Annotated in this window: 45 protein-coding genes and 2 tRNA genes (2 of these 47 cut by a window edge); 23 read left to right on the top strand and 24 right to left on the bottom strand. The window is 59.5% G+C overall.

Annotation, left to right across the window (positions count from 1 at the left end; genetic code table 11):
* Together Q1A00_RS04540 and Q1A00_RS04535 are read left to right on the top strand one after the other, a co-directional pair.
* Positions 1-902 carry the 3' portion of a hypothetical protein gene (locus tag Q1A00_RS04540; RefSeq protein ID WP_298405201.1) on the top strand. Its footprint begins 901 nt before the window's first position, so the window shows 902 of its 1,803 coding nt (coding positions 902-1,803); its start codon lies off the left edge, out of view; its stop codon occupies positions 900-902.
* 96 nt (positions 903-998) lie between these two features.
* Entirely contained in the window at positions 999-2,339 is a 1,341-nt protein-coding gene (locus Q1A00_RS04535) for a hypothetical protein (RefSeq protein ID WP_299755461.1), read from the top strand.
* Positions 2,340-2,410: 71 nt separating this feature from the next.
* Here the strand turns inward: Q1A00_RS04535 and Q1A00_RS04530 are convergent, their stop codons facing one another.
* The 3 genes from Q1A00_RS04530 to Q1A00_RS04520 all read right to left on the bottom strand — a co-directional run bounded on the left by Q1A00_RS04530 (position 2,411) and on the right by Q1A00_RS04520 (position 4,513).
* Positions 2,411-3,097: a hypothetical protein gene (locus tag Q1A00_RS04530; protein ID WP_298405197.1), complete on the bottom strand. Its 687-nt coding sequence runs from the start codon at positions 3,095-3,097 to the stop codon at positions 2,411-2,413.
* Between the two features lie 121 nt (positions 3,098-3,218).
* Positions 3,219-3,716, bottom strand: coding sequence for a crossover junction endodeoxyribonuclease RuvC (ruvC, locus tag Q1A00_RS04525; protein WP_298405194.1), 498 nt, complete (start codon positions 3,714-3,716; stop codon positions 3,219-3,221).
* A 38-nt stretch (positions 3,717-3,754) separates the two neighbouring features.
* Complete coding sequence (locus Q1A00_RS04520) at positions 3,755-4,513, bottom strand: YebC/PmpR family DNA-binding transcriptional regulator (RefSeq protein ID WP_298405191.1); 759 nt, start codon at positions 4,511-4,513, stop codon at positions 3,755-3,757.
* Between the two features lie 145 nt (positions 4,514-4,658).
* Here Q1A00_RS04520 and Q1A00_RS04515 point away from each other — a divergent pair, with 145 nt between their 5' ends.
* The 3 genes from Q1A00_RS04515 (at position 4,659) to Q1A00_RS04505 (ending at position 7,084) form a co-directional block, all read left to right on the top strand.
* A complete protein-coding gene (locus Q1A00_RS04515; protein WP_299755457.1) occupies positions 4,659-6,794 on the top strand; it encodes a cyclic nucleotide-binding domain-containing protein in 2,136 nt (711 codons plus the stop codon).
* Positions 6,795-6,920: 126 nt separating this feature from the next.
* Positions 6,921-7,007, top strand: a tRNA-Leu gene (locus Q1A00_RS04510).
* A gap of 3 nt (positions 7,008-7,010) precedes the next feature.
* Positions 7,011-7,084 (top strand) — tRNA-Gln (locus Q1A00_RS04505).
* A 92-nt stretch (positions 7,085-7,176) separates the two neighbouring features.
* Here the strand turns inward: Q1A00_RS04505 and Q1A00_RS04500 are convergent.
* On the bottom strand, positions 7,177-7,629 hold the full coding sequence (locus Q1A00_RS04500) for a zinc ribbon domain-containing protein (RefSeq protein ID WP_298405185.1): 453 nt from the start codon (positions 7,627-7,629) through the stop codon (positions 7,177-7,179).
* Between the two features lie 223 nt (positions 7,630-7,852).
* Between Q1A00_RS04500 and Q1A00_RS04495 the strand changes: the two genes are divergently transcribed.
* Positions 7,853-8,431, top strand: coding sequence for a hypothetical protein (locus Q1A00_RS04495; RefSeq protein WP_298405182.1), 579 nt, complete (start codon positions 7,853-7,855; stop codon positions 8,429-8,431).
* Positions 8,432-8,433: 2 nt separating this feature from the next.
* Here the strand turns inward: Q1A00_RS04495 and Q1A00_RS04490 are convergent, their stop codons facing one another.
* The 5 genes from Q1A00_RS04490 to hisC all read right to left on the bottom strand — a co-directional run bounded on the left by Q1A00_RS04490 (position 8,434) and on the right by hisC (position 12,370).
* A complete protein-coding gene (locus tag Q1A00_RS04490; protein WP_298405179.1) occupies positions 8,434-9,420 on the bottom strand; it encodes a PrsW family intramembrane metalloprotease in 987 nt (328 codons plus the stop codon).
* A 150-nt stretch (positions 9,421-9,570) separates the two neighbouring features.
* Positions 9,571-10,188 (bottom strand): imidazoleglycerol-phosphate dehydratase HisB, encoded by a 618-nt coding sequence (gene hisB, locus Q1A00_RS04485; RefSeq protein ID WP_298405174.1) that lies wholly within the window; start codon positions 10,186-10,188, stop codon positions 9,571-9,573.
* Complete coding sequence (locus Q1A00_RS04480; RefSeq protein ID WP_298405171.1) at positions 10,160-10,486, bottom strand: nucleoside triphosphate pyrophosphohydrolase family protein; 327 nt, start codon at positions 10,484-10,486, stop codon at positions 10,160-10,162. Before Q1A00_RS04480 ends, hisB begins: the two co-directional genes overlap by 29 nt.
* A 1-nt stretch (position 10,487) precedes the next feature.
* Positions 10,488-11,267, bottom strand: coding sequence for an inositol monophosphatase family protein (locus tag Q1A00_RS04475; protein ID WP_299643295.1), 780 nt, complete (start codon positions 11,265-11,267; stop codon positions 10,488-10,490).
* The gene (gene hisC, locus Q1A00_RS04470; RefSeq protein ID WP_298405165.1) at positions 11,264-12,370 is read right to left on the bottom strand and encodes a histidinol-phosphate transaminase; all 1,107 of its coding nucleotides are present in this window, start codon (positions 12,368-12,370) and stop codon (positions 11,264-11,266) included. Before hisC ends, Q1A00_RS04475 begins: the two co-directional genes overlap by 4 nt.
* Positions 12,371-12,485: 115 nt before the next feature.
* Here hisC and fabF point away from each other — a divergent pair, with 115 nt between their 5' ends.
* Both fabF and holB read left to right on the top strand, forming a co-directional pair.
* Positions 12,486-13,901 (top strand): beta-ketoacyl-ACP synthase II, encoded by a 1,416-nt coding sequence (fabF, locus tag Q1A00_RS04465; RefSeq protein WP_298405162.1) that lies wholly within the window; start codon positions 12,486-12,488, stop codon positions 13,899-13,901.
* Between the two features lie 90 nt (positions 13,902-13,991).
* Positions 13,992-15,014, top strand: coding sequence for a DNA polymerase III subunit delta' (holB, locus tag Q1A00_RS04460; protein ID WP_298405158.1), 1,023 nt, complete (start codon positions 13,992-13,994; stop codon positions 15,012-15,014).
* Positions 15,015-15,031: 17 nt separating this feature from the next.
* On the opposite strand, the gene Q1A00_RS04455 is transcribed toward holB, so the two are convergent.
* Positions 15,032-15,712 carry a PIN domain-containing protein gene (locus Q1A00_RS04455; protein WP_299755451.1) on the bottom strand — a complete coding sequence of 227 codons (681 nt, stop codon included), beginning with the start codon at positions 15,710-15,712 and terminating at the stop codon, positions 15,032-15,034.
* A gap of 93 nt (positions 15,713-15,805) precedes the next feature.
* On the opposite strand from Q1A00_RS04455, the gene Q1A00_RS04450 reads away from it, so the two are divergent.
* Positions 15,806-17,395 carry an ATP-binding cassette domain-containing protein gene (locus tag Q1A00_RS04450; protein WP_298490204.1) on the top strand — a complete coding sequence of 530 codons (1,590 nt, stop codon included), beginning with the start codon at positions 15,806-15,808 and terminating at the stop codon, positions 17,393-17,395.
* A gap of 152 nt (positions 17,396-17,547) precedes the next feature.
* On the opposite strand, the gene Q1A00_RS04445 is transcribed toward Q1A00_RS04450, so the two are convergent.
* The 4 genes from Q1A00_RS04445 to Q1A00_RS04430 all read right to left on the bottom strand — a co-directional run bounded on the left by Q1A00_RS04445 (position 17,548) and on the right by Q1A00_RS04430 (position 22,812).
* Positions 17,548-18,612 (bottom strand): response regulator transcription factor, encoded by a 1,065-nt coding sequence (locus tag Q1A00_RS04445; RefSeq protein ID WP_298407651.1) that lies wholly within the window; start codon positions 18,610-18,612, stop codon positions 17,548-17,550.
* 184 nt (positions 18,613-18,796) lie between these two features.
* Positions 18,797-19,996 (bottom strand): sugar ABC transporter permease, encoded by a 1,200-nt coding sequence (locus Q1A00_RS04440; protein ID WP_298490206.1) that lies wholly within the window; start codon positions 19,994-19,996, stop codon positions 18,797-18,799.
* A 23-nt stretch (positions 19,997-20,019) separates the two neighbouring features.
* On the bottom strand, positions 20,020-21,543 hold the full coding sequence (locus tag Q1A00_RS04435; protein WP_298407672.1) for an ATP-binding cassette domain-containing protein: 1,524 nt from the start codon (positions 21,541-21,543) through the stop codon (positions 20,020-20,022).
* 126 nt (positions 21,544-21,669) lie between these two features.
* Positions 21,670-22,812, bottom strand: a complete 1,143-nt coding sequence (locus Q1A00_RS04430) for a sugar ABC transporter substrate-binding protein (protein WP_298407683.1) — start codon at positions 22,810-22,812, stop codon at positions 21,670-21,672.
* Positions 22,813-23,105: 293 nt separating this feature from the next.
* On the opposite strand from Q1A00_RS04430, the gene Q1A00_RS04425 reads away from it, so the two are divergent.
* Positions 23,106-25,862, top strand: a complete 2,757-nt coding sequence (locus Q1A00_RS04425) for a LuxR C-terminal-related transcriptional regulator (protein ID WP_298407695.1) — start codon at positions 23,106-23,108, stop codon at positions 25,860-25,862.
* A gap of 108 nt (positions 25,863-25,970) precedes the next feature.
* Here the strand turns inward: Q1A00_RS04425 and Q1A00_RS04420 are convergent, their stop codons facing one another.
* Positions 25,971-27,023 carry a homoserine dehydrogenase gene (locus tag Q1A00_RS04420; protein WP_298407706.1) on the bottom strand — a complete coding sequence of 351 codons (1,053 nt, stop codon included), beginning with the start codon at positions 27,021-27,023 and terminating at the stop codon, positions 25,971-25,973.
* Positions 27,024-27,231: 208 nt separating this feature from the next.
* On the opposite strand from Q1A00_RS04420, the gene Q1A00_RS04415 reads away from it, so the two are divergent.
* From Q1A00_RS04415 to Q1A00_RS04400, 4 genes are all read left to right on the top strand, one after another.
* A complete protein-coding gene (locus tag Q1A00_RS04415; RefSeq protein ID WP_298407717.1) occupies positions 27,232-27,930 on the top strand; it encodes a hypothetical protein in 699 nt (232 codons plus the stop codon).
* 302 nt (positions 27,931-28,232) lie between these two features.
* On the top strand, positions 28,233-30,248 hold the full coding sequence (locus Q1A00_RS04410; protein WP_298490212.1) for a DUF6541 family protein: 2,016 nt from the start codon (positions 28,233-28,235) through the stop codon (positions 30,246-30,248).
* Positions 30,233-31,408, top strand: a complete 1,176-nt coding sequence (locus Q1A00_RS04405; RefSeq protein ID WP_298407746.1) for a glycosyltransferase — start codon at positions 30,233-30,235, stop codon at positions 31,406-31,408. Before Q1A00_RS04410 ends, Q1A00_RS04405 begins: the two co-directional genes overlap by 16 nt.
* Positions 31,408-32,601: a glycosyltransferase gene (locus tag Q1A00_RS04400; RefSeq protein WP_298407756.1), complete on the top strand. Its 1,194-nt coding sequence runs from the start codon at positions 31,408-31,410 to the stop codon at positions 32,599-32,601. Before Q1A00_RS04405 ends, Q1A00_RS04400 begins: the two co-directional genes overlap by 1 nt.
* 115 nt (positions 32,602-32,716) lie before the next feature.
* Here the strand turns inward: Q1A00_RS04400 and Q1A00_RS04395 are convergent, their stop codons facing one another.
* Entirely contained in the window at positions 32,717-34,192 is a 1,476-nt protein-coding gene (locus Q1A00_RS04395; RefSeq protein ID WP_298482618.1) for a LuxR C-terminal-related transcriptional regulator, read from the bottom strand.
* Between the two features lie 176 nt (positions 34,193-34,368).
* Here Q1A00_RS04395 and Q1A00_RS04390 point away from each other — a divergent pair, with 176 nt between their 5' ends.
* A complete protein-coding gene (locus Q1A00_RS04390; RefSeq protein ID WP_298407765.1) occupies positions 34,369-36,654 on the top strand; it encodes a hypothetical protein in 2,286 nt (761 codons plus the stop codon).
* Positions 36,651-37,550, top strand: a complete 900-nt coding sequence (locus Q1A00_RS04385) for a hypothetical protein (RefSeq protein WP_298407767.1) — start codon at positions 36,651-36,653, stop codon at positions 37,548-37,550. Before Q1A00_RS04390 ends, Q1A00_RS04385 begins: the two co-directional genes overlap by 4 nt.
* Positions 37,551-37,596: 46 nt before the next feature.
* Here the strand turns inward: Q1A00_RS04385 and Q1A00_RS04380 are convergent, their stop codons facing one another.
* From Q1A00_RS04380 to Q1A00_RS04370, 3 genes are read right to left on the bottom strand one after another with little or no spacing between them, the layout of a single operon-like run.
* A complete protein-coding gene (locus tag Q1A00_RS04380; protein WP_298407769.1) occupies positions 37,597-39,672 on the bottom strand; it encodes a hypothetical protein in 2,076 nt (691 codons plus the stop codon).
* Entirely contained in the window at positions 39,669-39,986 is a 318-nt protein-coding gene (locus Q1A00_RS04375; RefSeq protein WP_298407772.1) for a hypothetical protein, read from the bottom strand. Before Q1A00_RS04375 ends, Q1A00_RS04380 begins: the two co-directional genes overlap by 4 nt.
* 56 nt (positions 39,987-40,042) lie before the next feature.
* Entirely contained in the window at positions 40,043-41,203 is a 1,161-nt protein-coding gene (locus tag Q1A00_RS04370) for an aminotransferase class I/II-fold pyridoxal phosphate-dependent enzyme (protein WP_298407775.1), read from the bottom strand.
* Positions 41,204-41,263: 60 nt separating this feature from the next.
* Between Q1A00_RS04370 and Q1A00_RS04365 the strand changes: the two genes are divergently transcribed.
* Entirely contained in the window at positions 41,264-43,684 is a 2,421-nt protein-coding gene (locus Q1A00_RS04365) for a hypothetical protein (protein WP_299755439.1), read from the top strand.
* 98 nt (positions 43,685-43,782) lie between these two features.
* Here the strand turns inward: Q1A00_RS04365 and Q1A00_RS04360 are convergent, their stop codons facing one another.
* Entirely contained in the window at positions 43,783-46,932 is a 3,150-nt protein-coding gene (locus Q1A00_RS04360) for a S8 family serine peptidase (protein ID WP_299755436.1), read from the bottom strand.
* 647 nt (positions 46,933-47,579) lie between these two features.
* Here Q1A00_RS04360 and Q1A00_RS04355 point away from each other — a divergent pair.
* From Q1A00_RS04355 to Q1A00_RS04345, 3 genes are all read left to right on the top strand, one after another.
* The gene (locus tag Q1A00_RS04355) at positions 47,580-48,296 is read left to right on the top strand and encodes a hypothetical protein (protein ID WP_298482624.1); all 717 of its coding nucleotides are present in this window, start codon (positions 47,580-47,582) and stop codon (positions 48,294-48,296) included.
* Between the two features lie 89 nt (positions 48,297-48,385).
* Positions 48,386-48,799: a hypothetical protein gene (locus Q1A00_RS04350; protein ID WP_298402235.1), complete on the top strand. Its 414-nt coding sequence runs from the start codon at positions 48,386-48,388 to the stop codon at positions 48,797-48,799.
* 334 nt (positions 48,800-49,133) lie between these two features.
* Positions 49,134-49,796, top strand: coding sequence for an SOS response-associated peptidase (locus Q1A00_RS04345; RefSeq protein ID WP_366144845.1), 663 nt, complete (start codon positions 49,134-49,136; stop codon positions 49,794-49,796).
* 224 nt (positions 49,797-50,020) lie between these two features.
* On the opposite strand, the gene murA is transcribed toward Q1A00_RS04345, so the two are convergent.
* Positions 50,021-51,313, bottom strand: coding sequence for a UDP-N-acetylglucosamine 1-carboxyvinyltransferase (gene murA, locus Q1A00_RS04340; protein WP_298402232.1), 1,293 nt, complete (start codon positions 51,311-51,313; stop codon positions 50,021-50,023).
* Between the two features lie 118 nt (positions 51,314-51,431).
* Positions 51,432-52,493 (bottom strand): hypothetical protein, encoded by a 1,062-nt coding sequence (locus Q1A00_RS04335; RefSeq protein ID WP_298402230.1) that lies wholly within the window; start codon positions 52,491-52,493, stop codon positions 51,432-51,434.
* A 136-nt stretch (positions 52,494-52,629) separates the two neighbouring features.
* On the opposite strand from Q1A00_RS04335, the gene Q1A00_RS04330 reads away from it, so the two are divergent.
* Genes Q1A00_RS04330 through Q1A00_RS04320 form a run of 3 tightly spaced genes read left to right on the top strand, consistent with a single transcriptional unit; the run spans position 52,630 to position 56,767 of the window.
* On the top strand, positions 52,630-52,980 hold the full coding sequence (locus Q1A00_RS04330) for an STAS domain-containing protein (RefSeq protein ID WP_298402228.1): 351 nt from the start codon (positions 52,630-52,632) through the stop codon (positions 52,978-52,980).
* A 46-nt stretch (positions 52,981-53,026) separates the two neighbouring features.
* Positions 53,027-53,776: an anti-sigma factor antagonist gene (locus Q1A00_RS04325; RefSeq protein WP_299755427.1), complete on the top strand. Its 750-nt coding sequence runs from the start codon at positions 53,027-53,029 to the stop codon at positions 53,774-53,776.
* Positions 53,777-56,767, top strand: a complete 2,991-nt coding sequence (locus Q1A00_RS04320; protein ID WP_299755424.1) for a SpoIIE family protein phosphatase — start codon at positions 53,777-53,779, stop codon at positions 56,765-56,767.
* Here Q1A00_RS04320 and Q1A00_RS04315 read toward each other — a convergent pair.
* Together Q1A00_RS04315 and Q1A00_RS04310 are read right to left on the bottom strand one after the other, a co-directional pair.
* The gene (locus tag Q1A00_RS04315; RefSeq protein WP_298402223.1) at positions 56,751-57,578 is read right to left on the bottom strand and encodes an alpha/beta fold hydrolase; all 828 of its coding nucleotides are present in this window, start codon (positions 57,576-57,578) and stop codon (positions 56,751-56,753) included. The two genes, Q1A00_RS04320 and Q1A00_RS04315, sit on opposite strands and share 17 nt — an antisense overlap.
* On the bottom strand, positions 57,571-57,671 hold the 3' end of the coding sequence (locus Q1A00_RS04310; RefSeq protein ID WP_298402222.1) for a helix-hairpin-helix domain-containing protein. 682 nt of this gene lie beyond the right edge of the window; 101 of the gene's 783 nt are visible here — the last part of the coding sequence; its start codon lies off the right edge, out of view; its stop codon occupies positions 57,571-57,573. The genes Q1A00_RS04315 and Q1A00_RS04310 overlap by 8 nt, the downstream gene beginning before the upstream one ends.

The raw sequence follows: 57,671 nt of genomic DNA, 5'->3' as shown, positions 1-57,671 counted from the left end.
TTGACGATATTGTAGCTGATGCGAACCGGCAAGGGGTAAATTTGTTGCTCAGCGTGGTTGCTGCACCGAGTTGGGCCACTGCTAATGGCAGTAACGGCATGCCGCGGCGCGAGAACTTTAAGGATTTCGCCTACTTTATGGGCGAAATGGCGAAACGCTACAAGGGGCGGGTGCAGGCCTACCAAATCTGGAACGAGCAGAACCGCGCCTGTGAGAATGGTGGCGATTGTTCGCGCGATGGTGGCGTTGGCGGTCGAGTAGCCGATGCGAGCTATTACGTTGATCTGCTCGAAGTGGCGTACAAGGCGATTAAGGCTAACGATCCGATGGCGATTGTGGTCAGCGGTGCGCCGACCAGCACCGAGACCAACAATCCGAAAATCGCACTGAGCGACACGTCGTATATGGCGTCGATGGCCGCGAATCCTAAGTTCCGCGCTAACGTTGATGTGATCGGAGTTCACCCCGGTGGTCAATACAATCCGCCCGACACACTCTGGCCCGACCGCCCCGGCCCCGGCCCGCAGTGGCGCACCAGCCGCGAGTTCTACTTCCGGCGGGTGGAAGATATTCGCAATGTGCTGGTGCAAAACGGCTTAGGCGATAAGCAGATTTGGATCACCGAGTTTGGCTGGGCAACGCGCAACAATACCCCCGGTTACGAGTATGGTAACTCGATCTCGTTTGAACAGCAGGCCGAGTGGATTGTACGTGCATTCCAGATCGGTCGCCGCGAATATGCACCGTGGGTGGGGGCAATGTTCCTCTGGAACCTCAACTTTGCGGTGCCGTGGCGGGCGCAAGGGAATGAGTTGCACGAGCAGGCGTCGTTTGGTGTGATCAACGGCGACTGGAGTCCGCGTCCGGCTTGGTTTGCCATTCAGGCAATGCCGAAAGATTAAGTGATGACGGAGATGTGCAGCACGCTGCGCATCTCCGTTCCGTCCTAGCCAGAGGAAGTGTCCTCTTGGTCACTATGTGATCGATTGAGGTTTGTTATGAATACATTGTATGCACGGCGTTGGCAGATACTCATGCTTGTTTTCATGGTGGTGGCGGCGATCTTGGCTGCGTGTGGCAGTGAACCGGCTAGCCCGCCGGTGAGTAATGTGCCAACTGCAGCCATCGTTGCCACAACTGACACAGCAACGCTGCCGACCCCGGTACCAACGGCGGCGCCAACCAGCGTGCCGACCGCTGTAGCGGCTGAACCCACAGCGGCGCCGGTAGAACCGACGCCGGTGCCAATTAACCCCGATTATCTAGAATTCGGGATCGTCGGTCATCTTTACTACACTGACCGCGATCGTGTGTTGCAATTGGCGAAAAATGCTGGGTTTGACTGGTTCCGTCAGCAGGTGGTTTGGATGGATATCGAGGACCCTGTTAAGGGTATCTTCGGTTGGGATGAGCTAGATCGGATCGTTGACGCTGCCCACCGGTTTGGGATCAAGTTGTTGGTGAATGTCGTGCGTTCACCTACGGCCTACAATGCAACGAACGGCTTGCCCGATGATCCTGCAACCCTAGCCAATTTCCTCGAGCAGATGGTGCGCCGCTATGGCGACAAGATTCAAGCTTACGAAATCTGGAATGAGCCGAACCTTGCTGTGGAGAATGGCGGTGAGATTGTGCCAGAGGATGTGGGGCACTATGTTGAGATTCTGAAGGCGGCGTACACCCGGATTAAGTCGCTGAAGCCGGATGCGATCGTGCTCGCAGCCGCATCGTCGTCGAGTGGGGTGACGAATCCGGCTATTGCGCTTTCAGATCAAGAGTTCTACCGCCTGATGTACACCTACAACAATGGTGAAGTGCGCAACTACTTCGACGTGCAGGCGGTACATCCGGGTGGCGCAGCCAATCCGCCTGATACCCTCTGGCCTGATAATCCAAGCTTTATCCCCGGCTGCACACCGGCCCCCGATCGCTGCTGGAATGACCACGAGACGCACTATTTCCGCCACGTCGAGAATGTGCGCAAGTGGATGGAACAGTACGGGATGAGCGATAAGGAGATTTGGATTACCGAGTACGGTTGGGCGACACCGAATAACACGCCGGGCTATGAATTTGGTAACTACGTGACGCCTGAGCAGCAGGCGGAATACATCCGCGCGGCGATGTTGCGAGTCTACGAGAACTATCCGTTTGTCGGCAATATGTTCCTCTGGAATATTAACTTTGCCGTGCTCTGGGGCGAACAGGGGAATCCGAACCACGAGCAAGCCGCTTTCGCGATCCTCAACCCGGATTGGAGTCCGCGGTTGTCGTATTTGCGCGCGCAAGACACGATTGCGCAGATCAAGACGTGGCAGGGCCGGTTTGTCGCGCCGTAATGCGGCTAGGGGCGGTTCATAGGTTCATAGCCCTGCTCTGTCCCTATGTCACTCACTGTTTCAGGGGTGGTTCATTGAACCGCCCCTACCTTCACGCCTAATTTGGCTACTACCATTTCACCCCACTCACGCTCCAACTTACCGGCCAGCAGCCAGCCGGCGGGGTGGGGTTGCGCGATCATGTCGAGCACTTTGCGGTACGCCTCTGGTAGCGGGAGGTCAGGCAGTATCCAGCCTTCAGCGGTTGGAGCAAGGCGCAGTGTTGGCGGATCAGGCAATTGGCCATAAGCAGCCAAGATGGCTTCGTCGGCGGGCAGCGCCTGCCAGCCGGTGGCCGTGATGCGCAGATATTCAGCCGGCCCACGCCCGTGACGCCGGCGCACGATCTGGCCTTCTGGCAGTTCGAGCGCACCATCGGGAGTAGCTGGGAGGTTGCGCCAGCCGTTGGGGGCGGCTAGATCGAGCACGCTGAGTAGTTGCTTGGCGCTGATAGCGAGGCGGCGCAGCGGGCCAAGTTGGGTCGATGGCGGCGCGGGCAGGGCAGCGATCCGGTCGGGAATGGTCAGGGTGACGAAGCCACGGCTAGCGAGCCGGCCAAGCAGACCGGCGCGCCGCCAACTGGTGAGGTGAAAATGAAACCCCGCGCGCTCGCCTTCACCGCGCAAGACAGGGCCAAGCGCCGGGTTGTGGATGAGGAAAAGGTTAGGACGGATCTCTTCAAAATCGGCGGGAGCGCCGGGACGGCGACGAGAAGCCATAGCGGTGATTGGGAATAGCCACAAAGAGACGCAAAAAGTTAGTCTTAAACAAGTAATGTTCTCGTGCGTGTGATCGCGTGCATCGGCGAGAGACAAGCGCTGTGTTCCGGTGGCGGCCATCTCACGACGATAACCCGAACCGTTGCAGATTAGGCGCGGTATAAGCGTGACAAATCGCGATCGCGAGCGCATCGGCGGCATCATCCGGGCGGGGCACGGTGGTCAGGCCAAGGGTCAGGCGTACCATCTCTTGCATTTGACGTTTGTCAGCGCCGCCGTAGCCGGCCACCGCCTGCTTCACCGCCAGCGGCTTATATTCATACACCGGAATACCAGCTTGGGCGAGCGCCAGCAACGCCACCCCGCGTGCTTGACCAACGGTCAGCGCCGTATTGACATTCTTACCGAAGAAGAGTTCCTCTACGGCGGCGGTATCGGGGCGGAGGCGTTCGATAATAGCGCGTAGCCCGTTATAGAGCTGCAACAACCGTTCGGGCTGGGGCATACCGGCGGGGGTCGTGAGGGCGCCAGTCTCGATCAGGCGCAGATGACCGCCCGTAATCTCGACCATGCCCCACCCCATCGTTGCGGTACCCGGATCAATCCCAAGCGCGCGCACAATTCTCCTAGTTTGTGATCACTGCTGCTGACCGCGGGTTATGAGTCAAAGCGAGCCACCAGCTCGGCGGTAATATCGAGGTTAGAATAGACCTTCTGCACATCGTCGAGGTCTTCGAGTTTCTCGATCAAGCGCAGAGCGGCCAGCGCATCCTTCTCATCGGGTTGGATGAGTGTCTTCGCGCGCATGATCTTCTCGGCATTGCTAATCGGCACCCCTTGATCGAGCAACGCTTGCCGGATGGCGTTGAGTTGCGTCCATTCGCAATAAATTTCGAGCGTCTCGTCATCAACCACGACATCATCGGCACCGGCGTCGATCGCAATCAATTGCAGCTCATCGGGATCGCGCTTGGTGGCGCTGAGGTCAACAGTAATCAAACCCTTCTGCTCAAACATCCACGACACCGAACCGGGTTCGCCGGGGTTACCGCCATTCTTGTTGAAGGTCGCACGCACCTCAGAATTGGTGCGGTTGCGGTTATCGGTCGCGGCTTCGATCAAAATGGCAACGCCGCCGGGACCATACCCTTCATAGAAAATCTCTTCGAGGGCGGCTTCGTTTGATTTGCCCAAGCCGCGGTCGATCGCGCGCTGAATATTCTCATTCGGCATATTATTGGCGCGCGCCTTTTCCACTGCCAGCCGCAAGCGGAAGTTCATATCGGGGTCACCGCTGCCGCCTTCGCGGGTAGCAATTGTAATATCGCGGGCCAATTTGGTAAAGAGCTGGCCGCGACGTTGATCATTCACGCCTTTGGTACGGCGAATGGTATGCCATTTCGAATGGCCGGACATAGGACCTAGCCTCCTCAGTCATAGAAGGTTATACTATACCCAATTATAGCATGGTCATTGAGTGACGCTGTGTGGGTGGATCAATTTGGCTGGCGGTGGTGTTTAAGTAGACAGAATGGCGCACGGTTGCCGGCAGGAGAACGGTATGAAACCTTTGATGACGGATCGGGTGCATTGTCTCCCCAACGACATCTACATTGTGACAACAGCAGCCGGCAATGTATTGGTCAACAGTCCGCCGGAGAGCCTGAAATTTCTGTTAGCGCAGGGTTTGCCGCTCCCGGCGTATGTTATCTTGCCGCCAGATGCGCCGGCAGGGAGCGAACCCAGTTCGCGCGGATTTGTGCGGCGCGGGATCAACTACGCCAGTGTGGAATTTTTGATCTATGCCAACTTTTTTGGGCAGCAGCGCCGGATGACCTTGATTACGGTGACGGCGGCGCAGGCGCGGCGTTTGCGCACGTTGCTGAGCGAAACGATCAACGGCCCGGCAGCACTCGCCGAGTGGCCGGGGGCATGGTTGCAGCAAGAATGTGAGACGGTAGCGTTCTACCCGCCGCTCGGACGCGCGCCAACCGTTGATGATATGGTGTCGATTGTAGCATTGGAGACAGGTGGTGGTGATCTAGGGCCGGTGCAAATCGAGTATGACGGGAGCGATTTTTGCTTCCTTGAGCACGGCGTTGAGATTGCGCGCGTTCCCGCCGTGATCAATAGTGTGGCCCACCCCTTGGCGGTAGCGCCGCCGCGACCGTTGGTGCGGCAGACGATCACGTTACAGTTTATTGGCGGGAGCGACGGGTTTGACCCGACCGGAATCACTACCTGTTTTCTAGCCTATCTAGGAGCTGGCCAACCGTTATTATTCGATGCGGCGGCCTATCTCAACGTGCGATTGGCGCATTTGGGCCTGTCGCCGCGCCAACTTGATTTGGTCATCATCTCGCACCTGCACGAAGATCATATTGCCGGTCTGCCAGAACTTATTCTTACCGGCGGCAAGCGGGTGCAGTTAGTGACGGCGCAGCCGATCTATCGCTCGTTGTTGCGCGTGCTAGGGGCTATGCTCGATCTGCGGCCGGCGGACGTGGCCGAATTATTCGACTTCTACCCGCTTGATCCCGGCCAACCGTTGGACGTGCATGGCTACCGGTTTGAAGCGACCTATGCGGTGCATTCGATCCCGACCATTGCAGTGCGGGTAGGGGGGATCGGCTACTCGGGCGATATGCGCTACGACGAGGCGTGGTTAGAGCATCTGCATCAGAGCGGCCAGCTCAGCGCCGAGCGGCTGGCCGCTTTGCGCCAGTTTGCCGAAGGGGTAGAGGTGCTGGTGCATGATATGGGGGGCGGTGCCATTCACACGACGCCGACAGCGCAACTCTTGCGTGAGCTGAGTGCCAAGAGCCGGCGGTTAGTGTTGGCCCATACCAGTCGCCAAGATTGGGAAGTGGCTGATGAATTGGCTGGCCGGGTGGAAGTGGCGGTGAGCGGGCATGTGGTGGGGTTAGGAGAAGTTGTGGCCGATGACGAACAGCGCCAGCGGTTTGAGACCCTCACCATTTGCCCGATCTTTGCCCGCTTGCCGGCGGCTGAACGGGCGGAGCTGGCGGCGCAATGTGCAGTGCTCACCTATCCAGCAGGATGCACCATCGCCCACGAAGGCGATGGCTCAGACGGCAGTGCGTATGTGATCCATCACGGGATCGTCGAAATCTTGGTTGGTGGCGAACCGGTGCGGTTGTTGGGGCGCGGCAACAGCTTGGGTGAGCGGGGGGCCTTGATCGGCGAACCGCGCACGAGCACGATGCGCGCGCACAGCGAAGCGCAATTGCTGCATATTGCACCTGATCTGTTTACCGGCGTGGCGCGCCGGTTGGGGTTGCATGATGCGTTTGCCCGCGCCGAATGGTTGTGGCAACAACCGGCGTTGGCGCAGTTACCGTGGGCGACGTTACTCGATCTGGCGCTCGATGTTATGCCGCGTGCCATTCCGGCGGGGACAACCCTGTGCCGGCAGGGTGAGCTTGGCGCAACCGGCTATTTGCTGGTGTCAGGGCGATTAGCGTTTACCGGCACGACGACCGGCACCAGCGAGCGAAGCGGCGATTGCTTTGGGATGCGCGCGGCATTGCGGGGTGAACCGTACCGGATGACGGTGATGGCGCTGACCGACAGCATAGTGTGGATGATTGACGCGCCAGCATTGCAACGACACTATCTCATTTACCCCGACCTGTTGCTACACCTGCAAACGATCGATCGGTCGCGGGAGCGGTGAGGCGCGCCGTAGCAGCGCGCCAGAAGCGCATTACGCTGCGGTTAGCGCACTGCGGTGTTTGCGCCAATCATTTGACAAAGTAGGGGGAGCGTAGTATCATATGGTCGCGTCGGGAAACCGTGCCATGCCGAAGTGGCGGAACTGGCAGACGCGCTACGTTCAGGGCGTAGTGAGGGTGACCTCGTGTGGGTTCAAATCCCACCTTCGGCACCATAATGGGGGATAGTTTAAGGGTAGAACGCCTGGTTCTGGCCCAGGTAGTTGGGGTTCGAATCCCTGTCCCCCAGCCAATAATCTATACTATTGCCCCTTCTTCACAATGGTGTGAAGAAGGGGTTTTTCATGGAGTAGTGAGATAGGGGCTGGTTGTAACCTGCCCCTACTAGCCTACGCGGGTGCCGCAGCTTGGGCAAAAGATCGCGGTGGCCGGCATCTGAAACCCGCATTGCGGGCATATCTTGGGGCCGGCAGCGGTCGGTGAAGCTTCACTGATCGGTACCGATTGCACGGTAGGCGCTGGCGGCGGCGTTACTGGGGCAGGCTCGATGTACACCTCATTCTGCGCCTGTTTCAGCTCTTCCTCACGGGCTACTAACGTTGCTCGCAGTTGATCAAGCTTTGCCGCTAATTCAGCCAAGGTGGGGGCATGAATCTGGCCGGCCCGTTGCAGATCGTAGGCCCGCTGGCCTAATTCCAACAGCTTCTGATCGATCTGGCGCCGCAACTCGTTAATCTCTCCTTGCAAGCGGGTGGTCTTCTGAAACTTCTCGGCCTCGAATTTGGCCCGATCACCGACTTGCGAAATGGTTTTACTCAGTTGATCGAGCAATCCCATCACTATCTCCTTTCTATCGTTTGTCGCTAGCTTTAGTGTAGCATGCGGCGCAAAGCTCTTACCAGTTTGACGATCACGACGGCAATCTGGATGCGACGTAGCGCAACGACGACATGTAGTAGTCCTAGAGCAAAATCAACCCGTTGTACTATAGACGACGCGCGCAGCATGGCTCTACGATAACAGTGAAGTAGCCATCGTGCTGAACGCCGTGAGGTCTGCCGTGACAGCGATTATGCTCCAAACCCCACCTATTGATCCCCTCAACCAAATCATCACGTTGCTCGATCAATTACGCCACCGGTTGCCATTTGCCGAAGAAGAGCTCGTACATCATACCCAGCTACAGGCAATCTTGGCTGAACAGCAAGAGCAAAGCGCGGCGGCACTTGCGGCGTGGCGGGCAGCATTAGCGGTGCGTTGGGAGTGTGAGGTGCGCGCGCAACGCTTGTATGCCCATGTGCGCCGGCAAGTGATCGAGGTGGTCGGCACTGATGCGTCGTACTTGCAACTCTTTGAACCTGACTCGGCGGCGGGGGCGTTGACAGCGACCGATCTGCTCAATAGTTTACGCCGGCTGGCTGCGGTACTAAGCTTGATGCATCCCCAACCGCTATTCGCTGAGCAGGCATTGGCAGATCTCACAGCGATGGCGGCTGAGTTGCAGGCAACGATTATGCATACTGAACAGTGTGAAGCGGAGCGACGGCGGGTACAAGCCGAACAACGACTGTTGCTGGAATTGTGCCACCGCTCATACCGGCGCACGCGCCACCGGATCGCTGAACACTTGCGCGAGTAGGTCTACACTGCCGGCACCTCAGGGGCGAGTTGCGCAATCTCACGGCGCAGTTGATTGATGCGGGCGATAGTGTTGCGATGATTGCCGACGCCGGTAGCGAGGTGGTGTTTCTTGTGGGCCAGTTCAGCGCATGCTTCATAGAAGCGGCGAGCAGTGGCGCTGCGCGTCCGGTTGCGAAGTTGGCCGCTGAATGATTTGGCTGCGAAATACTGCGATGGCGAGATAATTCCGGCAGAGACCTCTTCGGCCAAGTACGTTGCAATGTGATGCTGTTCGCGCCGGATTTCCCAGATCACTAACCCCAAAACGACCACCCACGTTGACCAGTCAACCAGCAGGGTGAGGCCGAGGCCGGTTAAGCCAAATTCACCGGCCAAAAAGACCGCCATGGTATTGTGCAGGGCGTGAAGGCAGACGGCGAGCAGCCAGCCGGCAAAGGGCGAGATGAGGCGCACGATGCGGTTGGGGTGCAGGCGAGACATCGCTAACCCTAAGCCGATCCATGCGGTATAGACGGCGTGACCCCAGCCGCCCAAAATCACTCTCAGGACAAAGAGCGTGATAAGACCGCCAAACCCATCCTCGGTATAGCCGAAAAAGTAGAGGTAGAGCAGATTTTCGGTGGCCGCAAAGCCGAGCGCTGTGATCGCCGCATAGAGCATGCCGTCGAGGCGTGAGTCGAACTCTTCGGGGAAGGCGAACATAATGATGACGACGGCAATGCCCTTCAAGCTCTCTTCGACAAGTGGCGCGAGCAAAGTTGTGCCGGCCACTTCGGCCGAGGCTTCGCCGATAAAGATGGCTAACGACGCTTGGACTATTCCCGTCCAGACAATTGCGCCTAAGGTGGCGACAAACGCTCCCCAGAGAAACGCACCGAATAGCAGGCGGCGCGGCTCTTTTTCAAACCGGTCGAGCCAATAGGCGATGCTGGCGTAGATGAAGGCCGGCACGAAGCTTAGTACAGCCGCAGTGACGAACCCAATCATAGCACCTCCTCAAGGGCAGGGTATCCAGTTGCATGGGTTAAGTGGGGGCAGCGACTCTCACCCCCAACCCCGCGCTTGGGCAGGGGAGCGGGTAGTGGTTGGGGAATGAGCGCTCGTGGGGGGTTGCGCCCACTATCGATGAACGGAATCTTACAAGACCCCCTTCGTGCTCGGTACCGCGCCGCCGAGACGCGGATCGATGCGGGTGGCGGCATCAAGCGCGCGCCCGCAGGCTTTAAACAGCGCCTCGATCTTGTGGTGGTCGTTGCGCCCGTACAAGATCTGCGCGTGCAGGTTGAAACGGCCATGAAAGGCGATGCTCTCGAAGAGGTGCGCGATCAGGTCGGTGCCGAGCTGGCCCACGCGCGGCGTAACAAAATCGGCTTGCACCACGCAGTAGGGCCGCCCGCCCAGATCGATCGCTACCAACGCTAGCGCTTCATCCATCGGCACGAAGCTATGGGCGGTGCGGACAATGCCAGCGCGCGCGCCAAGGGCTTGATCGATGGCGCGACCCAAACAGATACACACATCTTCGGCGGTATGGTGCTCGTCAACATGCAGATCACCGTGGGCGCGGACGGTGAGGTCAAACAGACCGTGGCGTGCCCACAAGGTAAGCATATGGTCGAGGAACCCGATCCCGGTTTGCACATCAGCCTGCCCGCTGCCGTCGATCGTTAGGGTCAGCGAGATACTCGTCTCGCCGGTGATGCGATCGATGGTGGTGCGACGGATCTCACTCACTGCGCTGTTGGCTTCGCTCACTGCTGAATCCTTCCGGGTAGCGGCGGCGCAACTTCTCGATATTGGCCGCCATCACTGTGCCGAGCGATATGTCAAGGGTATCGCAGGCCAGCGCCACATACCACAACACATCGCCCAATTCTTTAGTCAGGGCGTCGCGGTCGAGCGGGTGGCCGTGGAAGAGGTATTTTTTCACCGTGTCGGCAAACTCGCCGGCTTCGCCATTGAGGCCAAGCGCAGCGTTCACCAGCCGCTCTTGGGGTGACAGGCCGGCGGCCAAGGTGCGCATGGCCAAGCGCTGATAGTCGTCGGCGTTCATACTACTCCTCACCAGTAATCAACGCTAAGAGTTCGGGCAAGACGTGGCGGTTGCTGCCAATGCCTTCGTGATGGTAGATCGTTGGCACGCCTTGCCAATCGGTATATGCACCGCCAGCCTCGGTCAGAATCGGCAAGAGCGCGGCGGCGTCCCACACATTCATTTGCGGATCGAGCGCGACTTCGGCGCGACCGGTGGCCACCAGCACATAGCCATAGCAATCGCCCCACGTGCGGAACAGACCGGCGCGGCGCACGATGCGCTGGAAGGCTTCGGCGCGGCCATACTGCTCGTAGCCGTGGGCAATTGTGCCGACGACCAGACTCTCGCGCAGCGACGAGACGTTGGAAACGCGGCATGGCCGGCCATTCCACGTACATCCCAAACCCTGCGCCGCCGTGACCATTTCGCCGAGGACGGGAATATGGATCACGCCGAGCACCGGCTCGCCATCGCGGAGCAGGCCGATCAGGACGCCGTACAACGGCACACCGCGGACAAAACTCTTGGTGCCGTCGATCGGGTCGAGCACCCAGCGAAAAGTGGCATGTTCGCTGCCGCTCAGACCATCTTCTTCGCCGAGCACCGCGTGATCGGGGTAGGCAGTGGTAATGGCTGCACGCAGGTAACGTTCGGCCTCGCGGTCGGCAATCGTCACCGGTGATTCGTCGGCTTTGCGTTCAATCGTGACACCCTGCTGGAAATAGCGCAGGGTAATCTGACCGGCTTCGTGGGCGATCTGACGGGCAAACACCAGCATAGATTCGAGCGATGCAGTCATTGCGACACCTCGGCGAGGGTAGCGAGCAGAGCATCAGTTTGGGCGGGGGTGCCAACGCTGATGCGGATATACCCATTGAGCAGCGGGGTGCGGTAATGGCGCACCAGCACGCCGCGCCGTTCGAGCGCGAGCTTGAGTTCGCGGGCATCGCGCCCCTCAACCCGGCAGAGGATAAAGTTGGCAGCGCTGGGAAAGGGGGTAAGGAAGGGGAAGGCTTGCAAACGGGTAGCGAGCCGTTCGCGTTCGGCGACGATGGCTTGCACGCGCTGGTGCAATTCGGCGACCGATTCGAGCGAAGCGATGGCAGCAGCTTGGGCAGCCACCGAGACGTTATACGGCTGCTTAATCTTCCAGAGCTGCTCGATCAGCCAGCGGGGGAAGAGGCCATAGCCAACGCGCAAACCGGCCAAGCCGGCCCACTTGCTGAAGGTGCGCAGAATTGCCAGATTCGGATAATGGTCGAGCAGATCACTCGCACCGATCGGTAGCCTGCCCGGTTCGGCAAACTCGACATACGCTTCATCAACCACCACTAGCAAGGGCAATTCGAGGATGCGCAACAAATCGACGCGCGGCAGCGGGTTGCCGGTAGGGTTGTTGGGAGCGGTGAGGAAAATCGCCTTAGCACCTTGGGCAGCCGCCCGCTCGATCGCCGGTAGATCGAGGCTAAAGTCAGGCTGGCGGGGGACGGTGATCACCCGCCCGCCGCAGATCCCGGCGTCAAAGCGGTACATACCGAAGGTGGGCGGGCAATCGATGATCGCGTCGCCGGGGCTGATAATCAAACGCAATACGAGATCGATTAACTCATCGGCGCCGGCCCCGCAGAGAATCTCTTCAGGAGGGCGGCCCGTGTAGCCGGCTAGCGCCGCGCGCAGCGCAGTGTGTTCAGGGTCGGGATAGATATGGTACGTTGCGGTATGTTGCAACGCTGCTAACGCCGCCGGCACAGGGCCATACGGATTCTCGTTCGCGTCAAGCTTAACAATCTGCTCAACCGGCAAGCTGAGGCGAGCAGCGAGCACTTCGAGCGGCACTATCGGCGTATACGCTTCGAGATCGGCAATTTCAGGACGAATAAGGCCGGGCAAAACGGGCGTCATAATGATTGCTTTTGGTGAATGTGCTGAACTCGTCTTCGGCGAGTATGATACCACAGGCGCGGCGGCTGCGTGGTATAATTCAGACCTTGAATAATTGCATTGAGGGAGGGACGCCATGACCCCGCGAGCACTGGATCGGCGCGCAGCGTTGCGGGCCGAGCTGCTCGGTCTCGTGCGCGAGCATGTGCCAGATGAAGCGATTGAAGCACAGATCGAGGCGCTGCTAGCCGAGGTGCTGGCCAACGAACCGGCGGTGGAACCGCAGACAGGAGCGAACGATCAGCAGCCGCCTGATCAACGGATTGTGGTGACCGGGATAGGGGTCGTCTCGCCGTTTGGGGTCGGCGTCGAGCCATTTTGGGCCGGATTAGCGGCTGGACGGAGCGCAATCGGGCGGATCACCTTTTTCGATCCGAGCGGGTATCCGTGCCAGCTCGCCGGGCAAGCCAACGACTTTCAGCCGCAGGCATTTATGGATGTGAAAGAGGCGCGGCGGATGTCGCGTGCCAGCCAGATGGCGGTGGCGGCGGCGCGCATGGCGGTGGAGCATGCTCGGTTGCCGCTAGAGCGGATGGCACGCGATGAGATCGGCGTCTTGATCGCGAGCGGTACAACATCAATGCCTGATGTCGAGCAAGCGGCAGCAACGCTCGTCCAGCGCGGGGGCATGAAGATCAGTCCGTTCTTTATTCCAGCAGCACTACCCAATATGCCGTCGAGCCAAGTTGCGATCCAGCTCGGGTTGCGCGGCTACACCACCTCGATTTGTACGGCTTGCGCAGCAGGGGCGCAAGCGATCGGCGAGGCGGCGGAAGTGATCCGGCGCGGCGATGCCGAGGTGATGCTGGCCGGTGGGGCTGAAGCGCCGATCACGGCGCTAAGTTTGGGGGCCTTCTGCGTGTTGCGGGCCTTGAGCACGCGCAGCAATGATATGCCGGAGCGGGCCTCGCGCCCGTTTGACGCGCTGCGCGATGGGTTTGTGCCGGGGGAAGGTGCGGCGGTGCTGGTGCTGGAACGGCTGAGCAGTGCGCAGCGGCGTGGCGCGCCGATCCTCGCCGAGCTGATCGGGTATGGCGTCTCGGCGGATGCTTATCATGTGACTGCCCCCGATCCCGATGGCGAAGGGGCTGCGTTGGCGATGCGACGGGCCTTGCGGCATGCCCGGCTAGCACCGCAGCAAGTTGACTACATCAATGCCCATGCCACGAGCACACCGACTGGCGACATCGCCGAGACGCGAGCGATTAAGCACGTGTTTGGCGAATATGCCTACAGTGTGCCGATCAGCTCGATCAAGTCGATGATCGGCCATCTGACCGGCGCGGCGGGTGCGGTCGAGGCGGCGGCAACGATCCTCGCTTTGCACCACGGCCTGATTCCACCGACAATTAACCTCGAACACCCCGACCCGGAATGCGATTTGGATTATGTACCGAACGTAGCCCGCCCGGCGGCATTGCAGGTGGCGATTTCCAATTCGTTTGGGTTTGGCGGGGTGAATGCCGTGTTGGCCTTCCGCAAGCTGCTGTGATCTAACATCGGTTGGATCACAGCAGCCAGAGATCCGGGCCGCCGTGGATAGAGAGCCGTACCACCGTGCGGCTCTAGCCAATCAAATGCCATGTGGGATATTTACGGTCACGAATGGGCTATTGAGCAGTTGCGCAGCAACATCCGGTCGAACCGGGTGGCGCATGCGTACTTGTTTGCTGGGCCGCCGGGAATCGGCAAATCGCTGTTGGCGTTGCGCATGGCGCAGGCGTTGAACTGCGAGCGGCAGATGGGCGATCCCTGTTTACAATGCCGGACGTGCCGGCGGATCGAGCGTGGCAGCCATCCTGATGTGCGAGTGGCTGGAATGGCGACGCAAGCGGCGGCGGCAAAGGCTGATGAGGCGGCGCGGCAGAAAGAGCTGAAGATTGCAACGATTCGGGAATGGCAGCGCGATATTGCCTTGCGGCCTTACGAAGCGGCGTGGCGGGTGTTGATCTTGCACGATGCCGAGCGGCTGAGCGAAGAGGCGGCTAACGCGATGCTGAAGACGCTGGAAGAGCCGCCCGATTACGCGACGTTGTTGTTAGTGGCCCACAGCAGCGAACTACTGCCGACAATCGTCTCGCGTTGCCGGGTGCTGCGGTTGCGTCCGCTGCCGCGCGAGCAAGTAGCAGCGGCGCTGCAAGCGCGTGGCGCGGCGCCGGAGTTGGCCATAGAGCTCGCGGCATGGAGCGGGGGCCGGGTCGGGTGGGCGATCAGTGTATTGGCCGATCCGGCAGCGCAGGCAGCGCGGCGCGAGCAGTTGGCGGAATTGATCGGGTTGGCTGAGCAAGATCTGAGCGCGGGTTTGCGCTGGGCCGAGCAGCGGGCGAAAGAGTACCGCGCCGGCGAGCAAGAGACGGCGCTGGCATGGCTGGAATTGTGGCAGAGCTGGTGGCGCGATGTGGTATACGTCGCCGCTGGGTGTGACGAAGCGGTGACGAACGTTGATCGGCGGGCCGAACTAGCGGCAGCGGCCCGGCGGGTCACGCCAGCGACGGCGCTGGCCTTCTTGCAGCAGATCATTGCTGCTGCCCAACAACTGCGCGAGAACGTCAACCCGCAATTGGCGCTTGAGCATCTTGTCTTGCATCTTCCGCGGGCGAAATGAAGGTTGCGGTTGGGCGCTTATAAGTGATACCGCAACCGTTGCGACGCACCTTCTTCGAGTGAGATCAGGCGATTGGTGAACAGCATCGTCGTGAGCGCCTCGGTTTCGGCGGCGGTGAGTTGTTGTTTAGTCAACGAGGGCAGATGGTTGCGCAGCTTATCGAGCGTGCTGGGGCGTGAGGGCGTATGGTGTTTTAATCGTTCAATCACCACCTCGTACAGCTCGTTTAATGATGGTTTTGCGCCGTTGGCAGCGAGCAGCGATGATGATTCAGGTGCGGCAGGCATTGCCGGAATTAATTGCTGGTCATTGGCTGCGGTGTTCTTGCGCAAGAAGGGGAGATCATCAATGCTGGCCGAGCGATATACCTTTAGGCGCTTTTCGCGCAGATGCTGGATGAGCGGGTCGAAGCCGGTATCGTTTGAGACGATGTGAAAATAGGCGTTTGCGCCGCGTTTCACCAGTATGCCGAGATAAAACGCGATATGAAAATCCAGTGCATTTGCGCCGCTCGCGCCGATCTTTACGTACATCGCGCGATTACCCAGTCGCTGCATCGCATCGGCAAACTCGAACGGGATATGTTTCTGGTTTGCGCCAACAAAGGTGATGATGGGCACAAAGGAAAGGTTTGTGAGGGCGGCGAGATTGGGTTGGACATTCTCGTAGTCGATAAGAATGTAGTTTACCGGTTGCATGAGAACGTTTCCTTACTGGTGTGAATGCTATACTTAGATTATAAGGATCACAATTGCCAGACTATTACACGAGTGAAAACTACAGCCACATCTATGCGACCCTTGCTCAGCGTGCGCGATCTCCATATCGTCTTTGCCGCTAAGCCGATCCTCAGCGGGATCAATGTTGAGCTGCACCCCGGCGACATCTTGGGGGTGGTAGGTCTGCGCAGCGCCGGCAAGTCGGTGCTCTTGCAGGCGCTGGCCGGGATCTATCCGCCTACAGCGGGTGAGATACAGGTTGATGGCATCCCTTTGACGTGGGCAGCACAAACGGCGCAGCGACGCGGGATCGAGTTTGTGCCGCAAGCGCCGCTGCTGGTCGAAGTGATGCCGGTGCTAGATAATATCTTTTTAGGGCGTGAACTGGGCAAATGGCGGCTCGATCCGGTGGCAATGGTGACTACGGCGTACCAGTGGCTTGAGCGGTTTGGTTTGCCGCCCAGCCTTGCCCACCAGCGCGCCAGCGATCTGACTGAAGAGGAGCGGCAGTTGGTGGCGTTGATCCGGGCCTTTGTGCGGCCAGCGCGGCTGCTGATCCTCGATGAGGCACTCTCGGCGTTGAGTTTTGCCTGCCAGCAGGCCGTCTTGCAGCACTTGCGCGAGCTGGCAGCGGCGCAGGCCGGCATGATCCTCAGTAGCGACGACCTCAATCTCATCTTTGCCATCACCAACCGAGTGCTGGTGCTGTACCAAGGCCGGCAAGCGGCGTTGCGCGCCACTGCCAGCACGACACCGCGCGAGATCGTCGAGCTGATGGTGGGGTCGGTGCGGCAAGAGCGGGTCACGCCGTTGATTTGGGCCTTTGAGAACTACTATCAGGCGCAGCAACAAGCAGAACAGTTACGGCAACAGCAACTGCAACTGCAAAACAACCTCGCCGCGCAAGACTCGCTCAACCGTGAGCTAGTGCAACGGCTGCACGAGCAAATGGTGGCGCTCGATCAACTCAATCAGGCGTTGCAAGAGGCCCATCACCGTTTGATGCTCGAACGCGAAGCCGAGCGCAAGGTGTTGGCGCGTGAATTGCACGATCAAGTGATTCAAGACCTGCTCAGTTTCAACTACCAGCTCGAACACGTCGAAGAGGAGATCGAGCAGGATGCAGCCTTGAGCGAACTGCAGAACATCCGGCGCGGGATTCGCGAGGTGGTGGCAGTGTTGCGCCAGATGTGCAGCGATCTGCGCCCGCCCACGCTCGATAGCCATGGCTTGGCGGCGGCATTGCGTTCGTTGGCAAGCCAGTGGAGCGATCAGACCGGGATTCAGGTCGAGTTGCTACTGGCCGAGCCGCTGGAACGTTGGCCGGAGACGATTGAATTGGCGGTGTTTCGGATTGTGCAAGAGGGCTTCAACAACGTGCGCAAGCATGCCGGCGCTACGCGCGTATTGCTTGAGGTGCGGCGCACCTCGGCAGCGGGGGTGATGGTGCGGTTGGCCGATAATGGGAGGGGAATGGTGACGCCGCCCGATTTGCAACGCCTCGCGGAACGGAAGCATTTTGGCTTGATCGGGATCAGCGAGCGGGTGTCGCTCTTGCGCGGTACCTTGCAGATTGGGCCATCAGTGTGGGGCGGGTTAGAATTGCAGATCGAGATACCCAATCCGGCACCGTTTCCGGCGGAAGGTATTGGCGTGAAGTAACGCGAAGGCGCGAAGGGTAAAACGTAAAGGCGCGAAGAACGCCGAGGACGCAAAAGTTATGATGCGGGGTATCAGGGGGTCTTAAGCCAAGCAGATGATATTCTTTGCGTCTTTGCGTTTTTGTATCTTTGCGTCCTTGCGGTATGGTGGTATCACGACCGCTTGCGTCGCAACGCATCCTCTACCACCTGCCGCACGGTGGCCGCATCGAGGTCTTTTTTGTCGAGAAAAGCCAGCGCGCCGGCTTCCAACCCCAACCGGCGAAACTCGCGGTCAGGGTAGGCGCTGATCAAGATTGCCCGGATGTTGGGGGCAATATTTTTCACCCGGCGTAGGCATTGAATCCCATCGCCATCGTTCAAGATCACATCAATGAAAGCTAGATCGGGCGTGATCTGGCGGAGCAAGTGAGTCGCTGCATGGCAATCCTCGGCCTCGTAAAGCTGCGCTTCGGCGCAGGCCTTGCCGACCATGCGCTTGAGTTGGGCACGGTAGCGTTCGTTATCGTCGATAATCAGCACGGTCAGCGGGCTAGGGCCGGCTGGCAGTTCGCGGTTTTGGGCTGCTTCGTGGCCCGATTCGGCTAGCAATTCGGGATGGCGCAATGCAAACTGGTAGGCTTCGAGCCGGCTGCTCACGCGGATGGTACGGTAGAGTGCGGTGAGGTGATTTTCAATTGTCTTGACGCTTAGATCCATCTCTTGGGCCATGCGGCGGTTGTCGTAACCTTGGGCGATAAGGCGGAGGAGATCGCGTTGGCGTTTGGTGAGGCTGATCGGCGAAGGGTGTGCCAACTGCGGCGCTGCTTGGATGAGACGGCTGAGGAGCGGGCTAGAGATCCAGTTGCCGCCGGCCATAATCCGTTGCACGGCTAGTTGTAGATCGCTGAGGGGTTGGTCTTTGAGGTGGTAACCGTTGACGCCGGCGGCGAGCAGGCCAACGACGTAAGATTGATCATCGTAGGCGCTGACGACTAAAATCTTCATCGCCGGATAATCGGCATGAATCTGGCGGATGGCGTTAATCGGATCAAATTCCGGCATGGCCACATCTACCACCAGCAGATCGGGGTGATGCTGGGCTAGCGCAGCGAGTAGTTGTGGGCCGGTGGCCGCCTCACCGACCACCTCAAAGTCAGGCAAGCCGGCAAGTGCAGTGCGCAAACCAGCTCGTACAACGGCATGATCATCGGCCAATACGACGCGGGTTGTTCCCATCGCCCATTCCCCACCATGGTTGACGTACCGGCGTGATGACGCCAAGGGATACAAATTATTATCGCCGAAGAAACGGCTGGGGGCAAATGGGCGGATGCGGGAGGGGGCGGAGCGGCGCGGGGGGCGGGCTATCGTAGAGCCGCGCAGCCGTGCGGCTCTACGATGGCATGTTTACCGCAGTCTATTATCCCGCACGACCACGGCGGCGGGTGGTCACGTCGAACACCACGGCGGCGACCAATACCAAACCGCGCACGATGTACTGGTAGGCAATATCAATGCCCATCAGGTTCATACCGCTGGTCAGCGACACATACACCAGCGCGCCGATGATCGATCCGATCACATTGCCGACGCCGCCAGCGGCGGACACACCGCCAATGTACGCCGCAGCAATCGCGTCAAGCTCAAACAGGGTGCCGGCGGTGGTGGTGGCCGAGCGTAACCGCGAAGCGAACAAGATGCCCGACAAGGCCGAAAGTACTCCCATCGACGCGAAAACGATATAGGTCATGCGCTTGACGCTGATACCGCTCAGCTCAGCCGCTTCGGGGTTGCCGCCGACTGCATAAATATGCCGGCCCAGCACAGTTTGGGTGGTAATGAAGTGGTAAATCGCCACCACTACCAACACGATCACCATCGTCCACGAGAGGCCGTTATAGCCGGCCATAATCCACGCCAGCAAGCCGATCAAGGCCGAGATAAAGACCAGCTTGAGCACAAACATATCGGTGGGCAAGACCTCGAAATTGTAGGCCAGCTTCTTGTTGCGGCTGCGGATTTCGCTGATGACAAAGGCAACGATGGCGAGCACGCCGAGGAAGAGGGTGAGGGTATGGTAGCCGGGCACAATGCTCAACGGCACATCAGGAATAAAGCCATTGCCAATCGCGTTGAAGGTCTCATCTTCGATAATAATCGTACCGGTGCCGGCGGTGACCAGTTGCAATGCGCCGCGATAGATGAGCCAGCCGGCCAGTGAAGCGACAAACGAGGGAATCTTCAACTCGGCGACCGGAAACGCCGTCAATAGACCGGCCAACCCGCCGAGAACCAGCACCATTGGCACCACCACAATCGTTGGCAGATCCCAGAAGCGGAGGGCGATCGCGGCGACTGCGCCAAGGAAACCGGCTAAAAAACCGACCGAGAGATCAATATGGCGAATGACAATGACCAATGTCATCCCAACCGCCAGCACCGCAATGTAGCCAGTCTGGTTGATCAGATTGCTGAGGTTCCGCGACGAGATAAAAATGCCGTTGGTTGTGATCGAAAAGATGATCATAATGACAAAAAGGGCGATGAACATGCCGTATTGGCGGATATTCTGCCCCAACGCCCGTTGCAAGTTCGCGACAAATGCTGCTCGAGTCGTCATTGTCTCCTCCGCCGCGTTGTACTCTAATAGTCAACCGCCAGCTCCATAATCTTTTCTTGGGTGGCTGCCGCAACCGGCAGTTCACCTTTCATTCTCCCGCCAGAGACGACGTAGATTCGGTCACTCATACCCAACACTTCGGGTAGTTCCGACGAAATCATAATGATGCTCATCCCCTCTTCGACCAGCCGGTTCATCAACTGATAGATCTCGTATTTTGCGCCAACATCGATCCCGCGGGTCGGCTCATCAAGGATAAGTACATCGGGCCGCACAAACAGCCATTTGCCGAGGCACACCTTCTGCTGGTTGCCGCCGCTGAGATTGACGACCTGTTGTTCGATGGTGGGTGTTTTGATATTGAGCGATTTGCGATAGCCTTCGGCGACCTGAATCTCGGCATTGCGATCGATGACGCCATTTTTCGCTAACGCTTGCAGGTTGGCAAGAGTAATATTTTGGCGCACATCTTGGATCAAGACCAGCCCTTTGGCTTTGCGATCTTCGGAAACGTAGGCCAAACCGGCGGCGATCGCTTCGCGAGGATGGCGGAACACGCGCTTGCGGCCCTTCAGCCACAACTCACCGCTAAGCCGATAGCCGGGTGCATTACCAAACAGACTAAGCGCCAGCTCGGTGCGACCGGCACCCATCAGGCCGGCCAATCCGACAATTTCACCCTTACGCACTTGGAGATTGACATCGCGTAGCAAGTAGCGGCCCAACTCAGGCGCATAGACCGTCCAGTTCCGCAATTCCAGCATCACCTCATCACTGATCTGATGGTTGCGGGGGGGATAGATATTGGTAATCTCGCGCCCGACCATATTGCGGATGAGCGCTTGCTCGCTCACCTCGCCGCTGTGCCCATCGAGGGTGCAAACTGTCTTGCCGTCGCGAAGGACGGTCACGGTATCAGCGACCGCCAACACCTCTTTCAGCTTGTGTGAAATCAGAATGCAGGTTACGCCATGATCGCGCAATTCACGTAACAGATTCAGTAAATTCTCGCTGTCGTTCTCGTTGAGGGCGGCGGTCGGTTCGTCGAGAATCAGAAGCTTGACTTCACGGCTAAGCGCCTTAGCAATTTCGACCAGTTGCTGCTTGCCGACGCCGAGATCGCGGATTTTAGCGGCGGGATTGACATCTAAGCGCACTTTGCGCAACATCTCATTGGCGCGGCGGATGGTCTCGTTCCAATCGATCACACCGTTGCGACTAATTTCGTGACCAAGAAAGATATTTTCGTAGACGGTCAATTCGGGCACAAGGGCCAATTCTTGATAGATAATGCCGATGCCGACTCGTTCGCTATCGGCGATGCCAAAAAAGCGTTGGGGCTGGCCATCGATCAAGATTTCGCCGCTGTAGGAGCCATACGGATACACACCGCTCAGCACCTTCATCAAGGTTGATTTACCAGCGCCATTTTCACCGACCAGACAGTGGATTTCGCCGCGCTTGACGCTAAAGGTGACGTTATCGAGCGCGCGCACACCGGGGAATTCCTTGGTGATCTGGCGCATTTCGAGGATAGGGGGTTCCATACACGCACCGCCTCATCATATGGATATGCCGTGAGGTGAGGAGAGGGGTTATCCTCTTGCGAATAGGCGTCATCGTTGGCTCAGATCGGGATGCGGCCATCCCGATCTGAGCGGAACAATTGCGGTTTACGGCAGATTGGTGAAGTCGCTGGCGCTATAGTAGCCGGAGTCGATCAGAGCAGCGCGCACGTTGTCGCGGGTGACGGTCACGACCGGCGACTGGATGGCAGGCACGTCGATCTTACCGTTATTGTAGGAACCGCGTGACGTAGGTTGCTTGTTCTCAAGCAGAGCGACCGCGGCGCTAATCGCATCCTTCACCAGCGTGCGCACATCTTTGAAGACGGTCATCGACTGGCGGCCATCGATGATGTACTGCACCGACGCCTTTTCGGCATCTTGGCCGGTCACGAAGTACTGGGTCACATCCTTATCGGCGGCGAAGGCATCGGCGATCGCGCGGGCGGTGCCATCGTTGGGGGCGAGAATGTAGACCTTGCCCTTATCGGCGGCGCTAGCGGCGGTCAGGTTCGCCTCGGCAAGATTCTTGGCGGTGTTGAAATCCCAGTTGGTGGTGATCTGACCGAGGATCTTGGCCATCTCGTCGCGGGTAAGGTCAAGCTTGTTCTGCAACGCGACGGCCTCGCTCGAATTCTTAATCACGAAGGTGCCAGCGGCGATCTTGGGTTGGAGCACCTTCCACGCGCCTTCAAAGAAGAGGAAAGCGTTGTTGTCCGAGGCAGCGCCAGCATAGAGGTAGAGTGGATTGCCGCTGCCGCTGGCATTATCAACCAGATATTGGGCCTGCTGCGCACCCACGGCGATACTGTCGAAAGTGACATAATAGTCAACGGCGTCGGTCTCGCGGATGAGGCGGTCGTAGGAGATGACCTTGACGCCGGCGGCGCGGGCAGCGGCGGCAGCCGCAGCGGCGGCGGTGCCATCGTGGGGGCAGATGATCAGCACTTTAATGCCCTTGGCGAGCAGCGCCTCGACATTCTCTTTTTCTTTGGCCGACGAACCTTGGCTGAAGAGGATTTCAACCTGATAGCCGGCCTGCTGCAACGCCTCGCGGAAGCGGGTCTCATCTTGGATCCAGCGGGGTTCATCTTTAGTGGGAAGGACGATTCCGACCGCGAGTTGCTGGCTGCTGCCGGTGCTGCCACCGGTGCTGCCACCGGTGCTGCCGCCAGTGTTGCCACAGGCGCTCAACAGGAAGGTAAACGCCGTCAACAACGACAATACGAACCACAAGGTCTTCTTCGACATCACAGTCCTCCTTGAACACGGCAAAGCTACACCATTGCGAACCAAGTCATTGCAGGGAACTTTCGCTGCCGGGTACACCTCCTTGTGTGCATGGCAACAACAATACTGATGGCGCTATTGAACCATGCCGGTGCGAGCTTGCCCATCCCCGCAACCCTGAAAGCGACTAGGGAGTTACTCCTACTCGAGAATTAGGGGATTTCCCCTACCACACCCCGTACTGCAATCGCCTGTGGTAGACTACATCACACAGCGACCAAGCAACCAACCATATCACCACTCGGAGATCGCGCATGATGCCACTGATGCGCACCAAATTACAGCCGCCTGAAGTGCGACCGTCGCTCCTTGCCCGGCCACGGGTCTATGAACAGCTCCGCCATGCCTTACACAGCCGACTGGTCTTGATCAATGCGCCTGCCGGGTATGGCAAAACGTCACTTTTAGTTGAATGGATCGAAGAAGGGCGCAAGGAGTGGTCGCACATTGGCTGGTTAAGCCTCGATGCGACCGACAATGACATCCGGCGATTGTTTGCCTATCTTCTCGAGGCATTAACGAACATTCCGTTTGAACGTCGCGAGCGGTTGCGGGCCGTGATCAGCGCAGAAGTTGATCTTGACGCCGAACAATGGTTTGCCGAATTATTGAACGATCTGGCGGAAGTAGCCGGCCCAACAGTCATCATTTTTGATGATTATCATCTGATCAATGATGGGCAGATTCATCAAGCAATAACCTTCTTGGTCGATCATCTACCACCTCGGTGCCGGTTGATTATCGCCACCCGCAGCGATCCGCCGTTGCCGCTTGCGCGGTGGCGAGCGCGTGGGCATTTAGCCGAGTTGCGCAGTTTTGATCTGGCCTTTAATCCAGAAGAGGCGGCCACCTTTTTGTTAGAAGTAATGGAATTGCCATTGAGCCGTGATCAGATCGTGACTTTGCTCGAGAGCACGGAAGGATGGCCGGCTGGTTTGCATCTCGCCGCGCTAGCATTACGGAGTCGACCGAATCAGAGCGAGGTGGTTGATGAATTGATTGCCAGCAACCGGTATGTAGCCGACTATTTGATCGAGGATGTGTTTAACCAATTGCCGGCGCACCTACAACAATTTCTCTTGCAGACCTCGATCCTTGACCGGTTGTGCGGGCCGCTCTGCGATGCCGTGATTGGCGTTCACGAACAGAGTGCGCCAAGCCAAAACAACCAGTCGTACAGCCAGTTGGTGTTGGCCGAAATCGAGCGCAACAACCTGTTTCTCTTCCCGCTGGATGCCGAGCGGGTGTGGTACCGGTACCATCACCTGTTTGCAGATGTCTTGCGGGATCGGCTCGAGGCGGGCAGCAGCGCCGAGCACATCGCCATACTCCACCGGCGGGCAGGGGCATGGTACGCGGCCCATGGCATGCTGACGCAAGCTGTCAATCACGCTTTGCGCGCGCAGGCGATCGATGATGTGGTGGCGATGCTGGAGCCGATTGGGTTGGCGTTTATTTCGCAAGTAGGGGAAGCGACCCTCCGGCGTTGGCTGCCGGAAATCCCGGAAGCAGCGTTTGAGAGCCATCCACGTTTAGCGTTATTGCGCGCTTGGCTGGCGGCGGCTGATTATCAAGTTGAAGACGCGGCCCACTGGATTGCGGTCGCTGAGCGAGCGTTGGCGGGGGTAGCGAGCGGTGCGACGACGCCGATTGGGTTGATTGCCAATCTGCGCGGCGAATTGAGCGCGGTGCGGGTGCGGTTGGCATTGTTGCAAGGGAATACCGAGCAGGTCATCCACGAAGGAAAGCAGGCCTTAGCATGGTTGCAGGCTGACAATCAGGCATTGCGCATGCGGGTGGCGAAAGATTTGGGCTATGCCTACCTTGCCCAACGTGATCTAGTGCGAGCCGAGCAAGCCTTCAGCGAGGCGAGCATCAACGGGTTTAACGCCGGTTTGCCTTACATTTCAGCGATGGCGACGGTTGATTACGCCTATACACTGGCATTACGCGGTTCGATTGGGGCAGCGATTAGCATCTGCCGCGATACGATCAACCAGATGTTACGGCGCAATCGCAGTCGCACACAACCCGGCATCGGCTTGCCGTTTTTGGCGTTGGCCGATCTGCATGGGTTACGGTACGAATTTGCCGGCGCGTTACCGGCCTTGGCTGAAGCCGAGAGCGCGATTAAATCGGGCCAAACCACGAGTTATTTCAACCTCTTGATAATGATGGCACGCATTATGCGTGCGCGCGGCGATGCCGACGGCGCGCTGCGGGTGATCCGGCAGGCACGCTTTTTAGCTCGCCAGCGCAACGTTGATTGGGTGCTAGCAGTGCTTAATGGGCTGGAAGCGCAGATTCTGACGGCGCAAGGTGAATTCGACGCTGCCGAGCAACTGCTCGACGATCGTTTACGCAAGCCGGTGGAGTTTCGCTATATGCCGGTGGCGGCATTCTATGCCCGCGAGCATATCACCCGGGCAGGCTATGAATGGCGGCTGACCAGTGCGCGCGCAATCGGGAATGGGGAAGCTTTGCGGGCATTGGCGGCTGAGTTGGCCCAGCCGCACAGCGGCGAGATCTGGCAGGCGTTGGCGCCGCTTGATGCAGCTTTGTTGCGTGGAATGGCATTGGCGGCTGTCGGTGATGACGGCAGCGAGGCGCTGTTGACCGCACTTGATCTTGCGACGAGCGAGCGGATCGTAGCGCCGTTTCTTCAAGCCGGTGCGCCGTTACGACTCATGCTGTCGCAATTGGCGGCGCGCCAACAGCTATCGCCCTATGGCGAATATCTGCTCTCGTTGTTTGATGACGATGAGGTAGCGCCGGCAATACCGGCAAGTGCGCTGGCGTCTTCTGCAGCGTTGCCTGACCCCCTCAGCCAGCGTGAGATAGAGGTGTTACGTTTAATGGCGGAAGGGCGGAGTAACCACGAGATCGCTGCGACTTTGGTGATCGCGGTGAGTACGGTCAAATCGCACATTAACAGTATTTTCAGCAAGTTGGGCGTCGCCTCACGCACGCAAGCAGTGGCGCGCGCGAGGCGACTAAGGTTGATCCCGTGAGAGCGCATCTAAAGCACACGCTCAACGGCGGTGAAACATCCTGCTGGCTAAAGAAGAAAAAAACCGTTCGAACCGTAAGCATCCGTGGCGAGCTGGGTCCTTTGGCTTTTAGCGGCGTACAATCTCGATCAGATCGCGCAGCATGGCTTGGCACGTCCCTAAGGGGCCATCTTCGAGGCTGCTGATCGTCGAGCGCCCGGCGCTATCGCTAGAGATCACGAAACCCATTTCGCCGTGGGCTAGCCGGGCCAGCGGGTGTTCGGGGCCAAGGACAGCGGGAGCTACCGATAAATCGTAACGTCCATCAGGCTGGCGCTCGGCGCGGGCAACCAGCGAGATACGACCGCCAGCCTGCCATGCTGCGGCTAATTCGGCAGCCGTAACGTCACGAATCCCGCGTACCGTCACATCGGCCAGCGTCGTGGGCTGGCCGAGCACTGCGTTGGCGAAGATCACCAGCTTGTTGGCGGCGTCCCAGCCATCGACATCGAGCGAAGGATCAGGCTCAACGATCCCCTGTCGTTGCGCTTCGGCCAGCGCAGTGGCGAAATCGGCGCCGGCGGCCATCTGTTCGAGAATGACCTGCGTGGTGCCGTTAACGACGAGCTCAGCGCGTTCGATCTGGGCACCGGCCAAATCGCGCCGGCCAAAGTTGATAGTCGGCAAAGCGCCTCCTACCGCGCCAGAGAAACGCAAGGCTGGGCGGGGGCTGCGGGGCGAGAGATCGTCGGCCCAATCGCTTAGCGCAGCTAACTCGGCAAACGCCAGCACCAACGGCCCTTTGCTAGCCAACACGGCTGACTTGCCGCGGCGCAAAGCCGCTCGCACAATATCGAGGCCGGGCTGGCCATCGCGGAGGTTGGTCGGGGTAGCTTCCAGCAACAGATCATACGCAGCGGTTTCGGCCAGCGTGATCACATCGAGATCAGGGCGAAACGACGGCAAGGCCGCCACACCCAACTTGCGCCGTTTGACATCAATAATCGCCGGGAGATCGAGACCGCCGGGATCAAGCGCCACGCCGCTCGAGTCGGCGACGCCAACAATGCGGAGATGAAAGCCATACCGGCGCGGCAGCCGGTCAGGATCGGCAACCAACATTTCGAGGAATGTGCGACCAATATTCCCGATACCGGTGAGAATAGCGTCAACCATATCCATAATCACTCCTATGCAACAGTGATACGAGCAGGTATAATGATAAAACTATCTTCGAGAAATTCGTGTCGCGTGCGTTTATTGCTATGAGGACTGGGTTGCGGTGGACGAGTGCAAAGGATCGTCATCGCGCGGGGGAATTCTTTCGGGGTCTAAAACAATGAAGACGTGTCCGATTCCGTGCGCTTTTGTAGCGTTGCACAGCAACGATATGGCGAGCATTCGTAAGCATTTGCTTGAGGGGAATCAATGCCGCGACGCTTGGGTTGCACTAAGCAAATTAGTGCAGGATGCTCGTCAACGAAAGGATTGCCTTGAGCGGGCAGCCATATTGGCGCCTGATGACGAAGAGTTGCAGATTGCGTATCTCGAAGCACGATTAGCAGTTCAGCCGGATGATGTTTTTGCTCAGCAGCGGTTGAATGAAATTCGCACAATGCGCTTGTTGTCTGACGTCAAGACGCCTTATTTTCATGAACAACCTAAACCGCGCTTATTAGGCGATATCTTGGTCTCGATTGGCGCAATTACAGAAGCTGAACTTCAAGCGATGCTCGCTGAACAGCGGCGGGAGAGTCTGCTGAAATCGGATCGGCGGCTAGGCCAGTTGCTGCTCAAGCGAGGCCTGATTACGCCGGCGAAGTTAGCCAAGGCATTGATCATTCAGCAGCAAGAGCGAAGCCGGGCGCGCTCGGCGCCGCAGGTGTTGGGCGAGTATCTGGTGGAGCGGGGCTATATTACCGCTACTCAATTAGAAGATGTGCTAGCCGAGCAGATTCGGCTCGATCAGCAAGGCAAACGGCTCAGCATTGGCGATTTGTTGGTGCGAATGCGTTTGATGTCGAAGGAAAAGGTCGATCAGGCGGCGCGAGAGTACGAAAACATTTTCTGGTCGAAGTTTAACTCGTAAGGGATGGTGTTGGGCCTGTGGCAGCAATGCTGCCGCAGGCTTTTTTTTGTTAAGCCGGTCGCTCGGCAGTTGTCCAACAAGCGATTGAGTAGGCGTCTCTAGCCTAATATTGCCGCCGCAAAGCGAAACATCTGCCGCCCAGATTGCAGTGGAGGTAGGAATCGTTTTGCCTTTCCCTTTCGTTCTTGTCATAGGGAAAGGCTGCGCGCAAGACGGCAGCACGGTTGCTAGCGGCGACAAACGTGCTACAATAAACCGGCCTATGCGCCATTAAACGCGACATGAAACAGATTGAGACGATAATGGTTGCAGATCAGCGCGCGCTTCCCCGTTCAGTAATCTGGTTAGCTGTGATCTGGCTGGCGGCGATCATCAGCATGGCTGTGCCGGGATTGCTCTGGTGGGCGCCGTGGTCGTTGCTAACCTCGCTGCTGGCGGTGCTCAGCGGTGCGCTCCTCTTTACTCTTCCCGGTCTCGCTGTCTTGCGTTGGTTGCATCCCGGCCCGTTGCTCTGGTTTGAGCGGTTAGCGTATGCGGCTAGCCTGAGTGGTGCTATCATTCCATTCCTGTTATTGGTGAGCGAGCCGATTGGCTGGCGCTGGAACAGCCTTGCAGCGTGGTTGGTGATGATTGTCTTCGTGGCGCTAGCCCTCTGGCCAGTACCACGGATACATCGGCCAGATCGCGGCCAACGTTGCCTTATTGGATGGATGGTAGCTTGGCTAAGCGTGGCCGCATTAGCGGTACGCCTCTTCGCTGTGCGGGATGTGCCGGTAGGGTTGTTTGGCGATTCTTACCATCATACCATCATTACCCAATTGTTGATCGATCATGGCGGCCTGTTTCAATCGTGGCAGCCATACGCACCGGCAGTGACATTTACCTACCACTACGGATTTCATGCAATAGCGGCATGGTGGCACTGGCTGGCCGGCATTCCTCCGACGCAGGCAGTGGTATTGGTTGGGCAAGTGATGAGCGGCTTAGCAGCGCCGCTGCTTTATTTATTGACGGCACGATTGACCAACTCTCGCTTGACCGGCTTGTGGGCGGCGGTCGTTGTTGGGTTTCTCAGTCTCTATCCGGCCTACTACGTGAATTGGGGCCGATATACCCAACTGGCTGGGCAGACCGTCTTGCCGGCGGTAGCCGTAGCGTGGATGGAATTGATCGATGGCGCATTGTCGCCGCAGCGTTCGTGGCGATCTTTGGCGGCGCCGTTGGCATTGGCCAGCATTGCAAGCGCCGGATTAGCGTTTAGCCACTATCGGGTGGCGATCTTAGCAATCTGTTTTGTGGTGACGTATACGCTCGTGGCGCTGGGCCGATCAGGGCTAGTGGGCTGGCGGACGTTAAGGCGGTTAGGCGGCGCTGGCATATTGGGTGCATTAGGGGCGGCGTTACTGGCATGGCCGTGGTTGTGGCGGGTGCAACAGGGCCAGATCACGCGCATGGCGGCACAGATTGTCACTACTGATGTTGAGACGCGCAATCCTATTGCTTTAGAAATTATCGGTGCGGCGTTCCAATATGGCCTCTTCCCGCTGGCAGCAATTGGTCTCATCAGCCTGCTGTGGCGGCGACAGAGCGGGGGGCTGGTACTGGCATTATGGGCCGGGCTGGTGTGGTTAGCAGCGAATCCGCAATTGCTCGGCTTAACCGGGCAAGGCTTGATTACTACCTTTGCCGTCTTGATCGGCGCCTATCTGGTCGTTGCGCCGGCAGCCGGTGCCGGGCTGCTGGCATTGATCCGGTTGGGGGTAATGATAACCAAACAGGCGCAACGGCGGCTGAGCGCGACGATGATCACCATTCAGATCGTAGCCGGCTTGGTGTTGGTTGGCTGGGGTGCGCCGATGCAAGCGGCAATGGTTGACTACGATTATCAACTGGCCACACCAGCCGATCTCAAGGCAGCCGCATGGATTCGCGAGCACCTCCCGCCAGATGCGGCAATTTTCGTGAACGGATTTCCCGCCTACGGCGGGTATGTGTATGCCGGCAGCGATGGCGGCTGGTGGCTCACATTTCTGACCGGACGTCGTACCAACCTCTTGCCGATGGCAGTGGGCTTTGAAGCGACTGATCCGCCAAATACGCTGCGCCTGATCGCCGAACAACATCAGGCAGTCCAGCGCTACCCTATCGGCAGCGCCCAAGCTGTGGCTGCGTTGCGCGCGTTAGGCTTTCACTATCTCTACAATGGCCCGGCGGCCAATCCATCTGGTGAATATCTCGACCCGGTACAGATCGATGCAGCGCCGTTTTACGAGTTAATCTACCGGCAAGACGGTGTGAGTATTTGGAGAATCCGCTAGTGCGTCTGGCAGTTGTTGGCCCAACCTATCCGTTTCGCGGCGGAATCGCGCATTATACGACACTGCTGGTGCGTTATTTGCGCGCCGCTGGCCATACCACGTTTTTCTATTCCTTCACCCGCCAGTACCCGGCTTTGCTCTTTCCCGGTCGTAGCGATCGTGATCCGAGCCGTGCGCCGTTGCGGGTGGATTGCGAATACCTGCTCGATCCGATAAATCCACTAACATGGTGGCGTTTGGTGCGACGGGTGCGGGCCGATCGGCCTGATCTGCTGCTCTTACAATGGTGGGTGCCGTATTGGACGCCGAGCCTGACGGTGATTTCGAGCTTGCTCAAGCGCCCGCCGGCGACCAAGATCGCGATGATTTGCCATAACGTGTTGCCACACGACGGCGGCGGCGTGATCGACCGGCGATTGGCGTGGGCAGTGTTGCGGCGCGCCGATGCCTTAATTGTGCATAGCGAACTTGATCGGTATCGTGCGCGGGCATTGATGCCATACGCAAAGATTGTCAAAGCGTTTTTGCCGACGTATGAACCGATCTTGCATGAAGCCGCCGCAGCGGCAAGGGCGTTACGTACAGAATGGCAAGTGCCTGAGCATCGCCGGCTGTTGCTCTTTTTTGGCTTTGTGCGGCCATACAAGGGTCTAGAGTATCTGATACAGGCGATGGCGCATGTGCGAGCGCAGATCGATGCGCATCTGTTGGTGGTGGGGGAAATTTGGGGGTCGTTAGCCTATTATCAACGGTATGCGGCTGAATTTGGGGTGGCTGATGCGATCACGTTTGTGAATCGTTATGTGCCGAACGAAGAACTGTTGCCCATCTTTACGGCAGCCGATGTGGTTGTGCTCCCTTACATTTCGGCTACGCAGAGCGCAGTAGTGCAATTGGCTTTTGGGTTTGGCAAGCCGGTGATTACGACGAATGTTGGTGGATTGCCCGAAGTGGTGCATGATGGGGTCAACGGCCTGATTGTGCCGCCGCAAGACGCCACCTCGTTAGCGCGCGCCATTGTGCGCTACTTCCAAGAGGATCTCGCTCCAATCCTGACCGCGAATGTGCAAGCTGCCACCGTCGAGCGGGCCGAATCGTGGCCGCAGTTGGTAGCGATTATTACCGAACTAGCGCGCGAATTGCAAGGAGTGACCAAGTAGTGCGGGTTGTCTTTCTCTTGCCGATGGGGATTGACCGGCCATCGGGCCGGCGCTATCTGAACATCGCCCGTGGTCTTGTCAGGCGTGGCGTGCGGGTGCGGTTGCTGGCGCTCCATCCCGATCTCGCCACGTGCGCTCAGCGTCGCTTCGTTGTTGATGGGGTTGAAGTCTGGTATGTCGGCCAGATGCATGCCCGTAAGGTTGGCAACGTGCCGGTACGGTTTAGCCCGTGGCAATTGCTGCTGGTGGTTGTGCAGGCAACGCTCGGTATGATCTGGGGGGTATTGTGTTCGCCGGCTGATTGGTATCATCTTGGAAAGCCGCAGCCGATCAATGGCATGGCCGCGTTGATTGGGGTGGGCCTGCTGCGCCGGCAGCCCTTTCTGGTCGATTGCGATGATGATGAAGTGACCGCCAACCGGTTGACTGCGGGGTGGCAACGGGCGGTGTTTGCCTTCTGGCAATGGTTGCTGCCGCGCTTAGCGGTTGGTTTGACGGTGAATACCCGTTACTTAGCCGAGCGGATGGCGTGCGCTGGGCAACCGTGCGTGATTGTGCCGAATGGGGTTGACAGCCGTCAATTTACGGCGCCGCCAGTGGCGATCCGCGCGGCGTTGGCGGCGGCGTTAGGAGTATCTGGCCGGCCAGTAATCGCCTATGCTGGCACGCTAGCGCTGCATAACCATCCGGTTGATTTGCTGTTCGCGGCGTTTGGGCAGGTCGCTGAGCAGCATCCGGGTGCTGTCCTGTTGCTGATCGGCGGCGGCGAAGATTTGCCATTGCTCCAAGCGTATACGAGCCGGCAACCGTGGCGTGATCGGGTCATCTTTACCGGTCATGTCCCGTATCCGATGGTGCGCGCGTTGTTGTCGCTTGCCGATGTGAGTGTTGATCCTGTGCGCAATGACTCGGTCGCGCTGGCCCGTTCACCGCTGAAGATTATCGAGAGTCTAGCAGTAGGCGTACCGGTCATTACCGGCGATGTGGGTGATCGAGCCGAGATGCTCAATTTTGGCGCAGCGGGGATGGTCGTATTACCGGGTAACGTCAAGGCGCTTGCGAACGCGATTGGGGAACTGCTGAACGACCCGGCACGCCGCGCTGTGATGGCGGCAGCGGCGATCGCACATGCTCGACGGTATGACTGGGATCGGCTGGCTGAGCGGTGGATGGCGATTTATGATGCAGTGTAGATCGTAGCACAACCCTGTGGGGGCCGGTTTGGTAAACGTTGTGTACAGCATAGCGTGCGGCAGTCAAACTGCCGCACTCCATATAACACGAAGTAGGGCCGCTTGCTAGCTGCCCCTACTGGCCGGGAATAAAAATGACGTACAACGCGCGATATTCGCTCAATATCCCTTGGGCTTGAAGATTACCGACAAAATAGATGCTGGCATCGAGCAACACGGCATCAGGAAAGACTTGAGCCTCAGGAGGCAGCGGTGTGCGACTCCACGCATCGGCGGCAATATCGTAGGTCAGCCCTTCGCGTCGCTCACCATCAAATACGAGTAGGGTGCTTGATAGCGCAATAGTAGCGGGACGGGCGATCGGTTGTGGTAATGGCGTGATTGCAATCCAGCGCCGGCTGGGATCGGTGCTTGGTTCAAGCCGCGCACTCTCACGCAGTGGGCCGTTGATGCCTTCGCCACCGATAACATACAGGCGACCGCCGGCAATGGCAGAGCCGGCATTGCGACGTGGTTGGGGCAAGGCTGGTCCCGTCTCCCACCGATCAAGGACGGGGTCGTAGATAAACACTTCATTACGGATCGATGCGCCATCCCAACCGCCAATCAGGTATAACTGGCCTTCCCATGCTGCTAGCGTATAGCGGCTGCGTGGTGCCGGCAAGGCTGCGCCGGTATACCAGCGTTGTTCGCGCGGGTCATAGATTTCGAGCCGGTCGATCACGGCACCGGTGCTATCTTCGCCACCGGGGACGAAGATCAAGCCTCGCAACGTGATAGCGCGCGCATGGCTCACAGCGGTTGGTTTATCGGTCAACGTCACCCAGCGGTTTGTCTCGGGATCGTAACGATCGACAGTAGCGACAATGCTGCCGTCGCGTTGCCCACCAATCACATACAGCCGGCGTTCAAGGTCATAGCCGGTGAGGGCGAAATCATCACGCGGATCGCTGAGCGGTTGGCGGGTAAACCAGCGTTGTTCAGGGTTGAGAAGCGACGCGGCGGTGGGATTGACGGTTGGCGATGTGTTGCTCGTGGGGCGCGCATTCGCTACGAAGAGCGTAATGATTATCACCAACACAGCAGCTAGGCCGATCAGCCAAGGTCCGAAACGGGTAATAGGGCGGAACGAAGCAGTTTGTGCCGTTACCGTTTCTGGGGCGTCTTGCCCGGCGATCGGAGGGTTGGGTGCTGGCATCTCAGGTGGCAAGGGTGTAGGCGGTGTCGATTCTGTGAGTACCGGCGGCGCAATGTCCGATGACGCTACGGTTGGCTTGCTCGTAGGAACTGGTACCTGATCGTGATTCGCTGGTTGGAGTGTGACAACTGGCGTCGGTTCGAGCGACGATGCCGCTTCATCAGTAGATGCCAGTCCTGCTTCCCCAACTGTCACGACTCCGACGCGGATCGCATATACTGTGGCCTCGGTACGCGACTCGACGCCAATCTTGGCGAAGATATTGCGTAGATGAACCTTGACCGTGTTGACGCTAATATTCAATGCGATAGCGATCTGCTGGTTGGTAGCACCGGTCGCGACCAGTCGCAGAATTTCGCGTTCGCGTTCGCTGAGTGGGCTTTCGTTTGTCATAATGGCATGAGTGATAAGTTTGCTGCTTTGCGTTGATCATAACACATGCATCAGCGCCACCGTGCGAGCGGGAAGGTAAGACGTTGATTGCGCATCGGCGGTTTGGACGCTATGACGGCCTGCAAGCCTTCTCGTATAATGAGGCAATATCATTTTTGCGTTTCAGACATGCCACTATGATTGTACGCCGGTTGCGCCTTACAGTCCTGCTCAGCCTGATATCGGTCTGCTTATTGGTCGTCCAGATCGCGTCATTTCGCGTAGCGATGGCGCAACCGCCAGTTTCGCTCGAACTAGGCGCCCCCTTTGCTGGGCAATATGTGGTAGGCCAGTGGCTCCCGTTGCAGGTGACACTGCGCAATCAAGGGCTGGCGGCAGCGACAGTGACGGTGACGGCGACGCCAGCCGACAGTGCGATCCAATATGTGCGGACGTTGCGGTTAGCTGGGCAAACGCAACAATCGCTGTGGCTGTACGTCTTTCTGGCCCAGCCGGTGCGTGCCGTGTTTGTTACACTCGCCATCGATGGCGTCATTGTGGATCGGCAAGAGGTGGCACTGCTGCTGCGACCGGTAGAACGGATGCGAGCAGTCTTAGGTCTGTCACCGGTAACAAGCGACCTGTTCGCTGCCGGTAGTTTACAGGTGACCAATCTGCCTGACCATTACCTCGGCCTGAGCAATCTGAGCGTGTTAGCTATGTTTGATCTGGATGCGCCATTGCTGGCTGCGCAACAAACCGCACTGTTAGCGTGGGTCTACAATGGCGGCCATCTGATTATCGGCGGCGGGCCAGCCGCAATTGCCCTGCAAGCAGCGTTGCCGCCAGCGTTGCACGCCGCGACGATCACTGGCGTCGCAGTTATCGATCGCGCACCATTAGTTGCTCTTGGCAAATCATTGTTGAATACGCCGTTGCTGGGCGTGCATCTGGCGCCGGTAACCGGAGCACAGTACCGAGGCGATCCAGAGGCGCCTGCGTGGGTGGAATATGCAGTTGGTCGCGGACGGGTGACTCAACTCGCGTTTGCGCCGGAAGCGCTGGCCGATTGGGCCGGTCGTGAGCAATTCTGGACGGCGCTGGCGCAGCCGGTGTTGTTGGTGTCAACGCCAGTCGGCGCTAGTGCGCAAATCACGCCTTGGCAGCTACAAACGCTTACGCCGATGCTCGGTGCGCTGCCGCAGATCGCTATCCCGGCTTTTGCCGAAGGGTTGACGGCGCTCACGTGGTATGCGGTCGTGATAGTGTTGCTGGCGCTAGGGTTTTGGCGCTGGCGGCGCATGGTGCCGGTGGTGAGCTTGCTGGTTGTTGCGCTCATCAGCACCATTGTAGGGTTGTGGTGGGCCAACGCGAACATGGCCCCAGCGTATAGCGCTTTGCAGATGACCTTAATCGAGGTGATCGATGGTGAACGAGCGCAAGCCCAGACGATCAGCGTGATGCTGTCGGCGATGCCGCGGACGGAAACAATGTTGTTTACGAGTCCGGTGATTGCTCGCCCATTCATAATTGCTGGCAGCGATGGTTCGCCGGCGGACGGGAGTGAGAGCTTTGCGCAGATGACGACACAGCTAGAGCGGCAGTTAGCGCCTTGGCGAACGCAGGCTTTATGGACAACGGCAATCATTCCAGCCCCGGCAGTGCGGGCGACGTTGGTGGTTGATCAAGGGCGGTTGCGGGTTGATGTACAGAATGATAGCCAGTATACTCTGCGCGATGTCTTCGTCGCGTATGGAGATCAGTTGTTGTTCTTTGGCACGCTGCGTCCCGGCGCGCGCTCGGTCGCGCGTTGGCCGGCGTTGTTGGCCCCCGCTGTTGCTGGTTTGTCACTCGGTCAATTGGTGATCAAGGATTTGCAGGATAATGGCTTGCTGCTTGATGGCAACATGGAAAAGGAGACGCAAATCCGGGCCGCCTTGGTCGATGCGGCGGTAGCAGCGTTGCCTACGCGCTTTGATCCGGGGCCGTTTATGCTGGCATGGCTGGATCGTGATCCAACTGTGCTGGTACAACCCCCTATAGGGGCGGTTGAAACCCTCTTTATGATGCGACCGCCGATTCGGGGGCAAGGTGAACTTTCTCTACCCGTGGGATGGTTGCGCCTTGATCCTGCCGGCTCTGAAGCGACCCCATGCCTCAATGGCCAAGGCGTGCAGTTGAGCGGCGAGACAGCCGAGATCCACCTACGCTTGCCGCCTGATCTGTCATTGCTACGGGCTAGCGCCATACAGGTACGACTCAGTCCCACCGACGCAACGAGCAATGTGAACCTCGCTCTGCGCGCTTACAATTGGGTAACCGGCGCGTGGGACACTCTCGTCTTCAATCCCCTTTCAACAACGACCATTACTGATGCTGAACCGTATCTTCGTTCCGGTGAGGTGCGGCTCCGGCTCAGCGGCGGGCTTGATCGGCTTGGTTGCGTCGTTGCGACGGGTGGTGTGCAGGGAGTGTTGCCATGAGAGCGGCGTTACGCGAAGAGTGGCAGCGGCTCATTCGGCGGCGCCGCATTATGCTGCTCTTCATCAGCACCGTACTGGTGATGTTGCTAACCGCGCAGGGAACGGGGCAACTGGCAGGAATGGCAACTCTGGCTGACTTGCCGCTCTTGAATGCGCAGATTGACCGGCTCTTTGCCACGAGTCTCTGTTTGGCGTTGCAGGGATGGGTGATGCTGCTTTCACCTCTATTGGCAGTGAGTGCTTATACGGTTGGGTTGCAGACAAAGCTGAACCCGATAGTCTTGTTGGCGCGCTTACTGGTGGTGTGGGCTGTGATGATCCTTGCGATCGGTCTCACTTTGCCTTTCTTTAGTTTGCTGCCGCTCTTTGGCAGTCTGAGCTTGCCGGAGATCGGGTGGGCGTTTGCCGTGATTGTCGTGACGGCGTTGCTCAGTGGAGCGTATGGTGTGTGTTGGGTGACGGTGATGCGCAATCCGCCGGCTGCGTTGTTCTTTGCATATAGCGTGTTGGCGCTGTGGTTGGTTGTCGGGGTGTTGATCGCAGGTAGGGATACGCAACCCACGCTGCCGGTTGTCGTTGCCGTTGCGTTCAATCCGTTCGCGGCGTTGCTGGCGCCGTTGGCGCCGGCTTTCCCCCCTGATGGGCCGATTGCCGCCGATTTACAGAATTTGCTCCGGTTTACTCACGGGGTGGTTGATCGGGCAACGCCGCTCTACCGGCTCTATATAGCCGGGAGCGGGTTGCTCATCTTGGTGTTACTTGGGATCGCGAGCTTTGCCGTTCACCCACAGCCGCGTCGTTGGCAGCGGTTTGATACGCTCTTCAGCATCGTGTGCGTGGTCTATCTGACAGCATTCTTCGCTTGGCGCGATTGGTGGAGCGTGGCGTTGCCGTAGGAACGTAATAGGAAACTTCAGCAGACAAAGCGCGCGCTCCGCCCTATCACCTCCGATCAGATGCAACCCGATAGATCACCACTCCCCCTTCGGCAAACGCTACCTCGTAGCCGGGCCGGTGCGTAAAGAGTTCAGGCCGCAGCGGCCCGTTCGGTGAGGTGTAGATGTAGTCGATCTGCTCGGCGGCAATCAAGCGATCGAGATCGATCTCTTTCCCGTTCCCGACGTCGATGATCTGCTGGCTGCGTTGGCGTGTGGCCTGTACCGACGTCACATCACCATACACAAACAGCGCCGGCGGCGTGCTGGTCCACCTCCCGGTGAGTGGCATGATCCACCAGCCGCCGTCGTTGCCGCGGGCGACTCCCGGCAGCCACGGCGCGGCGTTGATCAAGAAGCGAGCCGTAGGCGGAGTGTGATCGGCCACCCACGCGATCGCCCTCCGGTCAGCAGCCGTCGCCAAAACTGTCACCGGGTTGACAATCGCACGTTGCTGGTATGCCCCCCAGAGCGTGAAGCCGAGCAATGCCGCCACGCCAGTGATCTGCCAAAAACGGCGCTGGGCCGGCCAGATCAATACAACCCCGCCGCCTATGAGGCTGCTGAGGGGGAGAAAGAGACTGATCACGGCGATGTCCACCGGTAATAGCCAGAGGAAAGGCAAGCGCACCGTTGCCGGGTTTATCGCTAGCAAGAGCAAGCCAACGCCGCTCCACAGCCACTTGCGCTGCGTGAGGCTGTAGAGGAGGACGGCAAGACCTGCCGGCGGCGCCAGATAGCTGATCAGCCACGGATTGGTCAGCACTGCCAACCCACCCACCCAGAGCATCAGCACCGCTGCGGCGGCTTGCCGGCGGGCCACGCCGAGGGCACCGCCGATCAAAGCTAGCGCCACTAACCATTCGTTTGGGCCGATCCACATCAGGTCGTAGCTGAGCTGGGCATACGAACCGCCGGTGGTGAGGCTTTGAGTGCCAGTCACTGCCGGCACGAGCACCCGGCGTAGCAGCAGCCACCACCATGGCGCAGCTAAGGCGACTGCAACTATTCCGGCCAAAAATGCTTGCGCTGCGCGTGTGACGATGGTGCGCCGCGATTGGCGCAAGCTCCATACGACGCTCTGGGCCGCGAGCAATGCGCTGCCAAAGACAAAGATGCGCATGTGAACGAGGCTAAGACCGGCGGCGATCAGTGCCGCCAGCGCCAGCCAGCCGGCGCGTTCGCGGCGGTGTGTCCTAGCAAGCCACTGATGCCACGCAATGGCCAACGCCACAAGCAGCAACAGGCCGGTCAGTTGAGTGTACCGGCCCCACGACACGTAATAAGCCGGCATCCACGAGATGCAGCCAACAACGGCGGCAGCCACGACCGCTGCGCTAGGCCGTCGCCACCAGAGCAGCGCCAGCGCTGCGGCGGCCACGTTCTGCCACCAGTTGAGCAATTGCCCGCTCCAGAGCATCACGTCAGGCAATGCACCGCTGCTCAGGCACCAAGCCGCCGCGATCACCACGTGGTAGCCCCAGTGGTAAGGCATTTCGATTACCGGCAGATAGGGGGTAAGCGTCCACGGTGCGCGCCCGGTTTCAGCCGCGACCCGTACCATCAGCGCGTGATGCACCGAATCGACCCATGCCGGCAGGGCGAGATCGGCGATCTGTTCGGCGCGTAGCCACGCGCCGATTGCCAGCACAACCGCCAGCAGCCACGTCGCGGCGGATGGCCGTCCCTGCACGCCGGCAAGGTCGCACCACGCTGCCCCAATTGCCGCCAGTGTCAACAGGATGGCGCTAGTAGTGAGGGCGAAGACCGGCAATGACCCGCCCACCGCCGTGACCCACAGGTACACAATCGGCACGATGCTCAGGCTGATACCCGTCCAAAGCGCGACCCGCAACAGCCACGGCGGGCGCGGGCCGGGCAAGCTGCGTTCGAGCAGGTACCCCGGCGCGATCAGCCACAAGCCGGTCGCTAACAGCACCCGTCCGGCAGGGAGCAAAGCCACTATCACTGCCAGCAGCAATCCACTCAGCAACCAGCGCCGGCCACCGCTGAGCGTGGCGAGCGATTGCTGATCGGCGGGATCAGATAGCGTTGGCGCTGAGCGAACGTCGTCTTCGTTCACCGCACCAGCCAGAAGATCAGCCCGATGACCACGATCGCAATCACCAGCAACAGCGCCAGTAGCTTGGCCTGTTCGACCGAGCGGCGACGGGCTAGCAACGGGCGCGCTTCTGGAGCGTAGGGTACATCGGGCAACTCGCTGAGCAAGATAGCTCCTAGCGCCATTGGGTTGGTGAACAGGGTCTTGACAAAGGTCGTTACCAACTCGCGGGCGGTGATCAGCGGCGGCGCCCAGTAGGCCTCTTCCGGCGTGAGTGGCCGTCCGGTGAGCGAGCAACGGAGTTCGGTGGCGGTCTCGTTGTTGCGCGATGGCATAATGTACCTCGCTGTGGGTTTCACTCCGCCAGTAGGGACGTAGCGCCGCTATGTCCCTACCTAATCCGGCGGACAAATCGCTCGATCCGTTCTAATGCCTCTTCGATCTTGTTCATCGCGGTGGCGTAACACGCACGCACGTAGCCGGCGCCACTTGGGCCGAAGGCGTCACCCGGCACGACGGCTACCTGTTCGCTGTGCAGCAACTGCTCGCAAAAGGCTTCACTGCTGAGACCGAGATGGCTGATCTGCGGGAAGGCGTAGAAAGCGCCTTGCGGCTCGAAGGTGGGTAGGCCGATGCTGTTGAGACCAGACACGATCACCTTGCGACGGCGGTCGTACTCGCGCACCATCTCCTGCACTGCCTCTTCACCGTGCAAGATGGCTTCAAGACCGGCGTACTGGCTCATCGTTGGAGCCGACATAATCGCGTACTGGTGGAATTTGCGCACGGCGGCAGTGATTTCGGCGGGGGCGGCCAGCCAACCTAGGCGCCAACCGGTCATCGCGTAAGCCTTCGAGAAGCCGCCAAGGAGTACAGTGCGTTCGCGCATGCCGGGCAGCGCCGCGAAGCAAGTGTGCTCGACGCCGTAGACCAGCCGGTCGTAGATCTCGTCTGAGATGACGATCAGGTCGTGGCGTTCAGCCACTGCCGCCACTTCCAACAACCGTTCGCGGCTGAGCACGGCGCCAGTCGGGTTGTTGGGATAGCCAATCAAGATCGCTTTGGTGCGCGGCGTGACCGCTGCCTCTAGCGCCGCACCGGTCACTTGAAAGTCGTCGGCGACGCTGGTCGGCACGTAGACGACGCGCGCATCGGCGAAGGTGACACACGCTGGGTAAGCGACAAAGCACGGTTCTGGCATCAACACTTCGTCGCCGGAATCGAGCAGGGCCAGCGCTGCGCCAAGCATCGCTTCGCTGACACCAACGGTGATCAGCAGCTCGGTTTCGGGGTCGTACTGCACGCCGTAACGGCGGTTGAGGTGCTCGGCGAGCGCGATGCGCAGTTCGAGCAGGCCAGAGTTAGAGGTGTAGGCGGTGGTGCGGTCGATTGAGGCTTGGCCTGCGGCGCGAATGTGCTCCGGCGTGATAAAATCAGGCTCGCCGACACCGAGTGAGATAACGTCGGGCATGGTGGCGGCGATGTCGAAGAAGCGGCGAATGCCCGATGGTGGAACGGCGCGAATGCGCCGCGCAATGCGCTGGCTGATCATAGAGGCTCTCCTTCGTGGTATCGTGGCTGAGCGCCATTGCTCAGCGAGTTCTATCTTACCATGAGACGTTCTGTATTTCGTTGGTTGCATTGGGTGACGATCGGCGCGCTGGCTGGTTTGCTGGCGCTCTACCTTTGGTATGCTGCTGAGCACGTTCGGTTGTTGCTCGCGTTCCCTTTCCCGCTCGATTACGGCGAAGGTCCGTTGTTGGCGCAGGTGAGCCGCTTGGCCGGCGGTGAACCGATCTGGCATTTGTATGCCGATCCAGCGCAGGAACCATTTTTGATTGTCAATTATCCGCCGCTGTACGTGTTGCTCAGTGCCGGTATGTCATCGCTCACCGGCGTGCCGTTGACGGCGGGGAGGCTGGTGGCGTTGTTTGGCGCGCTGGCAAGTATGGCAGCGTTGGCGGCGCTGATCGGGCGGCGCGGAGCATGGTTGGCGTTGCTCTGGCTTGCCATTCCGGTCGTGCGCGAGTGGATGCCGCTGATGCGGGTTGATCTGGTGGGGGTAGCGCTGGGGTTATGGGCGGTGTGGGTGGCCGGCCACCAGCGGCTGCCGCCGATCTGGCGCGGCGCACTGGCCGGTGTCTTGGCGGTTGGCTGTCTCTTGACTAAGCCATCGCTGATCGCGGGGCCGCTGGCTGCCGGCGTCTACCTGCTCGCCGGATGGATCTGGCTCCATTCCCACCCCGAATCGCATGCCCGCCACGCCTTGCAGTCTTTTCTCATTACTGGAGCTCTGGTTGGCGGCGGGATCGTGGCCGGCTTGGTATGGGCGACGGCGGGACGGTTTTTGTTGCACGTAGTGGCGGCTAACGCCAATCGCTGGGAGTTGGCGCTGGCGACTGATTTTTGGCGGCAGCAAGTGGCCTTACGCTGGCCGTTGCTGCTCACGGCCTTGATCGGCGTGGCGGTGGCGTGGCACGCTGGGCAACGCGCAACCCTGATCCCGGCTCTCACCTATCTGCTAGCCGGCACGCTCGGCGCGATCGGTGTGGGCAAGGTCGGCGCGTATGCCAACTATTTTTTTGAATGGTACGCCGGGTTGATTTGGTTGACTGGGATAGGATGGCGTGCGCTGGCCGGTGATCCCCGACTGCGCCGGACTGGCGAGGCGGCGTTGGTCGGGTTGGGTGTGCTGCTGATCGCAAGCCTGCTCTACTACCCGCCACTGTGGGATGCCAACCGGTTACGCCCGGCTGGATTGATTGAACCAAGCCCGCCGCGCTTTGTGCTAGGGCAGTATGGGGTATGGGCTGATGCGCAGCGTGAAGCGGCAGTGCTAGCAGCGTTGACCCGTACCGATGCCGCGTTGGCCGATGAAGCTCGGGCTGCTGGCAATATCATCTTCACCGATTTGCCCGGTCTCGCCAGCGGTGCCGGTGTTACCGCCCGCATGCCGGTGTTCGAGTTTCGCCAGTTGCTCGATCAAGGCTTGGCCGACCAGACTGCCATTCTGTACGAGCTGGCCAACGGTGAGTTGCCGCTGCTCTTGCTCGATTACCTTGGTAACTGGCTGACCCCAGAGATGATCGCGATCATTCGCCACCGCTATGCTCAAGACGGATCACTCGGCGTGATCGACCGCTACCGTCCGGTTGCCACCGGGCCGGCCCAGCCGCCATTGCAACCGGTGGTGGCAGGCGGGGTGCAACTGGCCAGCGTGCAACTAGCCCCGCCGCTCGGCGCAGCCTACGAACCCGGCCAACTAGTGACGCTCTGCTTGCAGTGGCAGCGGATTGCGCCACATCCAGCCGACGGGTTGATCGTCGTGGTGCGAGTGCTCGTTGCCGGCGACCGCGTTGCCGCGCACAGCGAGTTGCCCTTGCTCTACGGGGCACTGCCGCCGGCGCGCTGGCCAACCACCGCTGCCATCGAGCACATGCAGCCGATCGCGTTGCCGCTCGAACTGCTGCCCGGCGCCTATCAACTTGCGGTCGGGTTGCGCGATCAAGCAGGAAATGACCTAATTGCGCCGCAGCCAGTGGCTACGCTGGCCGTTGAAGCGCAAGGCGGCGCCTTCTTCACCGAAACCGGCTACTTCGTGCCGGCACGCTTTATGCAGGCATGGGCCGAACTCGGCGCAGTCGAACGGGCCGGCTGGCCGCTCACGCCGGCGGTGCCGTTTGGGTGGGGATGGTTGCAATGCTTCGAGCGGGTATGTCTCGAATGGCGCGATGGCATGGTGCAACAGCGTGCCTTGGGCAGAGAACTCTACCTCGCCGAAACGATACGACATGCGCAGTGTAGTGATGGGACGCCGGCTGATCGCCTCTGCCCCGGCTACGCCGTGCCGGAAGAGCTGCTGGCCAACCTTGGCCAACCGCTCAGCGGCGATATGCAACGGAACGGCTGGATTGTGCAATGGACGGAGTACGCCCGGCTGGAGCGCAGTGCCGATGGCGTGACCTTTGGCCTTGGTCGACTCGGCGACGAGACATTGCGCTTGCCGCCGGGGGTGCGTTATCGTTGGCCGTGAAGGGTGAACACTTATTGTCATTGATTCAGAGGTGCTCTGATGCAACAAACAACCACGGCACGCATGTGCCGTGGTTGTTGCCATCGTTTCGTTACCGATTACCGAACAATAATCGCGCTGGCTTCGCGACCACCCGGCGCGAAGGAGTACTGCAACAGGATGCCGGAGTCGGTTACATCAGCCGGGGCGTTGAAGCGGTAGACGGTGGTGTTGAGCGTACCGTTGGCCGGCACCACCCCGCTGCCTATGTCGATGTCGAAGCGCGGCGCGCCGAGCACCGTGCTCATGCCCTCAATTTTGCTCAGCTCAAGGCCAGTGAAGTAGTTGTCGTAGGTGTAAGCAGCGACGTTGATCTGCTGGCCGAGCGCCGTGACACCGATTTGGCTACCGCACAACGTGACCACGGTGTTGGTGCTGTTGGTGGCGTGGTTGGTGAAGAAGAAGGCACTGTAAGGGCCACTGAGCGGGCCAACAAAGAAGGCGTTGCGGCCATCACTGGCAAAGCTTCCCACTTCCGCCGTGTAGCCAACGTAGTCTGGTGTACCGTCGCGGTTGGTGTCGAACAGCAGGTCAATCTCCACCGGATAGTTGGAGTGGGTGATGGTCTGGTGGGTAGTAATGGCAAACTGGATGACGGGGCTATTCCCCGGGCAGACACCGGGGATGTCGAAGGCGCGCACGCCGACGTAGCGCAGATCCATCGGCGGCATCTGCACGCCAGCGCCTAGCGAGGCAGTGACGGTATCATTGCTACCGATTAAGGTGAATGGCTCAACCGATACCGGGTTAGCGCCGGTATTCGTTAGGGTGGCAGCAACCGGAGTGGTATGGACGCGGACGGAAGCCGGGGCGCGGACATTCCCTGAAGCACGCGGCAGCACGTGCCACGGCATGGTCAAGTCGTTGGCCGTGCCGGGGGCATCGAGCACCAGATAGCCATCGTACTCGACAGCGGTCAGCGCTGCGCCATTGCCGCCATTGCTGCCCGAATTCAGCGTCCACGCCGGTAGTTTGGTTGGGTCAATGTTCAGCGTGAGGGTGAAGGTGCGGCGGCTGCGCGGCGGCACCGTAATGGTGCTCACCGAGGTACTCGGCGTCACCGCGCCGCTAGCTGCATCGTTAGCGAAGCGGAAGGTTGGCGTGATGGTGTAGGTAAGTGGCGTGTTGCCGTAGTTGCGCACCACGATCGTGCGGCGGAGCCTAGTCGGGTTGCGGGTGGCTTCGACCAAGCCAAACGAGATCGTCGCAGTGCCATTCCCTAGCTCCCATGCGCTAGCTTGGGCTGCAATCGCCCGATCCACGCGCACCTCGCCACCGCCGATGCGGGTGATCGGCGCTAGCGCTGGGCCAACAAAGGCTGGTGGGCCGTTGAAGATGTTCGTCTCGGCCGTGTTAATCAGCCGTGCCTTCAACTCCCATGGCGAGAGGCTCCAGTCAACCGCATTGTAGAGCAGTGCCGCTGCACCAGAGACCATTGGAGCTGCGCCTGAGGTACCGCCAAATGGCTCAACACCAGTGCCGCTGCCGGCCACGGCCGAAATCGATGCGCCGGGAGCGCCGATTTCCGGCTTGATGATCTGGGCATACATGATTTGGTTACCGTAGGTCATCTGCTGGCCGGCGGTTGGCCCGCGGGATGACGTGCCGACGACGCTGCCAGCGTTGCTGGCCGGGTTAGCGAAATCAATCGTAACTGGGTTGTCCACCCGGGCCTTCAACGCATTGCCGGCGGCCTGCGTAATCGACAGCACCGGCACGGTGGGGTTGCCGCCGCCGAAGCCGAAGGTAGGCGGCACTACGCCGGCAACGTTGTTAGCCACGATCACTGCGGCGGCGCCAGCGGCGGCGCCGTTCGTGCCTTTGATGCTGATCGCGCAAGTGCCACGGTCAACCAGCAGAATTTGACCGGTTAGTGAACCGGGCGGGTAGGGTGTACAACCAAGGTTATTGCCCGGCGCCGAGAAGTAGACCAAGGTGCCGCTGACCGCCGTGTTCGGGATCGGCGCCCACGGCTGGGCGACGCCGAAGACGGTGGTGCTAAGCACAGTAATCGGATACGACGCATCGCTCGGTACTGCCGTTTGCGCCACCGAGAGGGCCGTGCGCGCGCCAGCCGGCGTGCCAGTGATATAGGGCCGGTCGGCGCTGTTGCCGGCTGAAGCCACCACCAAAATGCCGAGTGGCTCTAGGTTGTCAACCGCAATTGCCGCGTCGTCGTCATAGTTCTGACCATACGATACACCCAGCGACATATTCACGATGTGCATGCGGTCATCGGTGACACCATCACCGTTCGGGTCAGCCACCCAATCCAACCCTTGCAGAATGGCGACGCCGCTGCACGACGGCGACACCGCCGAGCAGACTTTCACCGCAAACAGATCGACTTCTGGCGCTACTCCCTGCTCGCCACCGATGATGTCAGCGACGTGAGTGCCGTGACCACCGGCGCAGGTGCCACTGCTCAGGCCAACCACACCGCAGTCAATCGGATCGGGATCGGGCATGAGCGGGCCATTCGGCCACACCTCGCCGACAAAGTCGTAGCCGCCCTTTACCCGATCGGTCGGGAACAAACCATCAAGCGTTGTGTTCCGCGAATCGGATGGACTCGTGCCATAGGCGGCCTGATACGCTTCGAGGGTACCGGGGCCGCCAAAGGCAGCATGGGTGTAATCGATGCCGCTATCGAGTACGGCTACGCGCACATCTTTGCCGCGGTAGCCGGCAGCTTGTACCGCTGGATTCGCGCCAATGTAGGGTACCGTCTCCATCGGTGGTTGGGTATCACGCTCGTAGTTCACGACCGGATTGATCCGCACCACTTCGACATCGCGAGCCAAGGCCGGCAGCGTCGCGCCATCGACCTCGACAACCACTGCATTGAGTGCCACCCGCAGCCGGGCCAGCTCGGTCAGCGTCGGATCAATTGCGCGCAAACGGGCCAGCACGCGCTCGTGTTGCTGGTTAATGCGATTGAGTTGGGCGGCCTGCGCAGCGCCCTGCGGCACGCGCGCGGTAGGATTTTCACTGAGACGAATGACAACCTCTTGGCGTCCGGTGGCGTTAATGAGGCTGGGAGAGAGCGGGATGGGTGAGCGATCAATGGTAAGCGGTTCTTCTAGCCGAAATGCATCAAGATTAGGGATTGGGCGGGGCGGCTGCGCCGCTGATGGCGCAATCAGCGCAATCGTCAACGCTACGCTGATGGCGATTGCAAAGAGATGGCGTTTGGTCATGAGTTTCATAAACTCCTCAGCTCCTAAACAGAACAACATCGCGACCGAAAAGGGGTTTGTGCGGCCATTTCGTCATTGAAATCGCTACAAACGCATCCCTCCTTTCTCAACCGCTGCACTGGCAAGTGACACGAGTGCTGCTAGTCAGATATGCAGCAAGGCGCTGACAACAATCCTTTCGCTAGTGCGCTTGGTCTATAGCCGCAGTGGATCAAGGATGTCACTCAGCGTCTGGACGCTTAATCTCGTGTAACCGTACAGTGTTCAAAAAGGCAACTGGCTTAATCCGGGTGGGGCGCAGGCGGAGCTGAGGCAGGAATGGCGCATACCAACCAGCAAGAGCACACATTGCTCGCGGCCAAACTCAGCAACGACGATGCTGGCTTGATGGGCTGAGGTAGATTAGGTCATTGGCAAAGAAAAGATTAAGCCCACTAAACATATCTGTCAAGCGGAATTGCGTGGCAACCTGTTTACAAATCGTTCATTTATCGGCGGCCTAAATGACAGCTTTTTCATCTCGCTAATTGTACCGGCCAGTAATGATGTGACCGGCGAACGACAAACCACTGGCTGCAAACCAATTGCCTGCGCCGGTTATGGTTCAAGCTTTGTGCTATACTGCTACCAGCATGATTTCGTTGCGGAGGTTCCCCGTGTCTGGTATCGATACCTTGTCAGTCGTCATCTATGCGAACGATGGCGCCCGGCTCGAACAGGCGGTATCGGCTGTCACTGTGGCGGCAGCGCGCTACAGCACTGATCACGAGATGATAATCGCCGCCGGGCCCGCTGCGGCAGCGGTTGCTGCGCGTATTGCTGCGGCTCGCCCGCCAGTGCATGCTACCTATCACGTTCAGCCGCGCCGCCCGTCGTACCTGCTCCGCGATGCGTGCGGGTTGATCAGCGGTGATCTCGTGCTCGCGATCGACGCTGCGGCGCCGCCGTCAGCTTTGGCGATTGAACGGTTACTAGCTGCATACAATGGTCAGGATGTGTTGGTAGGCCGGCGCACACCGGCGCCGGCCCATCCGCTCTACCGAGCGCATACCGCGTTGTTGCGCCGGGTGTTGGCCAGTGATCAGGATGATCCCCTATTACCGCTGGCCCTCTTCCGCGCCGATTTGGCCGATCTCTTGCCGGGTGATGGCGAGCCGGCGCCGCCGCTGGCGCACCTCTACGCCGTGGCGCGCCGCCGGAACTATGTGACCGGCCAGATTGCGCTGCCGGCCCAGAGCATTCCTGTCCGCCCGTCAGGTGTTGCTGAGGTGGCGGCGCTGGTAGCCCAAGGCCCGGCTCGTGGCGCCCGGCCTGCCCTTGGTGCACTGGCGGTGGTTGCTAGTCTCTGGCTGTTGTTGCGCCGGCGACGGTAAGGTTGTTACGGGCCGGGGCAACGTTTTCATGGAGATCTTCGTCGTATCGCTGATGTCTGCCGGTAATCACGTAATTAAGGAGGAAGACGATGAGTCAGCCCGACCAGAAACCCGATCAGACCCCTGATTTGGGCGCCGAGTTGCGCGAATTGGGCCAGCAGATCGAGGCAGCGCTCCGTACCGCGCTTGAAAGTGAACGCGCTCGCCAGTTGCAGCAGGAATTGCTCAGTGGTCTGCGTACGATCGGTGAACAGGTGCAGGTGGCAGTTAAGGCAATCGCCGATAATCCTCGTGTGCAAGAGTTGGCTGAACGTGGCCAGCAGACGTTGCACCAGTTCCAGCAGTCGCAAGCGGCGCACGATCTCCAACAAACCTTGGTGCAGGGGATCGCCCAACTCAACGATCAGTTGGCTGAGTTTATCAAACGGATGCAGTCGCCTGCTGGCGGTGAACCGGCGACCGGCGAGACGACCCGCCTCGATCCAGACAAAGATGATTTCTAAGGCGGTTGTGATGAGTTGGTGCTCGCGATCATCGCACCTCTCTGGCCCGCGCTTCAACGGCGTTCAGAACCTGTGCGGGTGGTTATGATAGAGACTATCCCTGCCCCTTCCCCGTAATGTGGGCGAGAAAAGCGGTGCGTTAAGGGTTAGGACACGGTGGTAGCGGCTGTGCTGCAAGCGCGCTGTCAATTCTTAAACCTCCGCAGGGAACGGGGCCGGTGGTTAAAGGCCACCGATGCCGGTGCTTCCCGCTAGTATCCGGTGGCGCTTCTGTTGCTTCGCGTCTGCTTTGCTTGCGGCGGTGAAGCATCTCTACGAATCATCACTCAATGCCATGTGTGGTCGTTATACCTTAGCTGTTTCACCTGCTCAGCTCGCTGCCCGGTTTGGCGTAGCGCCGCTCGAACTCCAGCCACGCTATAATATTGCGCCTACCCAGCCGGCTCCGGTCGTGCGCGCAAGCAATGGCACGCGCGAATTGGCGTTGCTGCGCTGGGGTTTGATCCCGTCGTGGGCGAACGATGCCGCTATCGGCGCGCGCCTGATCAATGCCCGCAGCGAGACGGTGCTCGAAAAGCCGGCCTTCCGCACTGCGTTTCGCCGCCAGCGTTGCCTTGTTCCAGCTTCCGGCTTTTACGAATGGCAGCCCACTGTTGCCGGCAAGCAGCCGTTTTATTTCACGCCGGTTGATGGCGATCTGATGGCCTTCGCCGGTCTATGGGAGCAGTGGCGCGCGCCTAATGGCGCAATCGTCGAAAGCTATACCATTCTGACAACTGCTGCCAACGAGATCGTTGCCCCGATCCACGATCGGATGCCGGTGATCCTGCCGCCAGATCTCGATGCGCTGTGGCTTGACCCTACTGCCGACGCGGCCCGTCTCCACCATCTTTGCCTTGCCCCGCCGCCAGTAGCGTTGCGCGTCTATCCGGTGAGCAAGGCGGTCAATCAGGTGCGCAACGATGGCGAGGGCTTGATTCAGCCATACACCCCGTAGGTTCAAGAGTAGACAGAACGTATGAGCGTTGATGACTTTGCGATCAGCCGTTTCGCCCTCACTCCTAGCCCCGCTCCCGCGCCAATGGGAGCGGGGCTAGGAGCTAAGCTTTGAAGCATTGTATAGCGATCAACGGTTATACTCGATCAAATGTTCGCTCTGATCTTCAAACCCCGTAGGATGATCGTATCGCAATCCCGCTAGGGGTGGGGCCGCCGCCACTATCATCCCCCCCGCACCCGTTCGATGCGGGCGCCGAGTGCGGCGAGCCGCTCGTCGATCCGTTCGTAGCCGCGGTCGATTTGGCCGATGTTGTAGATCACGCTGCGCCCTTTGGCGCATAGCGCCGCCGTGACCAGCGCCATGCCGGCGCGAATGTCGGGGCTTGGCAGGCCATCGGGTTCACCGTAGAGTTGTGATGGCCCGACGACTACTGCCCGATGCGGGTCGCAGAGTACAATGCGTGCTCCCATGCCGATCAGTCGGTCAACAAAGAACAGCCGGCTCTCGAACATCTTCTCGTGGATGAGCACGGTGCCGCGGGCTTGGGTGGCGATCACAATCGCCGTGCTGATCAGATCAGGGTTAAAACCGGGCCACGGTGCCGAGTCGATCTTGGGGATAGCGCCGTGCAGATCGTGACGCACCACCAGTTCTTGATCCGGCGGCACAATGATGTCGTCACCCTCCTCATACCACGTCACTCCAAGCCGTCCAAACATAATCTTGGTCATACGATGCTCGCGTGGGCGCGCGCCGACAATTCGCAGTTCGCTACGTGTGACTGCCGCCAAGCCAATCAGTGAACCAACTTCCATAAAATCGGGGCCGATAGTGTAGTCAGTGCCATGCAGCCGGCTCACACCCTCGATTTCGAGCAAGTTGGTGCCGATACCGCTGATCCGCGCCCCCATGCGGTTGAGCAAGTGGCACAAATCTTGCACATGCGGCTCCGAGGCGGCATTGCCGATCGTGGTATGGCCTTCGGCCGTCACCGCCGCGATAATCGCCTGTTCAGTACCGGTGACGCTCATTTCGTCGAGGAAAATATCAGCGCCGCGCAATCCGTCAGTGGTAAGAATATAGCTGGCCGGGGTGACTTCAATTTGTACTCCCAAGGCTTGCAACGCCAGCAGATGGGTATCGAGCCGTCGCCGTCCAATCGCGTCGCCACCGGGTCGCGGCAGGGTGACATACCCGCGCCGGGTGAGCAGCGGGCCGGCCAAGAGCGGCGAGGTGCGGATGCGGCGCGCCAAAGCGGTATCGGGTTCAACCGGCGCTAATCGCGCGGCGTGCAGACGCACTACATTCGGTTCTAGCCGCTCAATCTGCACGCCGAGGTGAGATAAGAGCGCCAGCTTGGTACGTACATCGCCAATGTCGGGAATATTGCGCAGCGTGACAGGTTCATCGGTCAAGAGGCTGGCAGCGAGTAAGGGCAGGGCTGCATTCTTGTTGCCGGCGGGCCGGATCGAACCCGATAACCGGTGGCCGCCTTCGATGACGAAATGATCCATAGTGTTCTTTCCTCGCGGGTTGAGTCAGATGATCCCTCATCAATAAAACGGCCCAGTGGGCCGTTTCTTCAGGCATTCCTCTGTGGCAGCTAGGGTTCCGCACGGTATCCTGAGGGAACTATGGGCGAGTGCGCCGGAATTTCGCTTGCACACCTTGCCAAAACCGTTGCCAACGGCTCATCTGTTGGGCACTCCTAGCCTGCGCGGCTGCGATCAGCTCGGCGGCTCGCGCGCGGCCTAAGGCTAACGCTTCGCGTCCTAGCTCCTGCAGGCGCGCTTGATCAACGATCTCGCCTTCGGCAAACCAACGCCATGCCGCCATACCGGTGGTATACGTGCCGGCATAGGCAATCGCCACCTTGGGCGCCACCCCCCAGATCGGAATCAATCCTACCAGTGCACGGGCCAGTTGCCGCCAGATAAACGCACCGCCAATGACCGGCAACACTTCGCGCAAGCGTTCGCGGATGTCAGGTGGCGCACCGTAAGCGAGGCTGAGGCGATAAACCAGAATCGCTTGATTTTTAGTCAGCACCAGAATATCAGCGGCGGCAAAGGGGACATTAAAGATCGGGATTTGCGACGGCAGTGCAGTGGCTAACACATACGTCGCATTGGTAAATGAGACGCTGTTGATCAGTTGGCGAGCCACCGCAGCGCGCAGACCGGGCAATCGGCGCGCCGCCGCCAGATGCAACTCGCCGGGCAGCCGGTCAAGCACCGCTTCAGCCAATTGTGCATTGACATCAGGCGCATCAGGATCGGGCACGACCAACAGTCGGGCATGGGCCACCCGCGGGTGGAGCGGTCCGGCATCGGCGGGCAAGGCCGTCCCCCACACCACCACCACGGTGGGCAAAGCCAGCGCCGCCAACCGGTCGATGGTTGCTAATTCACGTGCCGAGAGGCGCGTGTTTCGGTCAAGCCCAAGCACAATTAGATCGACGCCGCGCAGTTCGTCGGGAATAATTGTCGTCAGGCTAGCGAGCTGAATCGGTGACGGCCCGGTCACGCCATACCGCTGCGGGCCGCTTTCGAGCCGGGTAGCGATCGTTTGGCAGACCCGCGGCGATCCTACGCAAACGATCGCCAGCGGGCGTTCGGCTTCGGCGCGGATGGCGGCGACATCAATTTCGCGCAAGGTATTGAAGGCAACGCTGAGATCGTTCCATTGTGCCATATCCGCTCCTCGATGGGCGCTCGCAACGTCATTATAGCATGGGCGGCAGCACATTCTGTTCAACCGGCAACAGTGTGTTATAATACCGTGCAGTCATGCGTAACGCGCCACCAGCGCCTGTAAGAGGAGGGACGGGATGGAACTGAATCACCGCCGGCTCAACCGGGTTGATCTCATTGAGGTCGTCGGGCGCGTTGACGCTGCCACAGCGCCGCAACTCAAGCAATTGATTGAGTCGATCTTTGCCGACGGTCGTTATCGCATTGTGTTGGATCTCAGCCGGCTCGAGTATATCAGCAGCCCCGGTTTGCGGGTGTTGATCGAAGCGCGCAAGAAGGCGCGCGAGTGGAAGCTAACCGATCTTGAGGGTGGCGATGTGCGGATCGCCAATCTGCCGCCCCGGATTAAAGAGGTGTTCGATCTCACCGGCTTTAGCTCATTGTTCGAGATCTATGGCGATACCGTCGAAGCCGTCGGATCATTCTAACCCCACCACTACGCCGGGCGCGCCAGTGTCCGGCTCTGCGATCGCCATGGATAGTATCACCCTTACCGCCGATCTCGATGCGCTTGCCAAGATTAGTGCGTTTATCACCGCCGCTGCCGAACGTTGCGGTCTCGATGAGCGGGCGACGTGGCAGGTGCAACTTGCCGTTGATGAAGCCGTGACCAACGTCATCCAGCATGCCTACGACCCTGACCAACCCGGCGATTTAACCTTAAGCTGGCAGTGCCGCGATCATCGTTTTATCATTACCGTGCGCGATCATGGTCGTCAGTTCGATCCGGCGGCAGTGCCGGAGCCCGATATTACCTCGCCGCTAGAAGAACGGCAGGTCGGTGGTTTGGGGATCTATCTCATCACTCGCCTAATGGATGAAGTTCGGTTTGAGTTTTCGCCTCAAGGCGGCAATCTGTTAACAATGGTCAAATATTTGCCGCACGATCAGCCTGATCTGCCTGATGAAGTGGTGGTCATCCCCATTGCTGATCGAATTGATGCGCTCACTGCGCCACGTTTGGTGAAGTTGGCCAACGAGCAGATTGCTAAAGGCGCACGCCAGATGGTGCTTGATCTAAGCAATGTCCCGTTCTTGTCGAGCAGTGGCTTGCGCGCGCTTCTCCTTATCCGCAAAGAGTTGATGACTCTCGGCGGCGAGTTGCGGCTGGCGTCGCTGCAACCGCAGGTGCAAGAGGTGTTTGCGGTCACTGGTTTTACGCAGGTGTTTAATATCCATCCGTCGGTGTCGGAAGCTCGGGCAGCGTTTTCGCAGAGGCGTTGAGTGGCGCGTGAACACCTGCTGACGTGGTATGGTCTGCTCGTCGGTGTGGTGGCGTTGGGCTGGTTGCTCATGCTTCCGGTCGCACCCGTCGCGCCGGCGCTGGTTGCGCTGTTTGCCATCATCGCCTTTGCAGTTGATCTGCTCGCCTTTCGCATTCCTCCCGCCGATGTCCATAGCCTTGCCCCACTGGTGATTGTCAGCGCCGGTTTGGCGTTGGGGCCAGTGGCCGGTGCGTGGCTGGCTGCCATCGAGGGTGTCCTTTCCGGAGTGGTGATCCTCTTGTTGACCAATCGCCCGCGCACGTTGTTTTGGTTGCTGGGCCGGCCCGTCTTGCGCGGTGGTCTGCGCGCGCTTGGCTTGCTGGCGGGCGCTTGGTTGGCCGCGCTGTTCAGCGGCCAACCGTTCACCAATCTACCCGCCGAGACGTTATTTGGCTGGACATTAATCACGTTTCCGGTAGTGACGCAGTCCGGGCGGGTGTTGCGCGAACTGTTGCAGGGTGGGCGCAGTGGCTTGGCGACGTGGTGGCGTTCGGCGTGGCGTGCTATTCTCGGTGCTGAGCTGGCGCCATTGCCGCTGGCATGGCTTGGCGCGGCGATTGCTCATGATCTCGGTTTGCTGCATCTGGCGCTGGCCGGCTTGGCCCTGATCGCATCGGCGGCTATTTTACGCCGCTCATCACTCAATCTCCAACGCCAACGCCGGTCGGTGCGCGAATTAGCCCGGCTCAACGAGGTAAGCCGGGCGATTATCCGCAGCGAACTCGATGTTGATGCCCTCTGCGAGTTGATCTACCGCGAGGCGAGCCGGATTGTCGATACCTCGTCATTTCATCTCGGCCTGTTCAACGGTCATCACTATACCCTGATGGTGCGAGTGCAGGATCGGGTGCGGTTGCCGCGCTTGACGGTCGATCTGTCGGAAAATAGTGGTCTGATTGGCTGGATCCGTGAGACTGGCAGAGCGATTCTGGTCGAGGATTTTACCCGCGAGATGGATCGACTGCCGGCCCGCCCCCGTTATCAGAGCGAGCGTCCGCCTCGCTCTGGGATTTACGTGCCGTTGATCGCTGGCGAAACGGTGATCGGTTCGATTTCGGTGCAGAGTTATGAGCCAGCCGCTTTTGATGCCAACGATTTGCGTTTGATTTCCCTGATCGCCGATCAAGCGGCGGTGGCGATTGCCCGCGCTCGCGCCTTCCACGAAGCGCGCCAGCGTGCCAACCAGTTGCAGGCGATTCGCGAGGTGAGCCAGCAGATTACCGCGATCCTCAATCTCGACTTGTTGTTACCCTCGATTGTGCGGCTTATTCGCGAGCGGTTTGGCTACCATCCAGTCCATATCTTTACCGTTTCGCCCGATGATGGCCGGATCTATTTCCGCGCTTCGACCGCTGATGGCGCCGATCTCGAACGGTTGCGCGCGCTCTCACTGCGAGTTGGGCAGGGGCTGGTCGGTGAGGCGGTGCAGCGCGGTGAGCCGCTGTTGGCCGGCGATGTGCTCAGCGATCGGCGCGTGATCCGCGATACGCTGCAAACCCGCTCCGAGCTGGCGGTGCCGTTACGCGTCGGCGCAACCGTGATCGGCGTGCTTGATGTGCAGAGTGATGAGCCGGATGACTTCGATGAAGACGATCTGTTTGTGATGCGCACGCTGGCGGATCAGATCGCGATTGCGATCGAGAGTGCCAATGCCTATACGGCCCAGCAGGAAGAGGCATGGACGCTCAATGCACTGTTACAGATCGCCGAAAACATTGGTCGAGCGACAACGCTGCCCGATCTGTTGGCGACGGTGGTGCGGTTGCCGCCGTTGTTGTTGGGTTGCCCGCGCTGCTACGTTGCACTGTGGGATCGCGAACAGGGTGATTTTGTGGTGCGCGCTGTCTATGGGTTGCCGGTGGCTGCCCGCGCGGCGCTCATTGACACACCGGCGCAGTCGCCCTTTCTGTGGCGTTTACGCGAACGTGCTACCGAAGCTGATCAACCGCGCCCTGAAATGCTCTGGCAAGCGCACGATAACCTTGATCAGTGGCCGGGCTTACTTGCGGTCGCGCAGAGCGGGTCGTTGGTCGGGTTACCGATTAGCGCGCGCAATGCATTACTAGGGGTGTTGGTACTCGATTACAATGACCCGTTTATCTCGCTGAGCGCCCGCCAGCAGAATTTATGCATCGGCGCAGCGGCCCAAATTGCCGGCGCGTTGGAAAGCTTGCTGCTCGCCGCCGAAGCTGCCGAAGCGGCCCGGCTCGAACAAGAGCTGCGCGTGGCCCGCGAGATTCAGCAATCGTTGTTGCCTACCCGTTTACCGGTAGCGCAGGGGTGGCAGATCGACGCGGCGTGGCAATCGGCCCGCTTGGTCGGCGGCGATTTCTACGATTTCTGGCCTCTGCCCGTTGGTGCCGATCCGCCGCGCGAATTGGGCTTTGTGATCGCCGATGTCAGCGATAAAGGTGTTCCTGCGGCTATGTTTATGACTATGGCCCGTTCGTTGGTGCGCGCTGCCGCCCTCGATGGATCGCCGCCGGCCCGCGCTATGGAACGGGCTAATCGCTGGCTCTACCGTGACTCCGAGTCGGGGATGTTTGTCACCCTCTTCTATGCCCGGCTTGATCTGGCCAGTGGTCGTCTGTGCTATACCTGCGCTGGCCATAATCCGCCGCTGGTTTATCGATCGGCGACCGGCGCAATCGAAGAGCTGCGCACTCCCGGAATCGCCCTCGGCGTGCTGGCTGAAGTGACCTTGCACGAAGCTGAAACCGCGCTCGCGCCGGGTGATGTGTTAGTCTGCTATACCGATGGCGTGACTGAAACGGTAAACGAGGTGCTGGTGCCGTTTGATGTGGAGGGGTTGCGTGCCGTTATCAAGACCTATGCCGCTGCGCCGGCAGGTGCGATCGTGCAAGCGATTTTGGCCGCGATTGCCCGCCATAGCCACGGTCAGCCGCCGTTCGATGACATCACCCTCATCGTTATCAAACGCGCCCCATAGCGACGGAGCGCCGCTCTGTTGCTGCGGGACGGCCCAAAAATCGCTCAATCCGCCGAAAGATTGCCTCGCGGTATGGCCCCTCCAACAGCAATTGATGGCCGGTTGCCGGCCAGTAGACGAGTTCGCAACGGGCACTGCCGATCCGAGCGGCAATCATCGCTGCGCTCGCCGGATCAGCAGTTGTGTCGCTCTGGCCGTGCATCAGCAGCGCCGGCGTTCGCACGCGTGGCAATACTTGTCCGGCGGCGGCTAGCGCCAAGCGTAGCTCATCAGCAGCAGCGACCGATACCTTCACCGATCGGCGCAACATTTGTTGGATGGCCGGGTCATCGAGGTCGAGACCGGGCTGGCGCCGCCAGATCGATGCTCGCAGATCGGGGCTGGTGAAATCGGCTTGGGCCAGTAAGTAGAACCATGGCGTCACGTAGCGGGCAATGCCTAACACATTGACCCGCCAATCACCCCCCAGCCGGTAGGGAGTCGCCAACATCACCAGCCGATGCACCGGTCGCTCGGCGGCAAGCAGGGCGGCAAGCGCACCACCGAGTGAAAATCCGATCACCGAGACGGTGGTGTAGCTGGTTGACAGGCGATCAAACGCATACTTGGCTGCGGTCAGCCAGTCAGACCAGCGCACCGGCATCAGGTCTTCGGGTTGGCCGGTGTGGCCGGGCAGGCGCATACCGAACACTGTGTAACCGGCGCCGGCGAGATGCTCGGCAAGGCTACGCATCTCACCGGGATCGCCGACGAAGCCGTGAATCAGGAGGCAGGCGTGCTCGCCGCGCCGCAACAGGTACGGTTCAATCATGCGATACGTAGACCAGTTTGCGGAAGGTATTGATATTGCGTTCGCCAATGCCGGCGATCGCCATAAGTTCATCAACGCTCTTAAATGGGCCGT

It is taken from the genome of uncultured Chloroflexus sp. (assembly GCF_938091255.1).
Lineage (GTDB): Bacteria > Chloroflexota > Chloroflexia > Chloroflexales > Chloroflexaceae > Chloroflexus.
This window is presented reverse-complemented; position numbering and strand designations above follow the sequence as displayed.

Coding starts and splice junctions, on each gene's coding strand:
- Q1A00_RS04535 (WP_299755461.1), top strand. CDS start 999: ATGAATACATTGTATGCACGGCGTTGGCAGATACTCATGCTTGTTTTC.
- Q1A00_RS04530 (WP_298405197.1), bottom strand. CDS start 3,097: ATGGCTTCTCGTCGCCGTCCCGGCGCTCCCGCCGATTTTGAAGAGATC.
- Q1A00_RS04520 (WP_298405191.1), bottom strand. CDS start 4,513: ATGTCCGGCCATTCGAAATGGCATACCATTCGCCGTACCAAAGGCGTG.
- Q1A00_RS04515 (WP_299755457.1), top strand. CDS start 4,659: ATGAAACCTTTGATGACGGATCGGGTGCATTGTCTCCCCAACGACATC.
- Q1A00_RS04500 (WP_298405185.1), bottom strand. CDS start 7,629: ATGGGATTGCTCGATCAACTGAGTAAAACCATTTCGCAAGTCGGTGAT.
- Q1A00_RS04490 (WP_298405179.1), bottom strand. CDS start 9,420: ATGATTGGGTTCGTCACTGCGGCTGTACTAAGCTTCGTGCCGGCCTTC.
- Q1A00_RS04480 (WP_298405171.1), bottom strand. CDS start 10,486: ATGAACGCCGACGACTATCAGCGCTTGGCCATGCGCACCTTGGCCGCC.
- Q1A00_RS04475 (WP_299643295.1), bottom strand. CDS start 11,267: ATGACTGCATCGCTCGAATCTATGCTGGTGTTTGCCCGTCAGATCGCC.
- hisC (WP_298405165.1), bottom strand. CDS start 12,370: ATGACGCCCGTTTTGCCCGGCCTTATTCGTCCTGAAATTGCCGATCTC.
- fabF (WP_298405162.1), top strand. CDS start 12,486: ATGACCCCGCGAGCACTGGATCGGCGCGCAGCGTTGCGGGCCGAGCTG.
- holB (WP_298405158.1), top strand. CDS start 13,992: ATGTGGGATATTTACGGTCACGAATGGGCTATTGAGCAGTTGCGCAGC.
- Q1A00_RS04455 (WP_299755451.1), bottom strand. CDS start 15,712: ATGCAACCGGTAAACTACATTCTTATCGACTACGAGAATGTCCAACCC.
- Q1A00_RS04450 (WP_298490204.1), top strand. CDS start 15,806: ATGCGACCCTTGCTCAGCGTGCGCGATCTCCATATCGTCTTTGCCGCT.
- Q1A00_RS04445 (WP_298407651.1), bottom strand. CDS start 18,612: ATGGGAACAACCCGCGTCGTATTGGCCGATGATCATGCCGTTGTACGA.
- Q1A00_RS04440 (WP_298490206.1), bottom strand. CDS start 19,996: ATGACGACTCGAGCAGCATTTGTCGCGAACTTGCAACGGGCGTTGGGG.
- Q1A00_RS04435 (WP_298407672.1), bottom strand. CDS start 21,543: ATGGAACCCCCTATCCTCGAAATGCGCCAGATCACCAAGGAATTCCCC.
- Q1A00_RS04430 (WP_298407683.1), bottom strand. CDS start 22,812: ATGTCGAAGAAGACCTTGTGGTTCGTATTGTCGTTGTTGACGGCGTTT.
- Q1A00_RS04425 (WP_298407695.1), top strand. CDS start 23,106: ATGATGCCACTGATGCGCACCAAATTACAGCCGCCTGAAGTGCGACCG.
- Q1A00_RS04420 (WP_298407706.1), bottom strand. CDS start 27,023: ATGGATATGGTTGACGCTATTCTCACCGGTATCGGGAATATTGGTCGC.
- Q1A00_RS04415 (WP_298407717.1), top strand. CDS start 27,232: ATGGCGAGCATTCGTAAGCATTTGCTTGAGGGGAATCAATGCCGCGAC.
- Q1A00_RS04410 (WP_298490212.1), top strand. CDS start 28,233: ATGGTTGCAGATCAGCGCGCGCTTCCCCGTTCAGTAATCTGGTTAGCT.
- Q1A00_RS04395 (WP_298482618.1), bottom strand. CDS start 34,192: ATGACAAACGAAAGCCCACTCAGCGAACGCGAACGCGAAATTCTGCGA.
- Q1A00_RS04390 (WP_298407765.1), top strand. CDS start 34,369: ATGATTGTACGCCGGTTGCGCCTTACAGTCCTGCTCAGCCTGATATCG.
- Q1A00_RS04385 (WP_298407767.1), top strand. CDS start 36,651: ATGAGAGCGGCGTTACGCGAAGAGTGGCAGCGGCTCATTCGGCGGCGC.
- Q1A00_RS04375 (WP_298407772.1), bottom strand. CDS start 39,986: ATGCCATCGCGCAACAACGAGACCGCCACCGAACTCCGTTGCTCGCTC.
- Q1A00_RS04370 (WP_298407775.1), bottom strand. CDS start 41,203: ATGATCAGCCAGCGCATTGCGCGGCGCATTCGCGCCGTTCCACCATCG.
- Q1A00_RS04365 (WP_299755439.1), top strand. CDS start 41,264: ATGAGACGTTCTGTATTTCGTTGGTTGCATTGGGTGACGATCGGCGCG.
- Q1A00_RS04360 (WP_299755436.1), bottom strand. CDS start 46,932: ATGAAACTCATGACCAAACGCCATCTCTTTGCAATCGCCATCAGCGTA.
- Q1A00_RS04350 (WP_298402235.1), top strand. CDS start 48,386: ATGAGTCAGCCCGACCAGAAACCCGATCAGACCCCTGATTTGGGCGCC.
- Q1A00_RS04345 (WP_366144845.1), top strand. CDS start 49,134: ATGTGTGGTCGTTATACCTTAGCTGTTTCACCTGCTCAGCTCGCTGCC.
- murA (WP_298402232.1), bottom strand. CDS start 51,313: ATGGATCATTTCGTCATCGAAGGCGGCCACCGGTTATCGGGTTCGATC.
- Q1A00_RS04335 (WP_298402230.1), bottom strand. CDS start 52,493: ATGGCACAATGGAACGATCTCAGCGTTGCCTTCAATACCTTGCGCGAA.
- Q1A00_RS04330 (WP_298402228.1), top strand. CDS start 52,630: ATGGAACTGAATCACCGCCGGCTCAACCGGGTTGATCTCATTGAGGTC.
- Q1A00_RS04325 (WP_299755427.1), top strand. CDS start 53,027: ATGGATAGTATCACCCTTACCGCCGATCTCGATGCGCTTGCCAAGATT.
- Q1A00_RS04315 (WP_298402223.1), bottom strand. CDS start 57,578: ATGATTGAACCGTACCTGTTGCGGCGCGGCGAGCACGCCTGCCTCCTG.